Genomic DNA, 43,571 nt, shown 5'->3' with positions numbered 1-43,571 from the left:
ATTGTGTCTGGTGTTAACTCGTTGCTATTCCGATCTGCCAAGCAAAGTGTCACTGCCGGCCTCCGGCCACGCTGTGTGCCCGGAGCCCGGGTTTTCACTGGCAGGCTTCGCAGTCCGGGTCGTCGATGCGGCACGCGGCGCCGTCGGTGAGCGGGAAGTCGAAGTCCTCCAGCTCGGGCACGGCGACGGACTCTTCCGGGGTGGTGGTGGCGGACATGGCCCTCCCTTGTGGACGAACGGGTTCTCCTGGGTGTAGCGCCGAAGATCGCCCCGCATTCCGTGACGCGCGCCACAGGGCGGTCGGTGCTCGAGGAGCCGCACGAGGTCGGTGATCGGTTGTCCGCGCACATCGGGACGATGTCCGTGTTCGCGGGCGGCTTCGCGGGTAGTCCTCTCCCGGACGATCACCGAGCCGGCGTAAGGGGGCTTTTCGTGCCGCAATGGGTGGCGGCGGGGTGCTGGGGCCTCGTCGGCGGGATCGCGCTCGTGCTCGGCGCCGCGGTGGCCTGGTGGGTGCGGGTTTCGCGGCGGGTGGTGGCCGGGATCATGGCCTTCGGGGCCGGGGTGCTCATCTCCGCGCTCGCCTTCGACCTCGTCGACGAGGCCCAGCGGTCCGGCGGGCTCTGGCCGACCGCGGGCGGCTTCCTCGGCGGTGCCGCGGTGTACGTCCTGATCAACGTCCTGCTGGCCCGCCGGGGAGCCCGGCACCGCAAGCGGTCCGGCGACCAGCAACCGTCCGAACAGGACACCGCGGGCAGCGGGGCCGCCATCGCCGTCGGTGCCCTGCTCGACGGCATTCCCGAATCCGTCGTGCTCGGCGTCTCCTTGCTCGGGGGCGGCGGTGTCGGGATCACCGTGCTGGCCGCCGTGTTCATCTCGAACGTCCCGGAAGGGCTGTCCAGCGCCGCCGGCATGAAAGCCGCCGGTCGCAGTGCCCGGTACGTCTTCGGCGTCTGGACCGGCATCGCGGTCGCCAGCGGGGTCGCGGCCCTGGTCGGCAACCTGCTGCTGCGGACCGCGTCCCCGGCGACCGTCGCCGCCATCACGGCCGTGGCCGCGGGGGCGATCCTCGCGATGATCGCCGACACGATGATCCCCGAGGCCTTCGAACGCACCGAGCTCTACACCGGCCTGCTCGCCACCATCGGCTTCCTGACCGCGTTCCTCATCGGGCACGCCGGCTGACGACGACCGCGACCACGACACCGGCCGCGGTGAACACCGCCGTGGCCACCGGGCTCAGGTACTTCGACAGGCTCGGCGCGCTGCTCGGCCCGGCCAGCCACAGCGTCAGCGCGGTGGCGTAGACCGCGGCGAGCCCGGCGGCCCACCAGCGGTGGACCCGCCGGCGCAGCGAACCGATCAGCACGACGGCGATCGGCAGACCGGACAGCAAGGCGAACTGGCCGGCCACCAGGACCGGGACGGCCCAGGCCGCGACGAGCACGGCCTTCGAGGTGCGAGGCGGGGTGGTGACAGTCATCGGATTCCCTTTCCGCGGGCTTCGGCGGTGGTCTTGAGGTCGGCGAGCCAGGCGTCGAGCCCGGGCGCCAGGTAGCGGAGGGCCGTGGCGGGGTCGGCTTCGATCTGGGCGCCCGTCCAGCTCTCCTCGGTGCGGACGAGCACGCCGCCCCGCACCGGGGTGAACGTCCAGACGTGCACGCCACGGTCGATGCGCAGCCCGTCGCCGATCGCCGGCCCGGTCCAGCGGACGCACCGGCCCGGCTGCACCTGCCCGACCGTCGAGGTGATGACCAGGGTGGTCGCCGGGGTCGTGGGCGTCGGCGGTGCGGGCGTGGTCCAGCGGAACCGCGAACCCGGCCGCAGCGGACCCGTGTCGAGCTTCTTCGCGCTGGTGACGGCCGATTGCCACGCGGGCCAGCGCGCCACGTCGGTGTGCAGCTTCCAGACCGCGGCGGCCGGCGCCTCGACGAACGTTTCGGACCGGTGGTGCAGCTGCGCGGCCGGGTCGATGCCGGCGCCCCGGCAGGTCGGAGCGGGGGTGGCCTCGGCGACGGCGGCGGTGCCGGTGAGTCCCGCGGTCACCGCGAGCGCGAGCAGTGCCGAACGGATCATGGTGGTCTCCAGTTTGTTAGTGGCTATCGTGACGGTTAGAAGTTATAACCGACATCGCGTGAGTGTCAATAGGAAAAGTGATAGCCTCTAACGGTGATGAGCGAGAGCCCGCGAGAGCGTTATCGAGCCCAGGTGCGCGAGGAGATCAAGCGCCACGCGTGGGAGCAGATCGCCGCGGCCGGCGTGCCCGCGCTGTCGCTCAACGCGATCGCCAAGCAGGTCGGCATGAGCGGCCCGGCGCTGTACCGGTACTTCGCGAGCCGTGACGAGCTGATCACCGCGCTCATCCGCGACGCCTACCGCAGCCTCGCCGACACCGTCCGCGCGGCCCGCGACGCCGGAGCGGGCGTGTCCGGGCTGGCGGCCACCATCGGCGAGTGGGCGCGCAGCGATCCCCAGCGCTACTTCCTCATCTACGGCACGCCCGTGCCCGGCTACCACGCACCCGGGGACACGACCGCGATCTCGTTCGAGGTCATGGCCGTGCTGATCGAAGCCTGCGCCGAAGAGGCGGGCGACGAGCCGCCGACCCCCTTCGACGTCCACCTCGAAACCCACCGCGCCTGGGCGGGCGACCACCCGGCGCGACCCGCGGTCCTGCACCGCGCGCTGTCCTTCTGGACCCGCCTGCACGGCGTGCTCTCCCTCGAGCTGGCCGGCCACTTCGCCGGCATGAAATTCGACCCGGAGCTGCTGATCACCGAGGAACTGGCCGCGCTGGAGCGGTCGTGATCACCCGGTCTGTTCGCGGATCCAGTCCGCCACGACGTCCACCCGGGCGATCGTCTCGGGCCCGGGCTGCGGGCACGGCGGTCCGGTGTTGACGATCGCCACCAGCGTCGCGGTGGCGTCGTCGTCGGAGACGAAGAACGGGCCGCCGGAGTCCTCGGGGCACGGGCCGTTTTCGACCGTGCGCTTGCCGACCGGCTGGGCCTCCAGGGTCGCCTGGCCGATGCCCGACACCGTGAAGCGGCCGCGCTTGAGGTGGTCGGACGGGCCCAGGACGGTCGCCGAGAGCGAACCCCAGCCGGCGAACTGGAGCTGCTTCCCGACCGACGGCCGGGTCGTGGCCAGCCGCACCGGGGTGATGTCCTCGACCGGGCTGCCCAGCTTGGCCACCGCGAGGTCGTTGACCGGCGACTGCCGGACGTCGACCACCTCGCTCGTGTAGCCGCCGGGATCGCTGTCCTTCAGCCGCCCGACGGTGACCTTCATCGTGTACGGCGGCCGCCCGCCGATCCGGGTGTCCTTCAGGTCGTGGAAGCAGTGCCCGGCGGTGACGATCCACTGCGGCGCCACCAGTGACCCGCTGCAGGCGCCGCTGCGCACGCCACCACCCGGGACGGGGATGTCGTCGGAGGTCAGCTTCGCGTTGAACGGCAGGACCGGGTTCGGTGCGGGCCGGGTCGACGTGGCCACCGGAGCCGGGGCCGGGGCGGCCGTGTCGGGCAGGCTGTTCCCCCCGGCCGCGGCGGCCAGGACGGGCCCCGCGACCGTCAGTCCGGTCACGGCGTGGGCGAACGCGAGGCCGGCGCCCGCCAGCACCGCGACCGCGACCGCTCGTGCCCGGAACTGCCGTCGTCGATCCGAAGAGGTCCTCACACTCTTAATGCACGGGTGAAAGCCCGGAATGGTTGCGAGAACCGGACGGCACTTGCATCCGCGCCGGTCAGCCGCGTCGCCGGCCGGCCGGTTTCGGCGCCGCGATCGCCGGCCACAGCACGGACACGACCGCTTCGGGGATTTCGTCCCGGCTCTCGCCCCGGTGGAAGGCGGCGAAGTAGCTGCCGAAGCAGAGGGTTGCGATGGTGTGCTTGTCGATGCCGCTTCGGACCGCGCCGCTCTCCTGCAACTGGGAGAGCACGTTCTCGACGAGGGTGACCCGCGGTTCGACGGCGTGCTCCCGCAGGATCCCGAGCAGCTCGGGGGTGCGGATCGCTTCGCCGGCGAAGTTGCCCATGAGGACCATGGCGTCCGGGTTGAAGTACGCGGGATCGAGCCGTCGGACGGCTTCGGTGAACGCTTCCCGCGGGTCCAGCGCGGTCAGGTCGACGGTGTAGGAGTCGCGCTGTTTGCGGAAGCCGTAGTCGAGCGCGTCGACGACGAGCTCGAACTTGGTGCGCCACCGCCGGTACAGCGTCGGACGGCTGACTTTCGCGTCGGCCGCGATGTCGCCGATCGTCATCAGGGAGTAGCCGTCGCGGACGAGGCGTTCGCGCGTGGCCAGGATGATCGCCTCGTCGAGCGCGGCGTCGCGGGGGCGCCCGCCGGGCTTCGGCGCGGCTTCCTCGTCGCTTGCTGACGCCATGGAGGAAGCCTAGCCGATCCGTTACGGCACGTGACCGTAACGACCGCGCCCGGCGGGTCACGCCGTCAGGGGCGTTGCCCCACTTCGTCGACGTAGGTCTTGACCGTCACCGCGGTGTCGGTCGTGCCCAGGAACTGGTACGTGGTGGCGTCGAAGACCAGCACGATCGGCTGCGCTTTCGGGCTCGAGCCGGGGGGCATCGGGAATTCGATCCCGACCCCCGGGCGGCCGGCGCCGTCGGTGACGTGGTCCCGGGCCGTCAAGCCCGGCACCCGCGCCGCCGCCTCGAACAGGGCCGCGTACGACGCCGGCTGGAGGACCTGCTCGTAGGCCAGGTTGTAGACGGCCTTGCCGATGTAGCCGGCCCGGCCGGCGCGATCGGCTTCCTTTCCGTAGAGGTAGGCCAGCATCGCGTCGGCCGTCGTCGGCAGGTCCGTCCGGTAGACCGTCTTGGGCGTGCAGTCCTCGAGCATCCCTTCCTTGCGCGGGTCGTTCGTGCCGTACATCGGCGCCTTGCCGTTGCGGCAGCCCCCCACCTTGATGCTGCCGATCAGGCTGTCGCGGGTTCCGTCGATCGAGAACCAGACCTCGCGGATGTGGTGGTCGGGCTGCTCCGTCTTCACGTAGAGAAACTGGTCGGGGCGCGGTGGCTTGGCCGGTTCCTTCAAGGCCGTGCTCGCCGCCTCGGTCAGCACCTTGACCGGGTCGGCGTGCGCGACGCCGACCCCGACCCCGCCGACCTGGTCGGCGGGGGCCAGCGCGACGACGGCGGTGATCGCGGCGGCCAGGCCGGCCGAGGCGCCGGCGAGCCAGAACCAGCGGCGCGGCCGGTGCCGCCGCTCACCGCGGGCGGCTTCCAGGAGCCGCTCGCGGGCCGGGGTGAGGTGCTCCGCCGGGGCGAAGCCGACGGTTTCCGCGCGGGTGCGGATCAGGTCCAGTTCATCCATGACCGGAGGTCTCCTTCACGAGGTCGAGGGCGCCGAGCTCGGCGCGGACGCGGCCGCGGGCTCGGTTCAGCCGGGATTTGACGGTGCCGACGGGAATGCCGAGTGCTTCGGCGACTTCCTGGTAGGCCAGGCCTTCCGCGGCGACGAGCAGCAGGACGTCCCGTTCGCGGGGCCGCAGGGCGGCGAGGGCCCGGTCGAGCCGGGTGCCGAGGGCCTGGGCGCTGACCTGGTCGGCGACCCGGTCGGCGTGCCCTTCCTCGGCGGCGGGCGGGCCGACGGCGAGCCGGAGCTTCAGCTCGCGCACTTCCGTCCGCCGCTGCCGCGAGACGAGGTTCGTGGCGATGCCGTAGAGCCACGGCCGCGCGTCGGGCCGGTCCGGGTCGAACTTCGCCCGCTTGTCGAAGGCGATCAGGAACGTGTCCGCCAGGACGTCGTCGGCGGTCGCCGGACCGAGGCGCCGCACCAGGTAGCGGTGGATGTGCCGCGAGTGGCGGTCGAAGATGACCGCGAACAGGCTCGGTTCGTGCCGCGACCGCGCGATCACGCTCGCGTCGTCGTCGGAATCGGGGTCTTCCGGGGTCATCGCCCGCCTTTCGGTCCAGCCAGTGTCATCGGCTGTTCTCAAGCGGTGCGGGGCGGGTTCCGGAATCGGCGGGAGAAGTGACCCAGGTCACTCAGTGGCAGTCGGCGGCGGTGTCGCCGGTCGCGAGCATGCGGCGGTTCGCCTCGCCGAGGCCGTCGGCCAGCGCGTGCAGCTGGTCCGGGGTGAGGACGTCGATCAACAGCTCGCGGACCAGCGCCACGTGCCCGGGCGCGGCCTGCTCGAGCAGGGCCATGCCTTCGTCGGTGAGCACGGCGTAGACCGCGCGGGGATCGCTCTCGCACGCGCGGCGGCGCACCAGGCCGGCCCGTTCCAGCTGGCCGATCTGGTAGGTGAGCCCGCTCTTGGAGTTCGACACCGCGCAGGCGAGCTCGGCCATCCGCAGTTCGCGATCCGGGGCTCCGCTGAGCCGCGCGAGGATCACGTACTGGAGGTGCGAGATCCCGGAATCCTGCTTGAGCTGCTGGTCCAGCCGCCGGTTGAGCAGCTCGTAGGTGCCGAGGAACGCGTTCCAGGCGCGCTTCTCCTCGGCGTTCAGCCACCGTGGACGACCCATGTCACAACGGTACCTGTTGTTCAAATTCGAACTCAAGGGGTACGGTGCGATCAAGGTTCAAATTTGAACGGAGTCGCCATGATCCCCGCCGCCACCGTCCGCACCCGGGTGCGGGTCCCGCTGCGCTTCACCGACGGCTACTCGGCCACGGCCGAAGTCGTCACCTTCGACGGCCTGGCCGACGGCGCCGAGCACCTCGCGCTGGTGTTCGGCGACCCGGCCCGGCCGTTGGTGCGGATGCACTCCGAATGCCTGACCGGCGACGTCTTCGGTTCGGCCCGCTGCGACTGCGGGCCGCAGCTGCGCGAGGCGGTGGAACGGATCGACGGCGCCGGCGGCGTCCTGCTCTACCTGCGCCAGGAGGGCCGGGGCATCGGCCTGTACGCCAAGCTGGACGCCTACGCCCTCCAGGACGCGGGCCTCGACACCTACCAGGCGAACACCGCGCTGGGCCTGCCCGAGGACGCCCGCGACTACACCGCCGCGGCCCAGATGCTCGCCGCGCTCGGCATCGCCGAGGTGGACCTGCTGACGAACAACCCGGACAAGGTCCGGCAGCTGCGCGATCGCGGCATCACGGTCGCTGGGACGGTGCCCACCGGCGTGCACGCGACCCCGGACAACCTGCGGTACCTCGACGCGAAGGTCCGGCACACCCAGCACACCCTGGCCCTGCCCGAGCTGGCCGGCTGACGGCGTTTCCGCTGGTGGGGTCGCGAGCCCGGTGCCCGCGGCGAGCCGGGTCCGCCGCGGCGTGGTCCGGGGCATCGGCGGGCGCCGGGTGCCGCCGCCGGTCGCGGGCTCGGCCATAGCGTCGGTGGCGGCGCCGGCCGGCCTCAGCGGCGTGAAGCCACCGTCGCCAGCTGCTCGTTGATCTCCGCCAGCAGCTCGGTGGCCGCGTCGCCGAGCGCGGCCAGGTCGGCCAGGGTCGTCTCCTCGGTGGTCACGGGCACAGCTCTTCCTCCACGGCCTCGTGGCGGGCGACGACGGCTTCGGCGAACGCGGTGTGCACGCGCAGGTACTCGTCGCGGCCGACCGCCGTGTCGGCCCATTCGTGCCAGCGGATGTGCGCCTCGGCGACGTCGACCTTCGCGGCCGCCGCCACCGTGGCGGGGGAGGTCCCGGCGAGGATCGCGTGGTGCATCAGGGACGGCGAGGAGCGCCGGGCGAGCTCGGCCAGCGCGGCGAGGCGGCCGAGTTCCGCGAGCGTGTCGGACGTGACCGGACGCGGGCGCGGCCGGGGCACCGGACGCGAGTTCCCGAGGTTGTCGGTCAGGACGCTGGTCATGCTGTGCCGACCTTTCCCCATCCGACCACAGCCACGGCCGAATGACTTCGCAGCACGGTTGCGTGCCGCGCGGGGGGTCGGCCTTCTTCTGGTCGACTTGGCAAAGTGACTCCTGAGGCGGAAAGCAGCTGAAGCAACCCGAACGGCGGATGTTTACCCCGGCCGAGCCGGGGTAAACGCCGCCGCTGGTGATCTCCGTCTCACCGCATCGGGTAGGTCACCCGGACGAGTGGCCCACCCGGACTCAGCTTGCCCGGACCGCCCCGCAGTGCCACGGGATCCGCTGCGGCCGCACGCTTTCCAGCGTCGGGACGACCGGGGCGATCGTGCCGTCGCGGCGGAACGTCAGCTTGTCGATCGTCGTCTCGCGGTGGGTGCCGTCGCCGCCCGGGATGCCGAAGCGGTGGTAGGCGAGGTACCAGTCGTCGGTGCCCGGGACCTGCAGCATCGAGCTGTGCCCGGTGCCGAGGACACCCAGGTGGGCGTCCTTGCTCAGGATCAGGCCGCGGTTGGTGAACGGCCCGGTCGGGCTCGGCGCCGTGGCGTAGCCGACGCGGTAGTCCGGGCTGCGGGTGTCGTCGATGGACCAGCTGAGGTAGTACGTGCCCTTGCGCTCCACCATGAACAGCCCCTCGCGGAAGTCGTCGAGGCCGGTCAGGCGGGTGATCTTCGCGGGGTCGTAGGACACCATGTCGGCGTTGAGCGGGACGACGTAGGCGTTGCCGTTGCCCCAGTACAGGTACGGCTGCCCGGTGTGGTCGAGGAACACCGCCGGGTCGATGGCCTGGCCGCCGTCGGGGTTCTGCGCGATCAGCGGCTTGCCGGAGTCGACGAACGGGCCGGTCGGGGAGTCGCTCACCGCGACGCCGATCTTGGCCTCGGCGCAGAAGTAGAAGTAGTACTTCCCGCCGCGCTCGGCGATCGTCGGCGCCCAGGCGTTCTTGTCGGCCCAGCTGACGTCCTTGCCGAGGTCGAGGATGACGCCCTCGTCCTTCCAGTCGACCAGGTTCTTCGACGACCACGCCGAGAACTTCGTCCCGCTCCAGCCGTCGAAGCCGTCGGTGGTCGGGTAGAGGTAGTAGGTGTCGCCGAACGCGACGATGTTCGGGTCGGCGTGGTAACCGGGCAGCACCGGGCTGCGCACCTCGTGCGCCTCGACCGTCCACACGCGACGGTCGCCGCCGGCGCCGGTCACCGTGAACTGCTTCGGCGAGCCGAGGTTGACCGGCTTCCCGTTGTCCGGCTTGATGGTGGCCCCCGGCGCCAGGCCGAACTTCGGAGCGAGCCGGCGCAGGTCGGTGCCCGGCTTGACCGGCAGCACGACCGTCCCGGCGCCGGCGTCGATGACGGCCGGCGTCTTGAGCACGTCGAGCTGCACCGAGCGGATCGCGGTGCTGTTCGACGGGAGCGTGGCGACCTCGGTCCCGGACAGCGCCCGGTTGTACAGCCGCACGTCCTTCATCTTGCCGGTCAGGGTCTTGTCGGCCGCGTACACCGACCGGCCGAGGTAGTTCGCCGCCGTGACGCCGCCACCGAGTTCCGCCGGCTTGATCGTGGCGTTCGCGTTGCGGCCGACCTCGACGCCGTCCAGATACAGGACCTCCACGCCGTTGCCGACGGTCAGCGTCACGTTCTTCCACACCCCGCGCGGTAGCCCGCCGCCGGAGTCCGTCGCCTGCTCGGTGGTCCAGTTGCCGGTGGCGATGGCGCCGCGGAAGCCGCCGCTCGCCGTACCGCCGGTGGTGAAGAGGTAGCCGTTGCCGGTGCCGTCCTTCGCCGTGTTGCCCAGGCCCCACAGGAAGTACGGCGTCTGCTGGTTCGGATCGACCAGGACGTCGGCCGACACGGTGGCCGCCGCGGCGCCGGTGAGCAGGTTGTTCGGCAGCTGGACGTGCCCGTTCTTGCCGCCGAAGGCCAGCGCGCCGCCGCTCCAGGAGACGTCACCGGCGAGGGCGCCGTCGTAGCCGTGGCCGGTGGTGTCGGCCGCGACCGTGCCGGACTTCGCGTCGAGCGGCCAGTGCGCGACCAGGCCCTTCGCGTCGGCCTTCGGCGGCGCCGGGGGCGCGCTCAGGCGGTTCATCTCGGCCTGGGTGACCGGCAGGACCGTGCCGTGCCGCGGCGACGCGGGCAGGTGCGCGCCGGCCGACATCGTCCACTTGCCCGAGCCGAGGTCGGTGGTCTCGAACGGGACGTAGCCGCGGCCGCCGAACTCGTCGATGAACAGGTACCACTTGTTCTCGGTGTTCGACTTGAACCCGGTCGGGCCCTCGCCCGCGGACAGGCCGGGGCTGGTCGCGGTGGCCTTGCCGATGCAGTCGGCGACGAAGCCGTAGTGCGGGTCCAGGAGGTCGGTGGCCTTCTCCTCGGTGATGAACTTGCTGCACGGCGTCGAGGAGGTGTTGTTGCGCTCGTCCTTGGTGAACCGGTAGTAGGTGTCCTGGTTCTTGAGGACCGTCGAGTCGATCACCGAGTAGCCGGGGTCGATCCAGACCTGCGGCGCGCTGAAGGTGCGGAAGTCGCGCGTGGTCGCGTACATCATCCGGTTGTAGCTGTCGCCGAGGTGGTTCGGGTCGTTCTCGGCGTACAGCTTCGACGCCCAGTAGACGACGTACGTGCCGCGCTTGGCGTCCCAGAACGCCTCCGGGGCCCAGGTGTTGCCCGCGGTCGGCGGGGACACCTGGACGCTGCGCTGGCGCGACCAGTGCGCCAGGTCGGTCGACTCCCAGACCATGATCGACCGGCTGCCGGTCCGCTGGGCGGCGTCCCAGCCGCGGCCGGCGTAGATCCGCAGGTCGGTGGCGAGCAGGTAGAACTTGTCGCCGTCGGGGGAGCGCAGGATGAACGGGTCGCGCACGCCCAGCTCGCCGAGACTCGACTTGAGCACCGGCCGGCCGTTGTTGAGCTCGGTCCAGTTCAGCGGGTCGTTGCCCTTGCTCAGCGCCGAGTAGATCTGCTCGCCGTTGGAGGTGCCTTCGCCGGTGAAGTAGAAGAAGCTGTAGCCGGCCAGGGGTTCCTGCGCGGGCTTGGGGACGACGGTGGCGGTGAACCGCCGCGTGGTGCTCTCGCGGCCGAGGCTCACCTTCGCGGTCAGGACGACCTTCGCGCGCGCGGCGCCGGTCGCCGGCCGGGTGACCTCACCGGTCGGGGTGATCACCGACGGCGCGGACGACGTCCAGGTGACGCTCGTGCCGTCCGGGCCGCTCGCCGGCAGCGTGAGGTTGCCACGGACGTCGTCGAGGTCGGGCACGGACAGCGTGCTCGCGGCGGCGCGCAGGCCGGGACCGGTGTCGGCGGAGGGCGCGGCACCGGCGCCGGCACCGCCGAGGGGGACGAGTGCGGCCGCGACGGCCAGCACGACGCCGAAACGGCGCGGGGAGAACAACTTCATCGTTGTCGGTTCCTTCGGGGCCTGCGCATGTTAACGTTAACATGATTCGGGTACGCTGACTCTAGGTCGGCGCGGTCCCGATGGTCAAGAGTCTTCGGGCTGGTCGGCGAGCAGCTCCGCGATCGCGTCGCGCGGGTAGGGCGTCTTCCGGCTCTCGGTGTGGAGCGCGAAGTAGAAGTCGTTGACGACGGCGGCGAGCGGGGCGTACCGGCGGAGCAGTGGTGCCTGGTCCGGCACCTCCCCGGCGGCGCACGCGCGGACGAAGTCGTTGCGGGTACGGGCATCCGGCCACGCGCGCAGGCCGCGGACGTGCCGGTTGAGCAGGTGGGTCAGGACGTAGGCCCGGTCGTGACCGTCGTGGTCGGCGAGGAACTCCGCTTCGGCGTCCGAGAGGTCGAAGCTCGCGGCCACGGTCAGGCCGAAGTCCGTGAGGAAGAGCCGCTCGCCGTCGGTGACGATGTTGGCGAAGTGCGCGTCGAAGTGCTGGACACCCCGCGCGGTCAGGAATCCGGTGATGTGCCGCAGGTCTTCCTCGAGCGGCAGGTCGTCCCCGGGCCACTCGGCGAGGCTGTGCGGCAGGTACTCGAGGAACAGCACGAGGTCGCTGGTGGCACCGGCCAGCGCCGCCAGCCGCCGTCGCACGCCGGGGTCGCCGTGCCAGAACGCGACATCGGCCTCGATGTCGGCCTGCGGGCGCGGCCGGCCGGGCCGGATCCGCCAGTGGTGCAGCAGCGGGAAGTTCCCGCACTCGCCGCCGCGGACCCAGGCGGACGTCATCAGGTGCGCTTCCAGTTCGCGCCAGGCTCCGCCGCCCGCGGACCCGACGCCGTAGTGCGACCACGGCGGCAGCCCGTAGAGGTCGGCCGTCGAGTGCGGGTTCGCCAGTTCGACGTCGGTGAGCGGGACGCGCTTGACGAAGACGGGCTCGCCGGCCACCTGCAGCAACCAGGACGACCCGCCGATGCCGGTGCCGAGCGGGCGGGCCGTGGCCAGGAGGTCGTCGCCGGCTTCCGTCAGCGCGGCGGCGATCTTCTCGTCGCGGGCGAGGCGGCCGGTCATGCGCGCACCAGCGGCAGGTAGACGTCGTCGACGATCCCGACCAGGATGTTGTCGTCCACTGTGGCCAGTCCGTGGGTGAGGTATTCGTTGCGCAGCAACACGAGAGCCACGGTGGCCACGCGCGGGTTCCGGGCGGCCGGCCGGGCTTCGCCGCGCGCCACCGCCTGCTCGACGACGGTCAGCCAGGCCGCGGTTCCGCCGGAAGCGGCCTGTTCGTGCAGCTGCTCCCGGAGCTCGGGTTCGTCGCCCACGCCGGTGAGGAGGCTGCGAAGGGCGCGCGCGGCGGGCGAAGTCTGACCGCAGTTGATCGCCCGCAGCATCGTCAGCGCGTCTTCGCGGAGGCTGCCGGTGTCGGGTGGCTTCAGGGTGTCCTCGGCGAGGTGGCGGTAGGCGGCGACGCCGAGCGCGGCGCGGTTCGGCCAGCGGCGGTAGATCGCGTTCTTGTTGGTCCCGGCGCGCCGGGCGACGCGTTCCATGGTCAGACCGGGGTAGCCGGCGTCGGCGAGCTCGGCCGCCGCCGCGCGCAGGATCGCCTCCTCCAGCTCGGTGCCCCGGCGCCGGGTCTTCGGTGTCGCCATGGCACCATCCTACGGTACGGTACGGACCGTACCTTAAACCTGCCGGGAGGAAGACATGCGAGCCAAGGGGATCGGCTACGACACGGGGATCGAGGTCCGCGGGCGCGTCAACCGCCCGTTCGACCCCGGCCTGGTCCGCCGCGAGCTGGCGATCATCCGCGACGACCTGCACTGCACGGCGGTGCGGCTGATCGGCACCGACCTGGACCGGATCGAGTTCGCCGCGCGCGAGGCGGCCGCGCTCGGGCTGGAGGTGTGGTTCTCGCCGTTCCCGTGGGACCTCGGCCCGGAGGAACTCCTGGACCTGTTCGCCGACGGTGCCGCGCGGGCCGAACGCCTCCGCGAGGAAGGCGCCGAGATCGTCTTCGTCACCGGCGCCGAGCTGAGCCTGTTCTGCCACGGCTTCCTGCCGGGCGGCAGCATCACCGAGCGCCTGGACAACCTCCTGGCGACGCGGGAACTGGTGGCCGGGCTGCCGGAACGGACCAACGCGTTCCTGGCCCGCGCGGCCGAGGTGGTCCGCGCCCGGTTCGGCGGCCGCGTCACCTACGCGGCGATTCCGCTGGAGCGCGTCGACTGGACTCTGTTCGACATCGTGTCGGTGGACGCGCACCGCTCGAAGGAGGTCGAGCACATCTACCGCGAGGGCGTCCGGAGCCTGGTCGCGGCGGGCAAACCGGTGGCGATCACGGAGTTCGGCGTGACGCCCTACCGGGGCGCGGCCGACCTCGGCGCCCGTTGCGGCGAAATCCTCGAGTACGAGGACGACGTCCCGGTCCGGCTGAACGGCGACTACGTCCGGGACGAACAGGAACAGGCCCGCTACCTGCGCGAACTGGTGGACATCTTCATGGCGGAAGGCGTCGACGCGGCCTTCGCCTGCACGTTCGTCTGCTACGGGCTGGTGCACCGGGCCGATCCCCGGACCGACCTCGACATGGCGAGCTGGGGCGTGGTGAAGGTCCTGGAAGAGCGCTCGGGGGAGACGTACCCGGACGTCCCGTGGGAGCCGAAGGCGGCGTTCGGCGCGCTGGCCGAGTGCTACGCCTGAGCCGGTGAGCAGTCCGATGAATTCTTGGCCAACCGCGGCCGCATCCGGGTCGGCGTTGACAGAAGGCGGGGTCTCTTCTAGGTTCATAGCGCAAGACATCGGATGACCAGCCCGCTTCCGGGCCCGTCCGCCGGCCGATGTGCACCCCTGCCGTACTCCGTCAGGAAGGACACGCCGAAGATGCCGGAATTCCCCCGCCGGACGGCTCTGCGCTCGCTCGCCGTCTCCGTTCTCGCCGTCCCGATCGTCCTGGGCGCGGCCGGTCCCGCCCACGCGGCCCCGCTGTGGCACCCGGACCCCGTCGCCGACGGTCTGAAGGCCTTCGAGGGCATCGAAGCCGACCGGGGCCACCACCACCCCGACCGCAAGTACGTCGTCGTCGAAGGCGACCACTACCGGTTCACCATCTGGAAGGACGACCGCGACACCACCGGCGGCGGCGACCGCCAGCGCACCGAATCGAAGGGCATGGTGCAGAACGGCACCACGCTGAAGATGCACAACGGCGAGACCTGGACGCTGTCCTACGAGATGTACATCCCGGCTTCGCTGCACGGCACCAGCAAGTTCACCCACATCTTCCAGACGAAGACGCCGTCGACCAACGGCGGGCCGTGGGTGACGCTCGACCTGACCCGCAGCGGCAGCAAGGAAGTGCTCAACGCCCGCGCGTACGCCAACTCGGGTTCGCCGAGCATCGCGGCCACGGACCTGGCGCCGCTGCGGGACAAGTGGATCACCATCGAGTGGACGTTCACGCCGGGATCGAAGGGCAAGGCGGCCTGTGTCATCCGCAACGGCACCGGATCGGGTGCGCCGGTCGCCGCGCAGGGCAGCATGAGCAACGTGAACCTCCCCGACCAGGGCGACTACGTCCGCCCGAAGTGGGGGATCTACCGGTCGGTGCAGAGCGCGTCGTCCGACATCCTCGACACCTACCTGCTGTTCCGGAACTTCACGGCGGCCCGCAAGTAGGTGCGCGTTCGCGGAACCAGGGTGACACTGGCGGCATGAAGGTCGTCGACGGGTACCCCGGCACACGCCGCCCGTCGACGACCGCCCGCTACGTCGGCCCACCGCCGCTGCGGCGCGGTCCGGTGCTGGTCACGGCCGCTTTCGCGGCCCTGGGCGGTGCGCTGATCCCGGCCGCTTCGGTGGCAGCCCTCTGGCGGCTTTGGCAGTTCTACGCGATGCTGTTCGCCCTCTTCGCGGTGGTCGAATTCATCGCCTTCATCGCTGTTTTCGGGTGGCCGACGCGCAAGACCGCGCACGCCGGGGCGGTCACCGCGGCCGCCGGCCTCGCGCTGTGGGTCGCGAGCCGGCCGCTCGGGCTGCTGACCCGCCTCGACCCGTGGCAGCCCGCGGACACCGTCCTCGGCTTCGCCGACTACATCGCGGCCGCTCTGCAGGTCATCGCCGTCTTCGGCTTCCTGGTCGTGGCACGGCGGGGAGCGCACCCGCGGCCGTCGGCACCGCGGCGGGTGGCGGCGTGGATCGTGCTGTTCCCGGTGCTGCTGCTGGTGCTCGTGGCCGGTACCGCGGGCACGATCGCGGCCGGCGACCGCATCACCAGCCCGGCCGCTTCGACCTTGCTCGACGGCAGCACCGTCGAATACTGCCGCGCGGACGGGATCCCCCTGGAAATGGACCTCACCCGCCCGGCCGTGCGTGGCGCCCCGGTGGCGCTGTTCCTGCACGGCGGCGGCCTGATCGCGGGCAATCGCAGGCTCACCGGGCCGGGCGCGCTGCTGGCGGGGTCGCGGCTCGGGCCGCTGCGCGACGCATTGACGGCCCGTGGATTCGCCGTCGCGTCGATCGACTACCGCCTCGCCCCCGCCGCCCGCTGGCCGGCCCCCTTGGACGACGCTCGCTGCGCGGTCCGGTTCCTCAAGGCCAACGCCGCGGAGCTGAACCTCGACCCGGCCCGGATCACGGCGGTCGGGACGGGCGCGGGCGGCACACTGGCGTCCCTGCTCGGAGTGGCGGGAACGCCGGAAGTCCGCGCGGTGGCGGCGATCGACGCTCCGGCCGAATTCGACCTCGCGGGCCAGGACCCGCTGACTCGCGCGTCGGTATTGGCGGCGTTGGGCCGCTCCCCGGCGACGCTGCGCGAGGCGAGCCCGCTGACGTACCCGGGCACGGGCGCCCCGCCATTCTTCATCGCGGGCGGCCGCAAATCGGCGGAGTTCGCGAACCGCCTGCGCACGGCGGGCGTCCCGGTGACGGCGGGCAGCGGCGATCCGGCCGAGGTGGCCCGGTTCCTGGCGACGGCCACCGGCACACCGACCCCATGACGACGGACGATCGCCGGAGCGGCGGGCCGATCTCTGGCGGCCACCACGTGATCGTCGACCGCGTGGCTTGACCTGGAGCGCGCTCCAGCCTCTAGCGTGAGGTCACGCCGACCGAATCGTCAGGAGAATGCTTCATGGAGCTCGGTTTCCACCTTCCCATCTTCGACATCGACGGCGGGACCACCGCCATCGCCGGTGAGCTCGCCCGGGTGGGCGCCGCGGCGGAGGAGGCCGGGGCGACCTGGCTGTCCTTCATGGACCACTACTTCCAGATCGAGCCCACCGGCCTGCCCGCCGAGGCCAACATGCTGGAGGGCTACACGACGCTGGGGTTCCTCGCCGCGCACACGTCCCGGATCGAACTCGGCCTGCTCGTCACCGGCGTCACCTACCGGCACCCCGGCCTGCTCGCGAAGATCGTCACCACCCTCGACGTCCTTTCCGGCGGCCGGGCGGCGCTCGGCATCGGCGCGGCGTGGTTCGAACGCGAGCACCGGGGCATGGGCGTGCCGTTCCCGCCGGTCGCCGAACGGTTCGAGCGGCTGGAGGAGACGCTGCGGATCTGCGCGCAGATGTGGGACCCGGCGGACAACGGGCCGTTCGAGGGCAAGCACTACCAGCTCGCCGAGACGTTGTGCGCGCCCCAGCCGATCAGCCGGCCGAAGGTGCTCATCGGCGGCGCCGGCGAGCGCAAGACGCTGCGGCTCGTCGCCCAGTACGGCGACGCGTGCAACCTGTTCGCTTCGTCGCCGTCGGACGTGGAGCACAAGCTGGACGTGCTGCGCCGCCATTGCGACGACGTCGGCCGCGACTACGCCGCGATCCGCAAGACGGTCCTGGCCAACAACCCGCGTCCGACACCGGAAACCCGCGACGACTTCGTCCGCTCGATGGAGGACTACGCGAAGCTCGGGATCCAGCAGGCGATCGTCACGCCGACGACGGGTTCGCCGGCCGCGTGGATCGAAGGCATGGCACCGGCCGTGCCGCAGATGGCCGGACTGGGCTGAGCCTTTACCGCGCGCTAACCCCGGCCCTGGTAGTCAGGAACCGGACCGGCGGACCGCCGGCTCCGGGTGAGCTGCACCCTCTTGGTCCACAGTGGACACTCTCTGGTCGTTTTTCCTTTCCGGTGAACCATTCCCGGTGTGGTGCCGTGTGTCCCGGTGAGGTGGCGACCAGAGAGGAGGGGCTCGATGCCCCACGTGCGCAGTACCGGACGACACCGCAAACCGGCGACGATCGGGCTGGTCGCGCTGCTGGGAGTCGCGGGAGCGACCGCGACGGCGATCGCGCTCAGCAGCCCGGCGAGCAACGCGGCCACGGAAAGCTGCGGCGGCCTGGACACGGCGCTGCAGAACAATTTGACGTTCATCGCGGGCCAGCAGGAGGCCCCGGACGCCCAGTCGGCGGCGAGGATAGCCAACCGCCAGGCGGTGGTGGACCAGATCGAGCAACGCCGAGCAGCAGCGGGCTGCGACGGAGCGGTGGCGGCCAACGCGGTGGCGGCGGAGTGCGCGGCGGTGGTCCAGGCCGGCCGGCAGGACAAGGCCGCGGAGAAGAAGCAAGCCGACCGGAACGCGGCCGAGGGCAACGGCAAGGCGAAGAACGGCAAGGCCGCCGAGCAGGGTATGGCGGGCGAGAACGGGATGGCCGGCGAGCAGGATATGGCGGGCCAGAACGGGATGGCGGATCAGAACGGGATGGCCGGCGAGCAGGGTATGGCGGGCCAGAACGGCATGGCGGATCAGAACGGTATGGCCGGCGAGCGGGATATGGCCGGCCAGAACGGGATGGCGGATCAGAACGGGATGGCCGGCGAGCAGGATATGGCCGGCCGGAAGGGGATGGCGGGCCAGGAAGCCGAGGCGCAGGACGGATCCGCCGCCGCCGACGGCAAGGCAAAGAAGAACAAGGCCGCCGAGAAGAACGCCAAGGCCGCTCAGGACGCGGCCGCCCAGGCCGATGCGGCGGGCGTGGCTTGCGGCGTGGTCGAGAAGTGTGTGGCGCAGGCCGCGGGAGTCGCCGACGCCAACGGCATGGCCGACCAGAACGGCATGGCGAACGGCAACGGCGCGGCCGAGCAGAACGGTGCCGCCGAGCAGAACGGCATGGCCGACGAGAACGGCGCCGCCAAGCAGAACGATATGGCCGGCGGCAACGGCATGGCCGACGAAAATGGCATGGCCGACCAGAACGGCATGGCGCAGCAGAAGGGCGCCGCCAAGCAGAACGGCATGGCCAACGAAAACGGCATGGCCAACGAGAACGGCATGGCCGACCAGCAGGATGCGGCCCAGAACGCCACCGCCGCGGAGCAGAACTGCGCGGCCGTCCTCGAGTGCGTTGCCCAGGCCGGCGCCGACCAGAACGGGGCCGCCGCCGAGCAGCAGAACACCGCCGCGGCCGAAAATAAGAACAAGGTCGAAAACAAGAACAAGAACCAGGCCGACGCGGCGGAGCAGGCCGCCGCTGTCGCGGAGAAGTGCGTCGCCGAAGCAGCTCAAAAGGCGACCGCCACCGCCGGCAAATGAGACCAGGAGGGTGTGCACCGGAAGCGGGCCGGTGCGCACCCTCCGTCACTTCGCCACCCGATCCGGTGACCCTCGGGAACTTTCGGCCGCCGTCGTTCGTTCACCCTGTGCACCCCAGTAACCTGGGGCCCGCACCCGACGACCGACGACAGCACGAGGCTTCAGTGACCACCGACCCGGCGGCCGAGGACCTGCGCGAGGCGGCCGACGAGCTCGCCGTCGCCGGGCAGCTCCCGCGATTCCTGCTGATGTACAAGTTCGCCATCGAAGAGCTGATGACGAAGCTGCGGATCCTCAGCGAGGAGTTCGACTTCGTCCACCAGCACGACCCGATCGAGCACATCACCAGCCGGGTCAAGCGGCCGGAGGCCATCAAGGAAAAAGTGCGCCGCCGGGGGCTCGGCGGCGACTGGGTGTCCGCCGCGCACGTCCTCGACGACATCGCCGGGATCCGGGTCGTCTGCCCGTTCGTCTCCGACGTCCACGAGGTCGCCCGGATGCTCACCGCGCAGGACGACGTCGAGCTGCTGCGCACCAAGGACTACATCGCCAAGCCCAAGGCCAACGGCTACCGCAGCCTGCACCTCATCGTCCGCATCCCGGTCTTCCTCTCCGACCGCGTCGAAAAGGTCAAGGTCGAGGTCCAGCTGCGCACCATCGCCATGGACTTCTGGGCCGCGGTCGAGCACAAGCTCTCCTACAAGTACCGCGACAGCGTCCCGGCCGACTTCGCCGGCGAGCTCGCGGCCGCGGCCCGGACCGCGGCCGACCTCGACCGGCGCATGGCCGCGCTGCACGAACGGATCCGCTAGGGCTCGCCCAGCGCGTCGAGCATGATCCGCAGCCCGAACTCGAACTCCGCTTCGTGGTCGCACACCGCCAGGTAGGGCGCCGCCACGGCGACCGCGGGCAGGCCGGACCGCTCGAGGTCCGCGAGCCGCTGGACGCTGCCGCCGAACGTCGGCGCCGCCTCGACCTCGCGCATCAGCGTGCCGATGAGGAACGCCAGCACCGCGCGCAGCCCGTGCACCGCGCGGTCCGGCGGAAAACCCGCCGCGAGCAGCGGCGCGAGCACCGCCTCCACCGGCGCCAGCGCCGTCATCGACGCGAGCCGGCGGGTCAGCACCAGCGGGGCCGCCCGCGGGTGGTCGAGCAGCGCGGCCCGGAACCCGTGCGCCAGCGCCGACATCGTCTCCCGCAGACCCGCCTCGGCCGGCGGCTCGGGGATCGCGGCGAGCAGGACCTCGGCGATCCCGTCCAGCAGCGCGTCCTTGCCGTCGACGTGGTTGTACAGGCTCATCGGGTCGACGCCGAGGCGCCGCGCCAGCTTGCGCATGCTGACGGCGTCCAGGCCCTCCTCGTCGACCAGGGCAAGCCCGGCGAGCAGGATCCGTTCGCGCGACAAGACGCCCTGGGGCGGCCGGCCCCGCCGGGTCGTCACGGCGTGAGCACCGCGGGGAGGTTCTCGTACCCGCGCAGGATGCGCGTCGACCGGCGCCGGCCGCCGGGCAGCACGCGCAGGCCGGGGAACCGGTCGAAGATCGTGCGCAGCCCGATCTCGCCCTCCATGCGCGCCAGCGACGCCCCCAGGCAGTGGTGGCGGCCGGCGCCGAACGACACGTGGTCGCGCGCGCCGTCGCGGGTGACGTCGAAGACGGCCGGGTCGGCGAACACCCCCGGATCGCGGTTCGCGCCCGCCAGCACGGTCGTGACCAGCGCGCCGCGGGGCAGCGGAACCCCGGTGACCTCGGTCGCGCGGGTGGCGACCCGGCCGGTCAGCAGCACCGGCGGGTCGTACCGCAGCACCTCCTCGACGGTGTTGGCCCACAGCTCGGGCCGTTCACGCAGCACCGCGAGCTGCCCGGGGTCGGCCGCGAGCAGCGCGATGCCGCTGCCGAGCAGGTTGACGGTCGTCTCGAAGCCGGCCGCCAGCACCAGGCCCGCCGTGGACTTCAGCTCCGTCTCGGTGAGGCCGACACCGCCGTCGCGGGCGGCGACGAGCTTGCTGAACAGGTCGTCGCCGGGGTGGCGGCGCAGGTGGTCGAGGTGCTCGCCGAGCCAGGTGTCGAACTCGGCCAGCGCGGTCTCGACGTGGCGGAACGTGCGCCAGCCGAGCCCGAGGTCGAGGCTGGGTGCGGCGGCCGCGCCGAGCGAAAGCACCTTGCCGAGGTCGGACGGCGGCACGCCGAGGATCTCGCTGATGACCGTCACCGGCAGCAGCCCGCAGTAGGACTCGACCAGGTCGAGCGGGGCGCTGGGGTCGAGCCCGTCGAGCAGGCCGTCGGCGATCTCCTGCACCCGGCCGCGCAGCTGCTCGACCGCGCGCACGGTGAACACGCCCGTGACCAGCTTGCGGTACCGGGTGTGCTCGGGCGGGTTGACGGCCAGCAGCGACGGCGGCCGCACCGGGTGCAGGTGCTCGCCGGCCGACCACTCGACGAGCCGGCCGAGCGCGGAGCCGTCCGAGCCGATGACGCCGACGCGGAAGTCTTCGCTGGCCAGGACCTCGCGGACGGCGGCGTGCGTGGTGGTCATCCAGCCGAACCGGGTGCGTGCGAGCGGGCCGGCACCGCGGATCTCCTCGAACAGGCCGGTCAGGTCCCGCCCCTCGGCCGCGGCGACGACCATGCGGCCCTGCAGGTCACCGCGCTTGGCCTCGCGCCGCAGCACGGTGCGGGGGAGTGCGTGGCCGAGGCCCCAGCGCACCACGGGTTTCGTCCAGGACAGGGCTCCGGTCATGACATCCCCTCCGGTCGGCGTACCTACACTGTAGGTTATCGCCGCGGCCCGGACCTCGCCCCGACCGGCGCCAGCAAGACGCCCAACGCGACCAGTTCCGTCAGCGCCATCCCGCGTTCCACCAGGCCGAGCGGGATCAGCGTCCACCAGCGGCCGTCTTCCGCGGCGGCGACCACCACCGCGCCCAGGATCACCGCGAACCAGCCCAGCGACAGGATCGCCAGCACGATCGCCAGCCGGCGGCGCCCGGGCGACGACGGGAACGCCGTGCGCGCCGCGACCAGGACCGCCAGCGGCAGGGCCACGAACGCCACCACGCTCGCGATCCGGTGCAGCGTGCCGCCGAAGTCCGCGCGGGAGACCGTGGCCCAGTCCGGCTTGGGGAACGCCACGATGACCAGCAGCCCGACCGTCCACAGTGTCCCCAGGACGGCCGCGGGCACCGGGAGCCGGCGCTGGCCGTGCAGGACCGCCAGCCCGGCCGCCGAGCCGAGGGCGACCAGGACCACCGCGAGGTCGAAGACCCACTTGTGGTCGGACAGGCCGTATTCGCTGATCGTGCGGCGGGTGACGCTGATTTCGTCCGTCGGCGGGATGACCTGCAGCAACAGCACCAGGCCGGCGCCGATCACCAAGGCCGCAATGCCCGTCAGCGAGACCGCGACCGACACCCGTCGCGCAGGGACTGTGACCATGAACCGACAGTAGCCGACCGGTGGTTGAACTCCCCGTGAAAGGAGCGCGGGCGTTGAACGCTGTACGACTTACGGCGGTGTCCGCGGCCGGATTTCCTCCATTATGGTCGCTCGGTTCCGGTACGTCCGTGCGTGCCGGTCTCGGTCAAGGAGGTCGCTTCCTGTGGGGAATTCACCAAGACGGCTGGTGATGCTGGCTTCGGCCGTCGCACTGGCCGGAACGTTCGTCGCGCTGCCGTCCGGCACGGCGGGCGCGGCGCAGAACATCCTGCGCGCCGACAAGTCGGTGGCGCGGTCGTGCTTCGCGAAACTGCTGCCCAAGGGCACTTCGGGCACCGATCGCCGCGAGCTGACGTCCACCGTGGACGGTCTGGTCCAGGCGCGGCTCAAGGCGCAGGGCGCGGAGGGTGACTGGGACGTCGCCGTCTTCGACAAGGCCACCGGTGCGGTGGTCGCCGCCTCGGCGGCGTTGCGCAGCCACGAACTCGCCGAAAGCTTCGTGAAGAAGGGGCAGGAACTCGTCGTCCAGGGCTGCCGGTACGGCGGCTCGGCCGGCCAGGTCCAACTGGGGGTCGACTTCCTGGCGCTGACCCCGCAGGGCACGCCGACCGGCACCACCCCGGCGGCCCAGCGTGCGGAACTCGTCCGCGTCGAGACGCCCACCCGCGCCGACAAGAACAAGCTGACCGCCCTCGGCCTCGACGTCACGGAGAAGGGTGACGCGACCGGGGTCGAGGTCGTCCTCGCCGGCGACGCCGACCGCAAGACGCTGACGGACAGCGGCTTCAAGTCGAAGGTCATCGAGGCGGACCTGTCGGCCAAGTCCGTCCAGGACGCGAAGACCGACCGCCAGTACGCCGCGAAGACCGCCGCTTCGGCGCTGCCGTCCGGGCGCACCAGCTACCGGCACCTCTACGAGTACAACTACGAGATGAAGGAACTGGCCCGCAAGAACCCGGGCCTGGTCTCGGCGTTCACCATGCCGGAATCGACGTGGGAAGGCCGGGACGTCGTCGGCGTCGAAATCGCCACCGACGTCAAGAACGTGACCGACGGCAAGCCGGTCAACTTCACCATGGGCGTGCACCACGCCCGGGAGTGGCCGGCCGGCGAGCACGTCATGGAATGGGCGTACGAGCTGGTCAACGGCTACGCCAAGGACCCGGCCATCCGGTCGATGGTGAGCAAGACGCGCAACATCGTCGTGCCGATCATCAACCCGGACGGCTTCGAGATCTCCCGCGAGGCCGAGCCCAAGGGCGACTTCACGCGGTTCGACTACGAGATGAAGCGCAAGAACTGCAACGTCAACGACTCGCCGCCGCAGTTCGCGACCGGTGTCTGCAAGGCGAACCCGGGTGGCCGCATCCGCGGCACCGACCCCAACCGCAACTACGGCGGCTTCTGGGGCGGCAACGGCGCCGAGGTCGCCTGGAGCGGTGACACCTTCCGCGGGTCCGCGCCGTTCAGCGAGCCCGAGGTCCGGAACGTGCGTTCGATCGTGTCCTCGCGCCAGGTGACGAACCTGCTGACGATGCACACCGTCGCCGCGCTCGTGCTGCGCCCGCCGGGCGTCGCGGACGTCCGCCCGCCGCTGGAGGAGCCGCAGTACAAGGCCCTGGGCGACAAGCTGGCCTCGCGCAACGGCTACACGAGCGAGCCGAGCTGGGCGCTCTACGACACGACCGGCACCACCGAGGACTGGTCGTACTGGGCCACCGGCGGCTGGGGCTTCACCATCGAGGTCGGCGGCAACGGCTTCCACGGCCCCTACGCCGACAGCGTCGTCGCCGAGTACGAGGGCCTGGCGCCCGCGGCCGGGGCCGGCAAGGGCGGCAACCGCCAGGCGTTCCTGGACATGCTGGGCAACGCCTCCGACCCGCAGCAGCACTCCACGCTGATCGGCTCGGCGCCCAAGGGCTACCAGCTCAAGCTGCACAAGACGTTCCAGACGCCGACGTCGCCGGTGATCCAGCCCGACGGCTCCACCAAGCCGCCGATCTACATCACCGACGACCTGAACTCGAAGTTCACCGCCAGCGGCGGGCGTTTCGCCTGGTCGGTCAACCCGTCGACGCGGCCCTACGTGGCCGGCCGGTACGGGCGCGACCCGCAGGGCCCGGCGCAGCAGGGCTTCGCGGTCACCAACCCGGCGGGCGTGCCGCCGATCAACCAGAACTACCCGATCGACCCGGCGGGCGACTCGTTCACCTTCCACGTCGACGGCCTGCCCCAGGTCGACAACGGGAAGTTCAGCGTCAACATCAACTGGGCGAGCACGTCGACCGACTGGGACCTGTACGTCTACGACTCGGCGGGCAACCTGGTCAGCTCGTCGGCGAACGGCGGCACGACGTCCGAGCACGCCGTGCTGTTCGACCCGCCCGCGGGTGACTACAAGGCCGTGGTGGTCAACTACGACCAGGCGAACCCGGGTGCGACCGACGACTGGACCGGTGACGTCTCGTTCTCGTCGCCGATCCCGCCGACGTACGGGACGAAGGAGGCCTACCAGCTGACCTGCTCGACGCCGAACGGCAAGCTCGTCGGCGTGGCGGACGTCTTCGCCGACCGCGGCCAGACGGTCGACGTCGGCGAGGTCTGCACCCGCTCCGCGCACGCGCAGAAGCAGCGTGCTTCGGGTGGTGTCCGGTAGTTTCCGCGTGATCCGTGAAGGCCTCCTCGCTCGCGCGGGGAGGCCTTCACGGCGTTAGGGCGAGGGCAACGCCGAGGACGATGAGAACCGTGGGCCCACGACGCGGTTGAGGGCCGGTTCGGCGCGGGCGTACCAGCGCTGGGCGGCGGGGGAGGAGAAGAGCAGGGCGACGCTCAGGTGCCAGCCGGCCGAGGCGGCGACGATCAGCGCGACGGCGGCGGCCTTGACGGCGGTGGGCTCGGTGGGCGGCAGGGTGGCGGTGAGGACGCTGCCGAAGAACGCGGCGGCCTTGGGGTTGGTCAGGTTGCTGAGCACGCCGCGGCCGAACGCGTTGCCGTGGCCGAGCTTCTCCTCCGGCGGCTTCACGGGCGCGCGGGCCCGCCACCACAGCCGCACCCCCAGCCAGGCCAGGTAGCCGCCGCACGCGATGCGCAACGCCGTCGCCAGCCAGGGCGTGCGGGCGAGGACCGTGCCGAGCCCGAAGACCGCGACCGCGGCCAGCAGCCCGCCCGCGGCGACCACCCCGAGCGCGATGGCCACGGCGGCGCGCCGCGTCCCGGTGGCGGCGGTGTGGGCGATGAGGACGAAGTTGGGGCCGGGGGTGATCGCGGCCGGGAGGTAGGCCAGGAGGACGGTGCCGAGGGTGGCGGCGGGACTCACGTCGTGGGGCCGGCGGCGGCACGGCGATCGGGATTGCCGGTCCCGCGCCCCGGCCGGTCATGCGGCGACCCCGGAACTGTCGGTGCCCCCTGGTAGCGTGGAAACCGGGGGCTGCTCATGCCGCCCGGCCGCCGCCGACCACCTGGTCGCGCAGGGTCCGCAGCGTCTCGTGGTCCACTGTGGACGGATCCGCCGCCAGCCATCCGCCGATCTCGTGCAGGAACTCTTCCGGGGTCATCGGCGCGACCGGCAGGTCACCCGGGTCCGCCGTCGTCAGGTCGCCGCTGCGGCTCGGGTACACGATCATCGCGCCCCGCAGCGCCACGCCCGGAAGCAGGTCGCGGTAGGCCGCCAGGCTCTCCGCGAGCCGGCTGCCGCCGCCGCGGAACGGGCGGCCGTTGCGCAGCAGCCGGCCGTCCTCCGCCGTCTCGTAGTGGCCCGGCAGCCACAGCTTCGACTCGATGAGCACCAGCCGCTTGCCGCACAGCACCGCGTGGTCGACGTCGGCGAACACCGAGCCCGGCCAGGCGAGCCCGTGGAAGATGCGGGCGCCCGGCAGCCGGGTCAGGTAGCCCTCGAGCAGGTCCGCGGTGAGCCGTTCGGGCAGCTCGTCGCGCTCGGTGCCCGGCGTGCCGAACACCGTGCGGCCGCCGAATTCCTCGGCGTACGCCTCGCGCGCCTTGGCGGCCCGCAGGTACCCGCGCGCCAGCCGCTGGACCAGCAGGGCGGTCCCGGCCGTCAGCAGCAGCCACACGATGAGCACCGGCGTGCTGAAGCCGACGCCGGTGACCAGTGGCAGCAGGACGAGCACCATCCCGGCGACCGCGACGACCACCGGCGTGTGCCCGGGGCCGCGGCGGCGGCCGTGCCGCATCCGGGTGTCCTCGCCCGCGAAGTGCCACCAGCCGAGGTCCTCGGCGTCCAGGTCGGGCAGGTCGGGGACGAAGCCGGGCTCGTCGCCGAAGCGCCGCCGGGGCCGCGGCCGGACCGGCACCGGCACCACGGTCGCGCCGCCGGAGTCGTAGCGCGCGCGGGCGACCGGGTCGCTCAGGACGTCGTAGGCCTCGCGCAGCAGGCGGAACGTGCCGACCGTGCCGCCGCCGTCCGGGTGCATGGTCTTGGCCAGCCGGCGGTAGGCCGCCTTGACGTCGGCCGCCGTGGCGTCGCGACGGAGGCCGAGCACCTCGTAGTAGTCGACGTCGGGCACGCGGGTGGTCACCTCCGATGGCTGCGCGAAGACTTTATGGGGTCGGGTCTCCGGGGCTGTCACCGCCTCGGCGGCGCGCCAGGGTGATGGTCCTCGGTGCTGGTCAGGGCGGTGTGCGGGGTTTTGCCGGTGACGGCGGGGGAATCGGGGGCTCCGGCGGGGCGCTTGTGGCGGGGTGGGTGACGACGTCGGGCGCTTCACCGAAGCCTCGTTTGCGGTGGTCGGGTTGTGTCCACTTCGGACTGTTTGTCACTCGGAAGTGTTGCCGCGCGGGAGAAAGCCCGGTTGGTGGTGACTTTTCGTAGTCGGAAACCACTCGGATGGCCCTGAACATGTGTTCGAATACTCGGCTAGGCTGGGTCCATGTCCTCCTCCAGACGTGACGGGCCCACCGCCACCCCACCTCGGCAGCGGGCCCGTCACCCCCGTCAGCGCTCGCGCAGCAGGTACCGCTGCAGCTTGCCGCTGGCGTTGCGCGGCAGCGCGTCGAGGAAGCGCACCCGGCGCGGGTACTTGTACGGCGCGGCAACGGCTTTGGCGTGCTCCTGCAGGGCGTGCACGACGTCCGGGCCCGGGGCGGCGCCGGGCCGGAGCACGACGAAGGCGGTCACGACCGCACCCCGGTCCGGATCGGGCGTGCCGACGACCGCGCACTCCTCGACGTCCGGGTGCGTCAGGAGCACTTCTTCGACCTCGGGAGCCGCGATGTTGTAACCGGAAGAGACGATCATGTCGTCGCTGCGCGCCACGAAGCGGAAGTAGCCGTCGGGCTCGCGGACGTAGGTGTCGCCGGTGATGTTCCAGCCGTCGCGGACGTAGTCGGTCTGGCGCGGGTCGCCGAGGTAGCGGCAGCCGGTGGGACCTCGGACGGCGAGCAGCCCGGGCGTGCCGTCCGGGGCCGGCCGGCCGTCGAGGTCCAGGACGGCCGCGCGGAAGCCGGGGACGACCTTGCCGGTCCGGCCGGGGCGGGCGTCGTCGCCGGCCGCGGAGATGAACACGTGCAGCATCTCCGTGCTGCCGATGCCGTCGATCAACGGTGCTCCGACGACATCGCGGTACTGCTCGGCCACGGCGGCGGGGAGGGCTTCCCCGGCGGAGACGGCGCGGCGGACGCCGGCCAGCAGGGAGCCGTCGCCGGCGCCGAGGATCGCGCGGTAGGCGGTCGGGGCGGTGAACAGCACCGTCACGCCGTGCTCGGCGACGATCGAGGCCAGCTCCTTGGGCGTCGCGCGTTCCACCAGGAGCACCGACGCGCCGGCGTGCAGCGGGAACACCAGGAGGCCGCCCAGGCCGAAGGTGAAGGCGAGGGGCGGGGTTCCGCAGAACACGTCGTCCGGGGTGGGCCGGAGGACGTGGCGGGAAAACGTGTCGGCGATGGCGAGCAGGTCGCGGTGGAAGTGCATGGTGGCCTTCGGCGTCCCGGTCGTGCCGGAGGTGAAGGCGAGCAGGGCGACGTCGTCGGCGGCCGTCGGCACGTCGGCGAAGGTCGCCGGGTGGCGGGCGCAGCGCTCGGCCAGTTCGGCGCGTTCGGTGCCGAAGGGCACGGCCGGCAGCTCGGGTGGCAGCTCGTCGAGGAGGCGCTCGTCGCAGAGGGCGACCGTGGGCTGCGCGCGTCCGGTGATCTTGTCGAGCTCGCCGCGGCGGAGCATCGGCATCGTCGTGACGGCGACCGCTCCGGCCTTGAGGACGCCGAGCCAGCAGGCCGCGAGCCACGGCGTGTTGGTGCCGCGCAGGAGTACGCGGTGGCCCGGCACGACACCGAGGTCGGCGGTGAGGACGTGCGCGATGCGGTTGGCGCGGGCCAGGACGTCGCCGTAGGTCCACGTCTCGTGCGGTGAGCGCAGGCAGGGGCGGTCCGGGCCGAGGCGGGCGGCGGTTTCGTCGAGCAGGGCCGTCGCGGCGTTGAGGCGGTCGGGGTAGTGCAGCTCCGGCAGGTCGAACACCAGCCGCGGCCACTGGTCGGGCGGCGGGAGGCGGTCGCGGCAGAACGGGTCCGTGTGGGCGCTGGGAGAAAGCTGCATCGCCGCTCCTCGTTCTCGGCCTGTCCGCCGAAGGTAGCACTCGTTGCGACCGTCGAGAAGGCGCAATGTCGGATCGATGACGACAGAGATCGGAGAGCGATGGCGTTCGACCTGTAACCCCGGAGGGTGATTCGCCGACCTAGTCCCCGCCGGTGCATCCGGGGCGGCACCTGGGGAGGGAAGGCGAATGGACGGTTTCTCGCTGCTGGAGGAGGCCATTCGGTCGATGCCGGTGCCGGGAGCGCCGCCCCGCCTGTCGCTCGACGGGGCCGCTGTCGGGCTTTCCTTCCTGGACACCGCGCTGCGGCTCAACCACGTGCGGCGGCTGACCGAACGGATCTCGCTGGTCGACCACCGGGTCGCGCGGCGGATCACCGAGGTGGACGTCCGGCTCGGGATGCTCGACGAAGGGCAGCGGCAGGCCTCCGAACTGTTCCGCAGCATCGCCAGCCACCGCGCCGACGGCGCGGAACACCCGGCCGGTCCGGCGTTCGTCGCCTCCGAGATGTGGGTGCCCGTCGCCCGGATCTCGCGGACGGCCGCGCCTGTCGACGTGCGGGACGCCTCGGGCCGGAAGCTGCCGCGGCTCACCCAGTACGAGACCTCGCGGCTGCTCGCCTCGGGGCTCTACCGCCTGCTGCGGGGCATCCTCACCGGATTCCCCGACGCCCGGCGGGACGAACCACTGGCCCGGCTGCTCTACCAGGACCACGAACCGCGCTGGCTGATCCAGGCGGCCCTGCTCGCGCTCCTGACCGACCGCAGCCGGCCGACCGGTCCGCACCCGCGGGACCTCACCCCGGGGATGACGGCCGGGCACGCGGCCGACTGCCGCCGCAAGGCGCTGAAGCTGCTCGCCGACTACCGCGAGCCGCTCGGGGACTACTTCGCGCTGCTCGACGTCGCCGTCAACAACTACCTGCTCGTGGTGGCCATGGACCGCGGGGCCGACGAGCACCTGCTCACCTACGAGGCCCCGCTCGCGGTGGAGAAGCCCAGGCCCCGCTGGTCGTGGAGCGGGACGCTGCGGGCCAGCAGCCGCGGGTACCTCGTCCAGTACGAGGGCGCCATCCCGGCGAGCCTGCGGTCCTACCACCTCGTCGTCGAGACCGAGCCCGGCGTGCACATCCAGAAGATCTACCTCCGGACCGACGCCGACCAAGGCCTCGCGGGCGAGCTCGTCACGGACCTGAAGACCCTCGCCACCCGGCTGGGGCCGGCGGCCGCGCCGCCGCGGAAGCCGCCCTACTCGAAGATCCTCGAGCTCCAGACGCAGACGACCCTCCGCCGGCTCGCCGACCTGCTCCGCCGCCGGCAGTGGGACGCCGAGCACGCGCGGATCGCCGTGCCCGAACAGCACCTGCCCGGCGTGGCCGAGCTGGGCTGGGCGGCGATCTCGGGCGAAGCCGTGGCCGACGGCGCCGCGCTCGACAACTCGCTGATCCGCCACCCGGTCGTCGAGCCGGCCCGGCTCGGGCAGGCCGCCCGCGAGGTCGAGGCGCAGGAACTCGAATACGACCTCGCCACCGAGGACAACCCGACCAGCAACCAGGCCAGCGTCTACTGGCGGCGGCGGGCGGTCCGCTCGCTCGACGGCGCGCAGATCCGGACCCGCGCCGGGATCCTGCTGCGCGACGCCACGCCGTCGAGCCCGACGACGGTGCTGCTCTACGCGTTGTCCGTCGCCCTCATCGCCTACTCCGCGGCCACCTTCGCGGGGCACCACTTCTGGCCGTATTGGGGCGCCGGCGCCGTCCGGCTGCGCGCGTCGAGCGCGTCGAACAGTCCCGGGGCGCTGATCGCCGTGCTGCTGCTCGTCCCGGGTTTCCTGTACTCCCGGCTGCCGCTGCCGGACCGGCATTCCGTGGCGGGGCACCTGCGGGCGCTGCCGCGGCTGGTGGCGCACGTCTGCATCGGGGCGATGGCCCTGCTGTGCGCGGCCATCGCTGCGGACTCCGCGCGGTCGGTGCTGCCCGTCGCGTTCGGGTTGGCCACCGTGGTGCCCCTGCTCTCGGCGATCGCCCTGGTGCCGCCGATCCGCTCGGCGTGGAGCCGTCGCCGCGACCCGCGCCAGGACGCCGAGGAACTGCACCTCATGGGCGCGCCGCACTGGGTCGACGGCCGCGGGACGAGCAAGCAGCGCCGCCGGACGCCGGACGCGATCTTCTCGTCCTCGGGATCACTTTCATGAGCGAAGGGACGAACATGCCCGGCGATGCGCCGAAGGCCCGTTCGGCGCACGCGCTGGCCAACCTCGCGAGGGCGGGCTACTGGTCGCTGCGGCAGCCGCTGACCGAGGTCGACTTCGAGGTGCACCACCTCGTCGACCGGCCCGGCTACCTCGTCGGGCTCGTCACGGGGGAGGGCCGGAGCGAGCCGAAGTCGCGGTTCTTCCTGGAGACGCTGTCCTCGAGCGCGCACGGCGCCGGGCTGGTCGTCGGCATCCGGACCGGCGAGAAGCCCGACCGGCTCCGGATCCGCGACCACGGCAGCACCGTCGAGCCGGAGCTCGATTTCGGCTCGGACGAGCTGAGCCACGTCTTCCGCGGCACGGCCCGGCCGAACCTGACGTTCCTGGCCGAGTCCGACCGCCGGATCGAAGGGATCGTCGCGATCGCCGACGAGCCCGCGAAACTGCGGCTCAGTCACGGCACCCAGATCAAGAACCTGCTCGCCACGCTCAGCCAGATCGCCGTCGAGGTGGCCCGCGGGCCGCTGCTGTCCATCCAGTGCCCGGTCCAGCTGCCGGTGGAGGTCGAGGCCGAATACCGGGAGGAGCGGATCCCGCGGGCCGCGTCGCTGGCCGTCCGGTTCTCGATCGCGCTGCAGCACCCGAGCGCCGAGCTCACCTTCGAGATCGCCGAGCGGATCATTCGGTACTGCGAAGAACGCGGATTCCGCCTCTGGCTCGCCGACACCCGGCTCGGGCACCGCACCGGCAACTGGTTCCGGATCCGCGCTCACCCGGCGGAAGAGCCGCACCCCGGCGAAGCACCCGAAGGCGTGCTGTCCACGATCATCCCGGTCACCTTCGTGGGCCCGGCGCGGGTCGGCTCGACGCACGCGCTCGTCTCCCTGCTGCTGCAGTTCCCGGAGATCGGCGTGGTCGGGGCGTCGATCACGCTGCTCGACGACCTCGCGTTCATCCACCTCCAGCTCGGCGTGGTCACCCCCGCCGAGGAAGTCGCGTTGCCGGTCGCCCACAGCAGCGAAGACCCCCGCACGGCGATCACCACCATGTTCGCCGGGTTCGCCAAGGTGCCCAACGGCAAGCACGGCCAGGAGCTGAGCGACCACCTGTGGGAGCGGGCCGGCGACTACCAGACGCTGGCCGGCCCGGTGGTCCCGGTGGTGCACCCGGCCGCACAGCGCCGGCTGGCGATCTGGATCTCGTGGCAGATGGAATGGACTCCGCGCGGCATTTCCGTCGCCGTGCGGGCGCTGCGGCAGGCCTTCGACTACATGGGCTTCCCGCTGCCGGAAGGGGACGCGGCCGGTGCCGAGGCCCGCGACGCGCCCAACCTCGAATACCTCATCTGCCGGGACCTCGGCAATTCCCTGTTGCGGGGCAAGGGCAAGTTCTCGGTGCCGCTGAACCTCGTCCAGCAGCGGTTCACCAGCACGGCGGTGGAGATCGCGCCTTCGAAACTGTGCGTCGGGCTGGAAGACGCGTGGAAGACCGCGCTGGACGAGGACCCGGGCGGGTTCGCGGTCCGGGAAGTCACGGTGGTGTGGCGGGAGTTCTGGCTGGGGCACTGGGCGGCCACGTCGGTCTGACCCACCGGTCACCCCGTCGTGCGGGCGCGGGAACCCGGTGTCGCGGGGCGCCGCCCAGTAGCTTTTCGATCATGGTCGAGACACCCGAACCCCCACCCACCCTGGCCGATCCGCGTGCGCTGCTGCTGGGCTACCTCGACCACAACGCCGCCGCCATCCTCCGCAAGCTCGACGGCCTCTCCGAACACGATCTGCGCCGGAGCGTGCTGCCGTCGGGCTGGACGCCGCTGGGCATGGTCAAGCACCTCGCCTGCACCGAACGGTTCTGGATCCGGTACCTGTTCGCCGGCGAGGACGTCGACTTCTCCTGGCCCGGCACCGCCGAGCAGCCCTGGTTCGTCGCGCCGGAAGAACCGTCGGCGGACATCACGGCGTTCTTCCTCGCGGAACGCGAAAACTGCGCCCGGCTCGCCGCCGTCACCCCGCTGGACGGCCGGGCCGTCCGCACCACCCGCCGCGGCGGCGCCGAAGAACATCCCACCTTCGCGTGGATCCTGTGCCACCTGGTGCAGAGCTTCGCCCGCCACGCCGGGCACGTGGACGTCGGCCGCGAGCTGATCGACGGCGTGACCGGCAGGTAGCGGTCAGGCGGGCGGGGCGACCGTGGCGTCCTGATCGGCGCGGTGCAGCGCGTCGGCGACGAACCCGGTCGTCTTCAGCTCTTCGACCAGCTCGTGCAGGAACGCGATCGTCTCCGGGCGGCGGTCCGGCGTGGTGCAGACCGCCTGCCGGATCTCCATGAACCGCCCCGGGAGCACGCGGGTCCCGGGGTGGGCGGCAACGTAGGCGGCCATCGGCCCGCGGATCCCGGCGGCAACCTCCAGGCTCCCCGCCTCGAACGCCGTGACACCGTCTTCGCCGCGCACGACGGTGGCGTGCCGGAGGGTGCGGGTCAGGTACAGGTCGTACGCGGAGCCCTGCTTGACACCGATCCGCACGTCCGGCCGGTCGACGTCGGCGGGCGACGCCAGTGGCGAGCCGTCGGCGACGACGTACACGCCTTCGATGAGGACGTACGGCGCGGTGAAAGTCACCTGTTCGGCGCGGGCGGGCTCGATCGCCAGGAAAGCGAGGTCGGCCGCGCCCGAGGTCAGCGCCTCGAACGACTTGCGGGCCGCGTCGGCGCAGGTGAACTCGACCGGAACGGCGAGCCGCGCGGCGACCTCGCGGGCGAGGTCGACCGTGAGCCCGCCCGGTTCCGCCGGCGTGCCGTGCGCGAGCACGGGGTTGCCGAGGTTGATCGCGGCGCGCAGCGTGCCGGTGGGTGCGAGGTCCCGGGCGACGGCGGAAAGATCTCCCATGACCGGCGAGGCTAGCGGCGGGCCCGGGCGGACGCCCCGCGATTGTCGCTCACGCCACCGGCGGCTCGTCCGCGGTGGTGAGGGCGAATACCGTCTCCTGGTGGTAGACCTCGCCGGGCCGCAGCACCGTGCTGGGGAAGTCCGGCCGGTTGGGGGAGTCCGGGAAGTGCTGGGCCTCCAGCGCGAACCCGGCGCCGCGGTGGTACGGGCGCCCGCTCGTGCCGGTCAGGTCCGCGGTGAGGTAGTTGCCCGAGTAGAACTGCAGGCCCGGCTCGGTGGTCCACATGGTGAGCAGGCGCCCGGACGCCGGGTCCCACGCCCGGGCGGCGAACGGCGCGCCGGTGTCGAGCACCCAGTTGTGGTCGTAGCCCTGGCCGATCACCAGCTGGGGGTCGGGCTCGCCGACGCGGGCGCCGATCGGCGCCCACCGGCGGAAGTCGAACGGCGTGCCCTCGACCGGCACCGGGTCGCCGGCCGGGATCAGGTCGTCGCCGGTCCGGCAGAACCGGCTCGCGGCGATCTCCAGTCGGTGCTCGTGGACGTCGCCGGTGCCTTCGCCGGCCAGGTTCCAGTAGGTGTGGTTGGTCAGGTTGACGACGGTCGGCGCGTCGGTCGTCGCGAGGTAGGTGATGCGCAGCCGGTCGTGCGCGTCGAGGCGGTAGATGACCTCGGCGGTGAGCCGGCCGGGGTAGCCCTGGTCGCCGTCCGGGCTGATCAGGGTGAGCCGGACGGCGACGCCGTCGCCGTCGCGGATCTCGGTTGCCGACCAGACCCGCGTGTCGAACCCGGAGGGCCCGCCGTGCAGGCTGTTCTTGCCGTTGTTCAGCGGCACCCGGTACTGGACGCCGTCGAGGGTGAAGGTGCCGCCGCCGATCCGGTTGGCGAACCGGCCGATCACCGAGCCGAGGAACACCCGGTCCGCGTCGGGCCGGTTGTTGGCGACGTAGGAGCCGAGGTCGGCGAACCCGAGGACGACGTTGCCGGGGCGCCCGTCGCGATCGGGCGCTTCGAGCGACTGGATGACCCCGCCGTAGTCGAGCACGCGCACGACCGGTCCGCCGGGCCGCCCCAGCGTGTACCGGTGGACGTCGGTGCCGCCGGCTTGGCCGAACAGCTCCCGGGTGAGTTCGGGTGAGGTCATCGGTGGGTCCTCCAACGGGCTGTTAGCGCTAACAGCGTGGGACGACGATAGAAGCGGCAGCCCGGCACGGTCAAGGACCGGAAGGCCGTGGCGGCGGCCTCGGCCCTCAGCGGTCGCCGGCCGGTGGGCGGGTGCCCAGCAGCCGGTGGGCGCACAGGGCCATCTGGATCTCCAGGCGCTTCGCCGGGTCCGCCAGCCGGTCGCCGAACAGCTCGCTCAGCTGGCTCACGCGGTAGCGGACCGTCTGGGGGTGGATCCGCAGGGCCTGCGCGATCTCCGGCGTGTTCCCGTTGTGCTCCAGCCAGCTCAGCAGTGTGTCGGCCAGCCGCGTCTGCTGCTTGGCCGTCAGCCCGGCGAACGGCGACAGCGCCTTCGCCGACAGTTCGTCCAGCAGGAAGCGGTCGATCAGCAGCCAGTGCGTCGCCAGGTGGTCGGCCGTGTGCGTGACCGGGGCGTCGCCGGCCAGGCCGCGGCGGACCAGGTCGAGCGTGCGGCGGGCCCACCGCAGGGACGTCGCCGCTTCGGCCGGGCGGACGCGGGGGCCGACCGCCGCGCGCCAGCCCGGGAGGCGGTTTTCGAGGCCGCGCAGGTCGCGGTCCGGGTTCGGGGTCAGCAGGCACGGCTCGGGGCCGTCGAGGTCGACGAGCACGTCGGCGGGCACCTGCGGGGTCGGCGGTGGGTGCCGGTCGGTCCGCGGGTCGAGCGCGACGACCGTGACCCACTCCGGGATCGCCCACTGCGCCGCCTTGGCCAGCGTCGCCAGGGTGGCCGGGGACGACGGCGGGGTGGCCAGCAGCAGTTCGAAGAGCCGGCCCCGGCGGCGCTCGAGCGTGCCGGTCGCCATCGCCTGTGCCAAGGTGTACCCCTCGACCGAGTACGCGGAAATCTCCTCCACGTAAGCGAAAATGGCTTCCGCGCCGACGCACAGCACGGCCGCCGGGAACCGGTGCGCCTGGCCCAATTCGGCCACGTACCGCCACGCCGCCCGCCCACCCGCGCGGTAGGCGGCCTGCAAAGAATTGAGGCTGCCGCCGTCGTGGTGGACGCGCTTGCCGACCTCCACGAACAACTTGGGCCACTCGTCCTGTGTGGACGCCAGGTCCTCGATGCTGTCGATGCAGCTGAGGACCGCCTGCTCGATCGCGAGCACGGTCATCTTGCCGAATTCGCCCTCGAGGGGCTTGGCGTATTCGGGAACGGCCTTCTGGACCTCGTCGAGGATCCGCCGGGCGAGCGGGTCGGCGTGCGCCCGGAAGCGCCCGGCCAGTTCGGTGGGCAGCGAGCACCACAGCTGCCGCGCGCGGCCGGTGCCCCGCGGGTGCGGAATCGCCGCCTGCGTGATCGTCCGGCTCATGGTTCAGACCCCTTGCCGCGCCGCGTGGAGACTTCGCGCCGTCGTCGGCGCGAACGCCATGTACTCACACGGGAACGGACTTGGCAACCGGCGTCCCTGCCCCGGGAGCGGGTTCTGTCACGCCGGGACCAACGGCCGCACCGGAGTTTGTCACCTGCCCGACAAAGCGGAACGCTAACCGCGGCAAAGGTTTCCGGGATTCGATTTGTGAACTCAGGCGGTATCTTCGCGCCCTGTCCGGTTGTTAGCGTGATCAACCGGCATGCGTGAGGAGAAAACCCGATGACGGCGCTTGTTTCCTGGTGTTTCCGCCGGGCCGGCGTCGTTGTCGTGCTGTGGCTGCTGGCACTGGGCGGGCTGGTTTCCGCCGCGCTGCCCGCCGGCGCGGCCTTCCGCGACACCGTGGACCTGCCCGCCGCGGACAGCACGGCCGCGGCGAACCTGCTGCGCGCCACCGGTGCCGGCGGCGCCGGGGAACGCGTCGTCGTGCGCTCGCCGGACGGCCCGGTCGACACCGGCGCGGGCCGCGCCCGGCTCGACGCGCTCGCCGCCCGGCTGGCGGCGTTGCCGCACGTCGTCGCCGTCGAGCCGCCGCCCGGCCAGGTGTCCGCCGACCGGCGGACGGCGGTGCTCACCGTGCGCTTCGACGCCCCGGCCGCCGACCTCGGGCAGGGGACGGCCGACGCGCTCGCCGCCACCGTCCGCGACGCCGACGGCCTGACCGCGGGTGCGTCCGGCGAGCTCGCCGCGATGACAGCCGCCGCGCCCGACCTCGGCAACGCCGGGATCGGCCTGCTCGCCGCGGCCGTGGTGCTGCTGGTGGCCTTCGGCTCGGTGACCTGCGTGCTGCTCCCGGTCCTCACCGCGGCGGTTTCGGTCGGCTGCGCGCTGGCCGCCGTGACGCTGTTGTCGCACGTCATGACCATGCCGAAGATCAGCACCGAGATCGCCGCGCTGCTCGGGCTCGGCGTCGGCGTCGACTACGCGCTGTTCGTGCTCACCCGCTACCGGCAGGGCCGCCGGGACGGCGCCGATCCGGCGGCCGCGCTGGCCGTCGCGGCCGCGACCTCCGGCCGGAGCGTGGTGTTCGCCGGGATCACTGTGTGTGTCTCGCTGGCCGGGATGCTCACCGTCGGCCTGCCGTTCCTCGACGGGATCGCGGTCGCCGCCGCGGTCTCGGTGCTGCTGACCGCATTCGCCGCGCTGACCCTGCTGCCCGCGCTCCTGCGGCTGCTCGGCCGGCGGATGCGCCTGCGCCCGGACGCCGGGGCCGGCCGGTGGGCCCGGCTAGCCCGGTCGGTCACCGCGCGCCCCGGCCCGTACACCGCCGCCGCCCTGCTGGTCGTGGCCGTGCTCGCGCTCCCGATGACCGGGCTGCGGCTCGGCGTGCCGGACGCCGCGCTCGACCCGCCCGGCAGCGTCACCCGGACCGCCGCCGAACTGCTCAAGGAGGGTTTCGGGCCGGGCGCCGACGCGCCGCTGCTGGTGGTCGGCACCGGCGGCGAATCGGTGGGCACGCTGCGGGAAGCCCTCCTCGCCAGCGCCGACGTCGCCCCACCGGCCGCGTTGCCCGGGGGCGGCTGGCTGCTGACGGTGCTCCCGCGGACGGGCCCCGGCGACCCGGCGACCGGCGACCTGCTCGCTTCGACGCGGGTGATGGCCAAGCTCATCGGCAGCCCGGACGCGCACGTCGGCGGGGTCGTCGCGGCCCGGGCGGACTTCTCCGCGGCGATCACCCAGCGGTTGCCGCTGTTCTTCGCCGCCGTCGTCGGGATCTCGGTCCTGCTGCTGGCCTGGGTGTTCCGCAGCGTGCTGATCCCGCTCACCGCGGCGGTGATGAACCTGCTGACCGCGGCCGCGACGACCGGGGCGGTGGTGTTCGCCTTCGGCGGCCCGATCGAGCCGTACCTGCCCGTCTTCCTGTTCGCCGGGCTGTTCGGGCTGTCGATGGACTACGAGGTCTTCCTCATCGCCCGCATCCAGGAGGCGTGGCGCCGCCACGGCGACACCCGCGCGGCCGTCGTCGACGGCGTCGCGGCGACCGGCCGGACCATCACCGCGGCGGCGCTGATCATGGCGCTGGTGTTCGGGTCGTTCGCTTTCGTCGACGCCCGGGTGGTGCGCGAGGCCGGCGTCGGGCTCACCGTCGCCGTGCTCCTGGACGCCGTCGTCGTCCGGTGCGTGCTCGTCCCCGCGGTGATGGCCCGGCTGGGCGCGGCGAACTGGTGGTTCCCGCGCCGCAAGGCCGTGGTCCCCGGCGAGCTCGTGGGGAGCACGCGATGACCCGGCGGACCCTGGTCGTGCTCGCGCTGGGCGCCTTCGTCACGACGCTGGACAACACGATCGTCGCCGCGGGCGCGCCGTCCATCGCCCGCGAGCTCGCCCTCGACGTCGAAGCCCTGCAGTGGATCGCGCTCGGGTACATGCTCCCGTTCGCCGGGCTCCTGCCGGTGGCGGGTGCGCTGGTCGACCGCTGGGGCCGGCGCCCGGCCCTGACCGGCGCCCTCCTCGCCTTCGGCGCCGGTGCGGCGGCGGGCGGGCTGGCGGCCACCGCGTGGCTGCTGGTCGCCGCACGCGTCCTCCAGGGCATGGCGGCCGCGTTCCTGGTGCCGGGCCTGCTCAGCCTGCTGCGCACCAACCTCGACGCGCGCGGCCGGACGCTCGGCGCGGCGGTGTGGACGGCCTGCCTGGCGGCCGCGCTGGCCCTCGGCCCGGCACTCGGCGGCGTCTTGAGCGAATACTGGGGCTGGGCCTGGATCTTCCTCGTCAACCTGCCGTTCGTGGCCGCCATGCTCGTGCTGCTGCCCTCGACCGTGCCGGCCGGCCGCGACGCAGGGACCCGCGCGCCACCGGCGTCGGCGATGATCCTGGTGACGGCGAGCCTGGTGCTGCTGACCACCGCGCTGGCCGAACCCGGGCTCCGGCTCCCGCTGCTGGCCGCCGGGACCGCGCTCGGCGTGGCGTTCCTCGTCCGGGAACGGCGCGCGGCCGAGAGACTGGTCCCGCGGGCCCTCACCGGGAACCGGGTGTTCCTGGGGTCGCTCGGCCTGCAGTTGCTGTGGGGACTGGGCATCTCCGGGATCTTCTTCTTCACGCCGTTGCTGCACCAGGAGTTCCTCGGGCTCGGCCCGGCCGGCGCCGGGCTGCCGCTGGTGCTGGTCGCGGTGGCGGTGGTGGCCGCGACGCCGCTGGTGCCGGCGGCCGTCACCCGTCATGGTCCACTTCGGACGGTGGCGGCGGGGCTGGTCGTGGTGGGGGCGGGATTGCTCGCCCTCGCCGCGGTGAACCACGTGCCCGCGCTGTGGCCGCGCGTGCCCGGCATGGTCCTGATCGGCGCGGGCTCGGCCTTCACCGTCCCGATGACTTCGCACGCGCTCGACGTCGTGGCCGAGCGGTATTCGGGGACGGCGTCGGGATGGCTCACCGCGGGCCGGGAACTGTCGAGCGCGCTGGGTGTCGCGCTGATCGGCGCGGTGCTGACGTCGGTGCGTGCGGCCCGGCTCGACACCGGCGTCCCCGCCGGGGCGGCGCTCGCCGGCGGGTACACCGCCGGTCTGCTCGTCGCGGCCGGGCTGACGTTCGCCGGCGCGCTGCTGGCCGTGCGCGTGCCGGGGACCCGGCCCGCCGAGACCTCGTCGCCGCGTGACAAACGTGCTGTCCCGTAACCCGTTTCCCCGTGAGTACCGGAGATCGAATCGTTGACAACCGCACCGGCGCGGTTATTCACTGCGCCGGTAAACGCTCTCTGCGAGGATGCCTTGGAAACCATTTCCCGGCCGGTTCCCGGCACCGGTGCCCCCGTCGCCGCCGGCGAGTCCTTCGCGACCCTCCTGGGTCAGTGGGCGCGCCGCCTCGGCGACCGGATCGCCGTGACCCACCTCGACCACCGCGACGGCGGAGACGGCCGGGCGGTCACGCTCACCTGGCGCGAGCTCGACGAGCGGGTCGAGGCGGTCGCGGCCCGGCTGTCCGAAGTGTCCGGTCCGGGGGAGCGGGCAGCGGTGCTGGCCGGGCAGTCCGCCGGGTACGTCGTCGCGTTCCTCGGTGCGCTGCGGGCGGGACTGGTCGCGGTGCCGCTGTTCGCACCCGGCCTGCCCGGGCACGCGGGCCGGCTGGCCGCGGCACTCGCCGACTGCGGCCCGCGCGTCGTGCTGACCACGGCCGGAGAATCCGGGGCGGTCACCCGGTTCCTCGCCGGTTCGCCGGTCGACCCGGTGGTGGTCGACGTCGACTCGGTGCCGCCGGCCGGGCCGCGCGAGTGGCCCGAGCCCGATCCGGACGCCCCGGCGTACCTGCAGTACACGTCCGGGTCGACGCGCTCGCCGGCCGGGGTCGTGCTGACCCACCGCAACGTGCTCGCCAACGCCCGTCAGGCCTGCGCGGCCTACGGCGCGGAAAGCGGGACCACGTCGACGGTCAGCTGGCTGCCGCTGTTCCACGACATGGGGCTGATCCTCGGCATCGGCGCGCCGATGGCCGGTGGCTTGGAATCGGTCCTGATGGATCCCCTGGCGTTCCTCGAACGGCCCGCGCGCTGGCTGCGGGCGCTCTCGGCCAGTCCGGGCGCGATCAGCGCGGCCCCCAACTTCGCCTACGCCTACTGCGCTTCCCGCGTCACCGAGGCGGACAAGATCTACCTCGAGCTGAGCCGGGTCGTCTCGCTGATCAACGGCAGCGAGCCGGTGCTGCCGGCGACGATCGCGAAGTTCCACGACGCCTTCGCCGAGTGCGGGCTGCGGCCGGAAGTGCACCGATCCTCCTACGGGCTGGCCGAGGCCACCGTGCTGGTTTCGGTGACCGACGCGGGGAAACCGCCGCGGCAGGTCACCTTCGACCGGGCGCGGCTCGCCGCCGGGTACGCCGAGCCCGGCGTCCCGGGCGCGTCCACCACGACGCTCGTCTCGTGCGGCCGCCCGGCCGGCCAGCGGGTGCGGATCGCCGACCCGGTGACCGGGCGGCCCGCCGAGCCCGGCGAGGTCGGCGAAATCCGGGTCAGCGGCCCGAACGTCGGTCGCGGGTACTGGGGCCGGGCGGAAGCCTCGGCGGCCACCTTCGGGCTGCCCCCGCTCGATCCGGAGACCGGCGAGGGCTGGCTGGCGACCGGCGACCTCGGCGTGGTCTTCGACGGCGAGCTGTTCGTCACAGGCCGGCTGAAGGACCTGGTCGTCATCGACGGCCGCAACCACTACCCGCAGGACATCGAGCAGACCGCCGAGGAGCACCCGGCCGTCCGGCCGCACTCGGCCGCGGCCTTCGCGATCGACGGCGACGGCGGGGAAGCCGCGGTCGTCGTCCTCGAACGCGCGAAAGGCAGCGAAACCGACGTCGCCGAGGCCGCCGCGGCCCTGCGGGCGGCGGTGTCGGCCGGCCACGGCCTGCGCCTGCACGACGTCGTCTTCCTGCCACCGGGCGAGGTGCCCCGCACGTCCAGCGGCAAGATCAGCCGTGCCCGGAGCCGGTTGTCCTACCTGGACGGTGCGCTCACCGCGCGGCGGCTCGGATGAGCGCGCCGGACGCCGCGGCGATCCGCGCCTGGCTGACCGCGCGGCTCGGCGACGTGGACCCCGACCGGCCGCTGCACGAAACCGGACTGTCCTCACGGGACGCGACGAGCCTGGCGGCCGACCTCGGCGCGTTCGTCGGCCGCCCGCTCGCCCCGACCCTGGTGTGGCAGTACCCGACGATCACCGCGCTCGCCTCGCACTTGTCCACTGTGGATCAATCGGCGGCGTACGTGCCGTTGGCGGACGACGGCGAGCCGATCGCGGTCATCGGCCTCGGCTGCCGCCTGCCGGGCGGGATCGAATCCCCGGAAGCGTTCTGGCGGTTCCTCGACGCGGGCGGCGACGGCATCGGCGACGTCCCCGAGGGCCGCTGGGAGACGTTCGCGCCGGCGGAAGACTTCGCCGGCGTGCCGGCACGCGGCGGGTTCCTCGGCGACGTCGCCGGGTTCGACGCGGAGTTCTTCGGCATCACCCCGCGGGAAGCCGCGGCGATGGACCCGCAGCAGCGGATGCTCCTGGAGGTCGCCTGGGCGGCGCTGGAACACGCGGGGCTCCCGCCGGCCACGCTGCGCGGCAGCCGGACGGGGGTGTTCGTCGGGCTGTCGGCCACCGAGTACGGCTCGCTGACGATGACCGACGTCGCGGGGGTCGACGTCTGGGCCGGCACCGGCGCGGCGGCGAGCATCGCGGCGAACCGGCTGTCGTACCTGCTCGACCTGCGCGGCCCCAGCCTGACGCTGGACACGGCGTGCTCGTCGTCGCTGGTGGCGGTGCACCAGGCGGTGCAGAGCCTGCGCCGCGGCGAAAGCGAGACGGCGCTGGTCGCCGGTGTGAACGTCCTGCTCTCGCCCGCTATCACAGCGGGCTTTCACCGGGCGGGCGTGCTGGCCGCGGACGGTCACTGCAAGCCGTTCGACGCCGCCGCCGACGGAATCGCCCGGGGCGAGGGCTGCGGCGTCGTCGTCCTCAAGCCGCTGCGGGCGGCCCGCGGTGATCGGGTGCTGGCGGTGATCCGCGGCAGCGCGGTGAACTCCGACGGCCGGTCCAACGGCCTGACGGCCCCGAACCCGGACGCCCAGGCGGCCCTGCTGCGCGACGCCTACGCCACGGCGGGCGTCGATCCGTCCTCTGTGGACTACGTCGAAGCGCACGGGACCGGGACGCCGCTGGGAGACCCGCTGGAGGCGGGCGCGCTGGCGGCCGTGCTCGGGTCGGGGCGGCCGGCGGGCCGTCCGCTGCTGCTGGGGTCGGTGAAGAGCAACCTGGGCCACCTCGAAGGCGCGGCCGGGATCGCCGGGCTGCTGAAGGTGGTGCTGGCGATGACGCACCGGCGGGTGCCGCCGAGCCTGCACTTCCGTACGCCGAACCCGCACATCGACTTCACCGGGCTGCGGGTGGTTTCGGCGGGCACGGACTGGCCGCGTTATTCGGGAACGGCACGGGCCGGGGTGTCGGCGTTCGGTTTCGGCGGGACGAACGCGCACGTGGTGGTGGAGGAGTGGCCGGCCGCGTCGTTCCCGGTCCGGGCCGGTGAGCGTGGTTCGCAGGTGTTCGCGCTGTCGGCCCGGTCGGCGGAGGTCCTGCGCGCGCGGGCGGGCGAGCTGGCGGACTGGCTGGCGGAGGCTTCGGCCCCGCTCGACGCGGTCGCGTCGACGCTGGCGCACCGGCGGGAGCACCTGCCGGTGCGCGGGGCGGTGGTCGGGGAGAGCCGCGACGAGGTGGTCGAGGCTCTGCGAGACCTGGCCGCCGGGACCCAGCGCCCCAATGTGGCGTTCGGTGCGTCAGATGCACCCAATGTGGCGTTCGGTGCGTCTGACGCACCCAACGCCACATTGG

General features: G+C 72.5%; 38 protein-coding genes. 17 read left to right on the top strand and 21 right to left on the bottom strand.

The annotated features are described in order from the left end of the window. Nucleotides 1–94 precede the first annotated feature (94 nt). Complete coding sequence (locus ACWEVN_RS15370) at nucleotides 95–217, bottom strand: hypothetical protein (RefSeq protein ID WP_255410490.1); 123 nt, start codon at nucleotides 215–217, stop codon at nucleotides 95–97. 215 nt (nucleotides 218–432) lie between these two features. Here ACWEVN_RS15370 and ACWEVN_RS15365 point away from each other — a divergent pair, with 215 nt between their 5' ends. Further along, entirely contained in the window at nucleotides 433–1,185 is a 753-nt protein-coding gene (locus ACWEVN_RS15365) for a ZIP family metal transporter (protein WP_452051654.1), read from the top strand. On the opposite strand, the gene ACWEVN_RS15360 is transcribed toward ACWEVN_RS15365, so the two are convergent. Beyond that, nucleotides 1,166–1,483, bottom strand: a complete 318-nt coding sequence (locus ACWEVN_RS15360; protein WP_452051653.1) for a hypothetical protein — start codon at nucleotides 1,481–1,483, stop codon at nucleotides 1,166–1,168. The genes ACWEVN_RS15365 and ACWEVN_RS15360 overlap by 20 nt on opposite strands. Further along, entirely contained in the window at nucleotides 1,480–2,076 is a 597-nt protein-coding gene (locus ACWEVN_RS15355; protein ID WP_452051652.1) for an SRPBCC family protein, read from the bottom strand. Before ACWEVN_RS15355 ends, ACWEVN_RS15360 begins: the two co-directional genes overlap by 4 nt. Before the next feature lie 96 nt (nucleotides 2,077–2,172). On the opposite strand from ACWEVN_RS15355, the gene ACWEVN_RS15350 reads away from it, so the two are divergent. Continuing rightward, entirely contained in the window at nucleotides 2,173–2,808 is a 636-nt protein-coding gene (locus ACWEVN_RS15350) for a TetR/AcrR family transcriptional regulator (RefSeq protein WP_452051651.1), read from the top strand. Here the strand turns inward: ACWEVN_RS15350 and ACWEVN_RS15345 are convergent, their stop codons facing one another. The 5 genes from ACWEVN_RS15345 to ACWEVN_RS15325 form a co-directional block, all read right to left on the bottom strand. Next, nucleotides 2,809–3,678, bottom strand: a complete 870-nt coding sequence (locus tag ACWEVN_RS15345; protein ID WP_452051650.1) for a S1 family peptidase — start codon at nucleotides 3,676–3,678, stop codon at nucleotides 2,809–2,811. It abuts the gene before it with no gap. 67 nt (nucleotides 3,679–3,745) lie between these two features. Beyond that, nucleotides 3,746–4,384 carry a TetR/AcrR family transcriptional regulator gene (locus ACWEVN_RS15340; RefSeq protein WP_452051649.1) on the bottom strand — a complete coding sequence of 213 codons (639 nt, stop codon included), beginning with the start codon at nucleotides 4,382–4,384 and terminating at the stop codon, nucleotides 3,746–3,748. 65 nt (nucleotides 4,385–4,449) lie between these two features. After that, nucleotides 4,450–5,331 carry a CU044_5270 family protein gene (locus ACWEVN_RS15335; RefSeq protein WP_452051648.1) on the bottom strand — a complete coding sequence of 294 codons (882 nt, stop codon included), beginning with the start codon at nucleotides 5,329–5,331 and terminating at the stop codon, nucleotides 4,450–4,452. Then, the gene (locus ACWEVN_RS15330; RefSeq protein WP_452051647.1) at nucleotides 5,324–5,914 is read right to left on the bottom strand and encodes an RNA polymerase sigma factor; all 591 of its coding nucleotides are present in this window, start codon (nucleotides 5,912–5,914) and stop codon (nucleotides 5,324–5,326) included. Before ACWEVN_RS15330 ends, ACWEVN_RS15335 begins: the two co-directional genes overlap by 8 nt. A 91-nt stretch (nucleotides 5,915–6,005) precedes the next feature. Further along, nucleotides 6,006–6,488, bottom strand: coding sequence for a MarR family winged helix-turn-helix transcriptional regulator (locus tag ACWEVN_RS15325; RefSeq protein WP_452051646.1), 483 nt, complete (start codon nucleotides 6,486–6,488; stop codon nucleotides 6,006–6,008). Nucleotides 6,489–6,566: 78 nt separating this feature from the next. Between ACWEVN_RS15325 and ACWEVN_RS15320 the strand changes: the two genes are divergently transcribed. Continuing rightward, nucleotides 6,567–7,181: a GTP cyclohydrolase II gene (locus ACWEVN_RS15320; protein ID WP_452051645.1), complete on the top strand. Its 615-nt coding sequence runs from the start codon at nucleotides 6,567–6,569 to the stop codon at nucleotides 7,179–7,181. A gap of 250 nt (nucleotides 7,182–7,431) precedes the next feature. Here the strand turns inward: ACWEVN_RS15320 and ACWEVN_RS15315 are convergent, their stop codons facing one another. The 4 genes from ACWEVN_RS15315 to ACWEVN_RS15300 form a co-directional block, all read right to left on the bottom strand. Then, nucleotides 7,432–7,776 carry a hypothetical protein gene (locus ACWEVN_RS15315; protein WP_452051644.1) on the bottom strand — a complete coding sequence of 115 codons (345 nt, stop codon included), beginning with the start codon at nucleotides 7,774–7,776 and terminating at the stop codon, nucleotides 7,432–7,434. 244 nt (nucleotides 7,777–8,020) lie between these two features. Then, a complete protein-coding gene (locus tag ACWEVN_RS15310; protein ID WP_452051643.1) occupies nucleotides 8,021–11,164 on the bottom strand; it encodes a family 43 glycosylhydrolase in 3,144 nt (1,047 codons plus the stop codon). An 84-nt stretch (nucleotides 11,165–11,248) separates the two neighbouring features. Next, a complete protein-coding gene (locus ACWEVN_RS15305; RefSeq protein WP_452051642.1) occupies nucleotides 11,249–12,223 on the bottom strand; it encodes a hypothetical protein in 975 nt (324 codons plus the stop codon). After that, nucleotides 12,220–12,801: a TetR/AcrR family transcriptional regulator gene (locus ACWEVN_RS15300; RefSeq protein WP_452051641.1), complete on the bottom strand. Its 582-nt coding sequence runs from the start codon at nucleotides 12,799–12,801 to the stop codon at nucleotides 12,220–12,222. Before ACWEVN_RS15300 ends, ACWEVN_RS15305 begins: the two co-directional genes overlap by 4 nt. 55 nt (nucleotides 12,802–12,856) lie before the next feature. Between ACWEVN_RS15300 and ACWEVN_RS15295 the strand changes: the two genes are divergently transcribed. The 6 genes from ACWEVN_RS15295 (at nucleotide 12,857) to ACWEVN_RS15270 (ending at nucleotide 19,492) form a co-directional block, all read left to right on the top strand. Next, a complete protein-coding gene (locus tag ACWEVN_RS15295; RefSeq protein WP_452051640.1) occupies nucleotides 12,857–13,852 on the top strand; it encodes a hypothetical protein in 996 nt (331 codons plus the stop codon). A 180-nt stretch (nucleotides 13,853–14,032) separates the two neighbouring features. Further along, nucleotides 14,033–14,827 (top strand): hypothetical protein, encoded by a 795-nt coding sequence (locus tag ACWEVN_RS15290; protein WP_452051639.1) that lies wholly within the window; start codon nucleotides 14,033–14,035, stop codon nucleotides 14,825–14,827. A gap of 35 nt (nucleotides 14,828–14,862) precedes the next feature. Then, nucleotides 14,863–16,146, top strand: coding sequence for an alpha/beta hydrolase fold domain-containing protein (locus ACWEVN_RS15285; RefSeq protein WP_452051638.1), 1,284 nt, complete (start codon nucleotides 14,863–14,865; stop codon nucleotides 16,144–16,146). A gap of 134 nt (nucleotides 16,147–16,280) precedes the next feature. Next, nucleotides 16,281–17,156, top strand: coding sequence for an LLM class F420-dependent oxidoreductase (locus tag ACWEVN_RS15280; RefSeq protein WP_452051637.1), 876 nt, complete (start codon nucleotides 16,281–16,283; stop codon nucleotides 17,154–17,156). A 186-nt stretch (nucleotides 17,157–17,342) separates the two neighbouring features. Beyond that, nucleotides 17,343–18,680, top strand: coding sequence for a hypothetical protein (locus ACWEVN_RS15275; protein WP_452051636.1), 1,338 nt, complete (start codon nucleotides 17,343–17,345; stop codon nucleotides 18,678–18,680). A 164-nt stretch (nucleotides 18,681–18,844) separates the two neighbouring features. Continuing rightward, nucleotides 18,845–19,492: a GTP pyrophosphokinase gene (locus ACWEVN_RS15270; protein ID WP_310975426.1), complete on the top strand. Its 648-nt coding sequence runs from the start codon at nucleotides 18,845–18,847 to the stop codon at nucleotides 19,490–19,492. Here ACWEVN_RS15270 and ACWEVN_RS15265 read toward each other — a convergent pair. Genes ACWEVN_RS15265 through ACWEVN_RS15255 form a run of 3 tightly spaced genes read right to left on the bottom strand, consistent with a single transcriptional unit; the run spans nucleotide 19,489 to nucleotide 22,114 of the window. Next, nucleotides 19,489–20,121, bottom strand: coding sequence for a TetR/AcrR family transcriptional regulator C-terminal domain-containing protein (locus tag ACWEVN_RS15265; protein WP_452051635.1), 633 nt, complete (start codon nucleotides 20,119–20,121; stop codon nucleotides 19,489–19,491). The genes ACWEVN_RS15270 and ACWEVN_RS15265 overlap by 4 nt on opposite strands. Continuing rightward, on the bottom strand, nucleotides 20,118–21,419 hold the full coding sequence (locus ACWEVN_RS15260; RefSeq protein WP_452051634.1) for a cytochrome P450: 1,302 nt from the start codon (nucleotides 21,417–21,419) through the stop codon (nucleotides 20,118–20,120). Before ACWEVN_RS15260 ends, ACWEVN_RS15265 begins: the two co-directional genes overlap by 4 nt. Before the next feature lie 35 nt (nucleotides 21,420–21,454). Beyond that, on the bottom strand, nucleotides 21,455–22,114 hold the full coding sequence (locus tag ACWEVN_RS15255) for a DUF998 domain-containing protein (RefSeq protein WP_452051633.1): 660 nt from the start codon (nucleotides 22,112–22,114) through the stop codon (nucleotides 21,455–21,457). Nucleotides 22,115–22,304: 190 nt separating this feature from the next. Here ACWEVN_RS15255 and ACWEVN_RS15250 point away from each other — a divergent pair, with 190 nt between their 5' ends. Next, nucleotides 22,305–24,770: a M14 family zinc carboxypeptidase gene (locus ACWEVN_RS15250; protein ID WP_452051656.1), complete on the top strand. Its 2,466-nt coding sequence runs from the start codon at nucleotides 22,305–22,307 to the stop codon at nucleotides 24,768–24,770. 54 nt (nucleotides 24,771–24,824) lie between these two features. Here the strand turns inward: ACWEVN_RS15250 and ACWEVN_RS15245 are convergent, their stop codons facing one another. From ACWEVN_RS15245 to ACWEVN_RS15235, 3 genes are all read right to left on the bottom strand, one after another. After that, on the bottom strand, nucleotides 24,825–25,430 hold the full coding sequence (locus ACWEVN_RS15245; protein WP_452051632.1) for a LysE family translocator: 606 nt from the start codon (nucleotides 25,428–25,430) through the stop codon (nucleotides 24,825–24,827). Between the two features lie 115 nt (nucleotides 25,431–25,545). After that, nucleotides 25,546–26,637, bottom strand: a complete 1,092-nt coding sequence (locus tag ACWEVN_RS15240) for a J domain-containing protein (RefSeq protein ID WP_452051655.1) — start codon at nucleotides 26,635–26,637, stop codon at nucleotides 25,546–25,548. A gap of 428 nt (nucleotides 26,638–27,065) precedes the next feature. Next, a complete protein-coding gene (locus tag ACWEVN_RS15235; RefSeq protein ID WP_449683833.1) occupies nucleotides 27,066–28,658 on the bottom strand; it encodes an AMP-binding protein in 1,593 nt (530 codons plus the stop codon). A 187-nt stretch (nucleotides 28,659–28,845) separates the two neighbouring features. Between ACWEVN_RS15235 and ACWEVN_RS15230 the strand changes: the two genes are divergently transcribed. From ACWEVN_RS15230 to ACWEVN_RS15220, 3 genes are all read left to right on the top strand, one after another. Next, complete coding sequence (locus ACWEVN_RS15230; protein ID WP_452051631.1) at nucleotides 28,846–30,849, top strand: hypothetical protein; 2,004 nt, start codon at nucleotides 28,846–28,848, stop codon at nucleotides 30,847–30,849. Next, entirely contained in the window at nucleotides 30,846–32,435 is a 1,590-nt protein-coding gene (locus tag ACWEVN_RS15225) for a hypothetical protein (protein WP_452051630.1), read from the top strand. The genes ACWEVN_RS15230 and ACWEVN_RS15225 overlap by 4 nt, the downstream gene beginning before the upstream one ends. A 71-nt stretch (nucleotides 32,436–32,506) precedes the next feature. Beyond that, nucleotides 32,507–33,016, top strand: a complete 510-nt coding sequence (locus tag ACWEVN_RS15220) for a DinB family protein (protein WP_449683836.1) — start codon at nucleotides 32,507–32,509, stop codon at nucleotides 33,014–33,016. 3 nt (nucleotides 33,017–33,019) lie between these two features. Here ACWEVN_RS15220 and ACWEVN_RS15215 read toward each other — a convergent pair whose 3' ends face one another. The 3 genes from ACWEVN_RS15215 to ACWEVN_RS15205 all read right to left on the bottom strand — a co-directional run bounded on the left by ACWEVN_RS15215 (nucleotide 33,020) and on the right by ACWEVN_RS15205 (nucleotide 36,231). Next, nucleotides 33,020–33,736, bottom strand: coding sequence for a transporter substrate-binding domain-containing protein (locus ACWEVN_RS15215; RefSeq protein ID WP_452051629.1), 717 nt, complete (start codon nucleotides 33,734–33,736; stop codon nucleotides 33,020–33,022). A gap of 49 nt (nucleotides 33,737–33,785) precedes the next feature. Continuing rightward, the gene (locus tag ACWEVN_RS15210) at nucleotides 33,786–34,877 is read right to left on the bottom strand and encodes an aldose epimerase family protein (RefSeq protein ID WP_452051628.1); all 1,092 of its coding nucleotides are present in this window, start codon (nucleotides 34,875–34,877) and stop codon (nucleotides 33,786–33,788) included. Nucleotides 34,878–34,983: 106 nt separating this feature from the next. Then, nucleotides 34,984–36,231, bottom strand: coding sequence for a PucR family transcriptional regulator (locus tag ACWEVN_RS15205; protein ID WP_452051627.1), 1,248 nt, complete (start codon nucleotides 36,229–36,231; stop codon nucleotides 34,984–34,986). A 282-nt stretch (nucleotides 36,232–36,513) separates the two neighbouring features. Between ACWEVN_RS15205 and ACWEVN_RS15200 the strand changes: the two genes are divergently transcribed. The 4 genes from ACWEVN_RS15200 to ACWEVN_RS15185 all read left to right on the top strand — a co-directional run. Continuing rightward, nucleotides 36,514–38,514: an MMPL family transporter gene (locus ACWEVN_RS15200; protein ID WP_452051626.1), complete on the top strand. Its 2,001-nt coding sequence runs from the start codon at nucleotides 36,514–36,516 to the stop codon at nucleotides 38,512–38,514. Next, the gene (locus ACWEVN_RS15195) at nucleotides 38,511–39,896 is read left to right on the top strand and encodes an MFS transporter (RefSeq protein WP_452051625.1); all 1,386 of its coding nucleotides are present in this window, start codon (nucleotides 38,511–38,513) and stop codon (nucleotides 39,894–39,896) included. Before ACWEVN_RS15200 ends, ACWEVN_RS15195 begins: the two co-directional genes overlap by 4 nt. 93 nt (nucleotides 39,897–39,989) lie before the next feature. Next, nucleotides 39,990–41,735: a fatty acyl-AMP ligase gene (locus tag ACWEVN_RS15190; RefSeq protein WP_452051624.1), complete on the top strand. Its 1,746-nt coding sequence runs from the start codon at nucleotides 39,990–39,992 to the stop codon at nucleotides 41,733–41,735. Then, on the top strand, nucleotides 41,732–43,571 hold a 1,840-nt coding region (locus ACWEVN_RS15185), incomplete at its 3' end, for a beta-ketoacyl synthase N-terminal-like domain-containing protein (protein WP_452051623.1). The genes ACWEVN_RS15190 and ACWEVN_RS15185, both read left to right, overlap by 4 nt.

Source organism: Amycolatopsis sp. NPDC003861, assembly GCF_053605405.1.
The sequence above is the reverse complement of the archived record's forward strand: the minus strand, read 5'-3'. Positions and strand labels throughout refer to the sequence as shown.

Coding starts and splice junctions, on each gene's coding strand:
- ACWEVN_RS15370 (WP_255410490.1), bottom strand. CDS start 217: ATGTCCGCCACCACCACCCCGGAAGAGTCCGTCGCCGTGCCCGAGCTG.
- ACWEVN_RS15360 (WP_452051653.1), bottom strand. CDS start 1,483: ATGACTGTCACCACCCCGCCTCGCACCTCGAAGGCCGTGCTCGTCGCG.
- ACWEVN_RS15355 (WP_452051652.1), bottom strand. CDS start 2,076: ATGATCCGTTCGGCACTGCTCGCGCTCGCGGTGACCGCGGGACTCACC.
- ACWEVN_RS15350 (WP_452051651.1), top strand. CDS start 2,173: ATGAGCGAGAGCCCGCGAGAGCGTTATCGAGCCCAGGTGCGCGAGGAG.
- ACWEVN_RS15340 (WP_452051649.1), bottom strand. CDS start 4,384: ATGGCGTCAGCAAGCGACGAGGAAGCCGCGCCGAAGCCCGGCGGGCGC.
- ACWEVN_RS15335 (WP_452051648.1), bottom strand. CDS start 5,331: ATGGATGAACTGGACCTGATCCGCACCCGCGCGGAAACCGTCGGCTTC.
- ACWEVN_RS15330 (WP_452051647.1), bottom strand. CDS start 5,914: ATGACCCCGGAAGACCCCGATTCCGACGACGACGCGAGCGTGATCGCG.
- ACWEVN_RS15325 (WP_452051646.1), bottom strand. CDS start 6,488: ATGGGTCGTCCACGGTGGCTGAACGCCGAGGAGAAGCGCGCCTGGAAC.
- ACWEVN_RS15320 (WP_452051645.1), top strand. CDS start 6,567: ATGATCCCCGCCGCCACCGTCCGCACCCGGGTGCGGGTCCCGCTGCGC.
- ACWEVN_RS15315 (WP_452051644.1), bottom strand. CDS start 7,776: ATGACCAGCGTCCTGACCGACAACCTCGGGAACTCGCGTCCGGTGCCC.
- ACWEVN_RS15310 (WP_452051643.1), bottom strand. CDS start 11,164: ATGAAGTTGTTCTCCCCGCGCCGTTTCGGCGTCGTGCTGGCCGTCGCG.
- ACWEVN_RS15305 (WP_452051642.1), bottom strand. CDS start 12,223: ATGACCGGCCGCCTCGCCCGCGACGAGAAGATCGCCGCCGCGCTGACG.
- ACWEVN_RS15300 (WP_452051641.1), bottom strand. CDS start 12,801: ATGGCGACACCGAAGACCCGGCGCCGGGGCACCGAGCTGGAGGAGGCG.
- ACWEVN_RS15295 (WP_452051640.1), top strand. CDS start 12,857: ATGCGAGCCAAGGGGATCGGCTACGACACGGGGATCGAGGTCCGCGGG.
- ACWEVN_RS15290 (WP_452051639.1), top strand. CDS start 14,033: ATGCCGGAATTCCCCCGCCGGACGGCTCTGCGCTCGCTCGCCGTCTCC.
- ACWEVN_RS15285 (WP_452051638.1), top strand. CDS start 14,863: ATGAAGGTCGTCGACGGGTACCCCGGCACACGCCGCCCGTCGACGACC.
- ACWEVN_RS15280 (WP_452051637.1), top strand. CDS start 16,281: ATGGAGCTCGGTTTCCACCTTCCCATCTTCGACATCGACGGCGGGACC.
- ACWEVN_RS15275 (WP_452051636.1), top strand. CDS start 17,343: ATGCCCCACGTGCGCAGTACCGGACGACACCGCAAACCGGCGACGATC.
- ACWEVN_RS15260 (WP_452051634.1), bottom strand. CDS start 21,419: ATGACCGGAGCCCTGTCCTGGACGAAACCCGTGGTGCGCTGGGGCCTC.
- ACWEVN_RS15255 (WP_452051633.1), bottom strand. CDS start 22,114: ATGGTCACAGTCCCTGCGCGACGGGTGTCGGTCGCGGTCTCGCTGACG.
- ACWEVN_RS15250 (WP_452051656.1), top strand. CDS start 22,305: ATGCTGGCTTCGGCCGTCGCACTGGCCGGAACGTTCGTCGCGCTGCCG.
- ACWEVN_RS15235 (WP_449683833.1), bottom strand. CDS start 28,658: ATGCAGCTTTCTCCCAGCGCCCACACGGACCCGTTCTGCCGCGACCGC.
- ACWEVN_RS15230 (WP_452051631.1), top strand. CDS start 28,846: ATGGACGGTTTCTCGCTGCTGGAGGAGGCCATTCGGTCGATGCCGGTG.
- ACWEVN_RS15225 (WP_452051630.1), top strand. CDS start 30,846: ATGAGCGAAGGGACGAACATGCCCGGCGATGCGCCGAAGGCCCGTTCG.
- ACWEVN_RS15220 (WP_449683836.1), top strand. CDS start 32,507: ATGGTCGAGACACCCGAACCCCCACCCACCCTGGCCGATCCGCGTGCG.
- ACWEVN_RS15215 (WP_452051629.1), bottom strand. CDS start 33,736: ATGGGAGATCTTTCCGCCGTCGCCCGGGACCTCGCACCCACCGGCACG.
- ACWEVN_RS15210 (WP_452051628.1), bottom strand. CDS start 34,877: ATGACCTCACCCGAACTCACCCGGGAGCTGTTCGGCCAAGCCGGCGGC.
- ACWEVN_RS15205 (WP_452051627.1), bottom strand. CDS start 36,231: ATGAGCCGGACGATCACGCAGGCGGCGATTCCGCACCCGCGGGGCACC.
- ACWEVN_RS15200 (WP_452051626.1), top strand. CDS start 36,514: ATGACGGCGCTTGTTTCCTGGTGTTTCCGCCGGGCCGGCGTCGTTGTC.
- ACWEVN_RS15195 (WP_452051625.1), top strand. CDS start 38,511: ATGACCCGGCGGACCCTGGTCGTGCTCGCGCTGGGCGCCTTCGTCACG.